This window comes from Pontibacter locisalis (assembly GCF_042684605.1).
In the GTDB taxonomy this organism is placed as follows: domain Bacteria; phylum Bacteroidota; class Bacteroidia; order Cytophagales; family Hymenobacteraceae; genus Pontibacter; species Pontibacter locisalis.
Map to the genome: position 1 here is coordinate 108,725 of NZ_JBHULU010000004.1, position 57,671 is coordinate 166,395.

Annotated in this window: 54 protein-coding genes (1 of these 54 cut by a window edge); 37 read left to right on the plus strand and 17 right to left on the minus strand. The window is 44.1% G+C overall.

The window, feature by feature from the left end:
- Nucleotides 1-92: 92 nt before the first annotated feature.
- Entirely contained in the window at nt 93-320 is a 228-nt protein-coding gene (locus ACFSRY_RS03595; RefSeq protein WP_377503396.1) for a hypothetical protein, read from the minus strand.
- 204 nt (nt 321-524) lie between these two features.
- Nucleotides 525-1,769, minus strand: coding sequence for a DEAD/DEAH box helicase (locus ACFSRY_RS03600; RefSeq protein ID WP_377503397.1), 1,245 nt, complete (start codon nt 1,767-1,769; stop codon nt 525-527).
- 492 nt (nt 1,770-2,261) lie between these two features.
- Between ACFSRY_RS03600 and ACFSRY_RS03605 the strand changes: the two genes are divergently transcribed.
- The 3 genes from ACFSRY_RS03605 to ACFSRY_RS03615 are packed head-to-tail and all read left to right on the plus strand — an operon-like array spanning nt 2,262 to nt 6,814.
- The gene (locus ACFSRY_RS03605) at nt 2,262-4,001 is read left to right on the plus strand and encodes a peptidase domain-containing ABC transporter (RefSeq protein ID WP_377503398.1); all 1,740 of its coding nucleotides are present in this window, start codon (nt 2,262-2,264) and stop codon (nt 3,999-4,001) included.
- Nucleotides 4,002-4,004: 3 nt separating this feature from the next.
- Nucleotides 4,005-5,372, plus strand: a complete 1,368-nt coding sequence (locus ACFSRY_RS03610) for an HlyD family secretion protein (protein WP_377503399.1) — start codon at nt 4,005-4,007, stop codon at nt 5,370-5,372.
- 8 nt (nt 5,373-5,380) lie between these two features.
- Nucleotides 5,381-6,814 (plus strand): TolC family protein, encoded by a 1,434-nt coding sequence (locus tag ACFSRY_RS03615; RefSeq protein ID WP_377503400.1) that lies wholly within the window; start codon nt 5,381-5,383, stop codon nt 6,812-6,814.
- Nucleotides 6,815-6,848: 34 nt separating this feature from the next.
- On the opposite strand, the gene ACFSRY_RS03620 is transcribed toward ACFSRY_RS03615, so the two are convergent.
- Entirely contained in the window at nt 6,849-7,670 is an 822-nt protein-coding gene (locus ACFSRY_RS03620) for a sulfite exporter TauE/SafE family protein (protein ID WP_377503401.1), read from the minus strand.
- A 216-nt stretch (nt 7,671-7,886) separates the two neighbouring features.
- Here ACFSRY_RS03620 and ACFSRY_RS03625 point away from each other — a divergent pair, with 216 nt between their 5' ends.
- The 3 genes from ACFSRY_RS03625 (at nt 7,887) to ACFSRY_RS03635 (ending at nt 11,737) form a co-directional block, all read left to right on the plus strand.
- Nucleotides 7,887-9,083: a lipase family protein gene (locus ACFSRY_RS03625; protein WP_377503402.1), complete on the plus strand. Its 1,197-nt coding sequence runs from the start codon at nt 7,887-7,889 to the stop codon at nt 9,081-9,083.
- A 188-nt stretch (nt 9,084-9,271) separates the two neighbouring features.
- Nucleotides 9,272-10,027, plus strand: coding sequence for a hypothetical protein (locus ACFSRY_RS03630; protein ID WP_377503403.1), 756 nt, complete (start codon nt 9,272-9,274; stop codon nt 10,025-10,027).
- A gap of 21 nt (nt 10,028-10,048) precedes the next feature.
- Nucleotides 10,049-11,737, plus strand: coding sequence for an IPT/TIG domain-containing protein (locus tag ACFSRY_RS03635; RefSeq protein WP_377503404.1), 1,689 nt, complete (start codon nt 10,049-10,051; stop codon nt 11,735-11,737).
- Between the two features lie 76 nt (nt 11,738-11,813).
- On the opposite strand, the gene ACFSRY_RS03640 is transcribed toward ACFSRY_RS03635, so the two are convergent.
- On the minus strand, nt 11,814-14,399 hold the full coding sequence (locus tag ACFSRY_RS03640; RefSeq protein WP_377503405.1) for a lamin tail domain-containing protein: 2,586 nt from the start codon (nt 14,397-14,399) through the stop codon (nt 11,814-11,816).
- Between the two features lie 214 nt (nt 14,400-14,613).
- Here ACFSRY_RS03640 and ACFSRY_RS03645 point away from each other — a divergent pair, with 214 nt between their 5' ends.
- The gene (locus ACFSRY_RS03645) at nt 14,614-15,603 is read left to right on the plus strand and encodes an aspartate-semialdehyde dehydrogenase (RefSeq protein ID WP_377503406.1); all 990 of its coding nucleotides are present in this window, start codon (nt 14,614-14,616) and stop codon (nt 15,601-15,603) included.
- A 129-nt stretch (nt 15,604-15,732) separates the two neighbouring features.
- Nucleotides 15,733-16,269, plus strand: a complete 537-nt coding sequence (locus ACFSRY_RS03650) for a GNAT family N-acetyltransferase (RefSeq protein WP_377503407.1) — start codon at nt 15,733-15,735, stop codon at nt 16,267-16,269.
- A gap of 29 nt (nt 16,270-16,298) precedes the next feature.
- On the opposite strand, the gene ACFSRY_RS03655 is transcribed toward ACFSRY_RS03650, so the two are convergent.
- The 3 genes from ACFSRY_RS03655 to ACFSRY_RS03665 form a co-directional block, all read right to left on the minus strand.
- Nucleotides 16,299-16,811: a hypothetical protein gene (locus ACFSRY_RS03655; RefSeq protein ID WP_377503408.1), complete on the minus strand. Its 513-nt coding sequence runs from the start codon at nt 16,809-16,811 to the stop codon at nt 16,299-16,301.
- Between the two features lie 39 nt (nt 16,812-16,850).
- Nucleotides 16,851-17,912, minus strand: a complete 1,062-nt coding sequence (locus ACFSRY_RS03660; RefSeq protein ID WP_377503409.1) for a lysylphosphatidylglycerol synthase transmembrane domain-containing protein — start codon at nt 17,910-17,912, stop codon at nt 16,851-16,853.
- A gap of 121 nt (nt 17,913-18,033) precedes the next feature.
- Nucleotides 18,034-18,804 (minus strand): segregation and condensation protein A, encoded by a 771-nt coding sequence (locus ACFSRY_RS03665; protein WP_377503410.1) that lies wholly within the window; start codon nt 18,802-18,804, stop codon nt 18,034-18,036.
- A 369-nt stretch (nt 18,805-19,173) separates the two neighbouring features.
- Between ACFSRY_RS03665 and dxs the strand changes: the two genes are divergently transcribed.
- The 3 genes from dxs to ACFSRY_RS03680 all read left to right on the plus strand — a co-directional run bounded on the left by dxs (nt 19,174) and on the right by ACFSRY_RS03680 (nt 23,334).
- Nucleotides 19,174-21,090 carry a 1-deoxy-D-xylulose-5-phosphate synthase gene (gene dxs, locus ACFSRY_RS03670; protein WP_377503411.1) on the plus strand — a complete coding sequence of 639 codons (1,917 nt, stop codon included), beginning with the start codon at nt 19,174-19,176 and terminating at the stop codon, nt 21,088-21,090.
- A 225-nt stretch (nt 21,091-21,315) separates the two neighbouring features.
- Nucleotides 21,316-22,083, plus strand: a complete 768-nt coding sequence (locus ACFSRY_RS03675) for an alpha/beta fold hydrolase (RefSeq protein WP_377503412.1) — start codon at nt 21,316-21,318, stop codon at nt 22,081-22,083.
- Between the two features lie 75 nt (nt 22,084-22,158).
- Entirely contained in the window at nt 22,159-23,334 is a 1,176-nt protein-coding gene (locus ACFSRY_RS03680) for an MFS transporter (RefSeq protein WP_377503413.1), read from the plus strand.
- 75 nt (nt 23,335-23,409) lie between these two features.
- Here the strand turns inward: ACFSRY_RS03680 and ACFSRY_RS03685 are convergent, their stop codons facing one another.
- Nucleotides 23,410-23,823: a lipocalin family protein gene (locus ACFSRY_RS03685; RefSeq protein WP_377503414.1), complete on the minus strand. Its 414-nt coding sequence runs from the start codon at nt 23,821-23,823 to the stop codon at nt 23,410-23,412.
- Nucleotides 23,824-24,021: 198 nt separating this feature from the next.
- On the opposite strand from ACFSRY_RS03685, the gene ACFSRY_RS03690 reads away from it, so the two are divergent.
- Nucleotides 24,022-24,396, plus strand: coding sequence for a LysM peptidoglycan-binding domain-containing protein (locus ACFSRY_RS03690; protein WP_377503415.1), 375 nt, complete (start codon nt 24,022-24,024; stop codon nt 24,394-24,396).
- A 65-nt stretch (nt 24,397-24,461) separates the two neighbouring features.
- Here ACFSRY_RS03690 and ACFSRY_RS03695 read toward each other — a convergent pair whose 3' ends face one another.
- Complete coding sequence (locus tag ACFSRY_RS03695; protein WP_377503416.1) at nt 24,462-25,118, minus strand: hypothetical protein; 657 nt, start codon at nt 25,116-25,118, stop codon at nt 24,462-24,464.
- 105 nt (nt 25,119-25,223) lie between these two features.
- The gene (locus tag ACFSRY_RS03700) at nt 25,224-25,643 is read right to left on the minus strand and encodes a nucleoside-diphosphate kinase (RefSeq protein ID WP_377503417.1); all 420 of its coding nucleotides are present in this window, start codon (nt 25,641-25,643) and stop codon (nt 25,224-25,226) included.
- A 223-nt stretch (nt 25,644-25,866) separates the two neighbouring features.
- Between ACFSRY_RS03700 and ACFSRY_RS03705 the strand changes: the two genes are divergently transcribed.
- The 3 genes from ACFSRY_RS03705 to ACFSRY_RS03715 are packed head-to-tail and all read left to right on the plus strand — an operon-like array spanning nt 25,867 to nt 28,431.
- Nucleotides 25,867-26,892, plus strand: coding sequence for a DHH family phosphoesterase (locus ACFSRY_RS03705; RefSeq protein WP_377503418.1), 1,026 nt, complete (start codon nt 25,867-25,869; stop codon nt 26,890-26,892).
- A gap of 44 nt (nt 26,893-26,936) precedes the next feature.
- A complete protein-coding gene (locus ACFSRY_RS03710; RefSeq protein WP_377503419.1) occupies nt 26,937-27,875 on the plus strand; it encodes an FKBP-type peptidyl-prolyl cis-trans isomerase in 939 nt (312 codons plus the stop codon).
- Nucleotides 27,876-27,888: 13 nt separating this feature from the next.
- Nucleotides 27,889-28,431, plus strand: coding sequence for an FKBP-type peptidyl-prolyl cis-trans isomerase (locus tag ACFSRY_RS03715; RefSeq protein WP_377503420.1), 543 nt, complete (start codon nt 27,889-27,891; stop codon nt 28,429-28,431).
- 68 nt (nt 28,432-28,499) lie between these two features.
- Here the strand turns inward: ACFSRY_RS03715 and recO are convergent, their stop codons facing one another.
- The 4 genes from recO to ACFSRY_RS03735 form a co-directional block, all read right to left on the minus strand.
- Nucleotides 28,500-29,210, minus strand: coding sequence for a DNA repair protein RecO (recO, locus tag ACFSRY_RS03720; RefSeq protein ID WP_377503421.1), 711 nt, complete (start codon nt 29,208-29,210; stop codon nt 28,500-28,502).
- Nucleotides 29,211-31,508, minus strand: a complete 2,298-nt coding sequence (gene porZ / locus ACFSRY_RS03725) for a type IX secretion system anionic LPS delivery protein PorZ (RefSeq protein ID WP_377503422.1) — start codon at nt 31,506-31,508, stop codon at nt 29,211-29,213.
- Nucleotides 31,509-31,576: 68 nt separating this feature from the next.
- Nucleotides 31,577-32,170, minus strand: coding sequence for a thymidine kinase (locus tag ACFSRY_RS03730; RefSeq protein WP_377503423.1), 594 nt, complete (start codon nt 32,168-32,170; stop codon nt 31,577-31,579).
- A 114-nt stretch (nt 32,171-32,284) separates the two neighbouring features.
- Nucleotides 32,285-32,608, minus strand: a complete 324-nt coding sequence (locus tag ACFSRY_RS03735) for a 2Fe-2S iron-sulfur cluster-binding protein (protein WP_377503424.1) — start codon at nt 32,606-32,608, stop codon at nt 32,285-32,287.
- A 34-nt stretch (nt 32,609-32,642) separates the two neighbouring features.
- Between ACFSRY_RS03735 and ACFSRY_RS03740 the strand changes: the two genes are divergently transcribed.
- The 5 genes from ACFSRY_RS03740 (at nt 32,643) to ACFSRY_RS03760 (ending at nt 36,554) form a co-directional block, all read left to right on the plus strand.
- Nucleotides 32,643-33,728: a hypothetical protein gene (locus ACFSRY_RS03740; RefSeq protein ID WP_377503425.1), complete on the plus strand. Its 1,086-nt coding sequence runs from the start codon at nt 32,643-32,645 to the stop codon at nt 33,726-33,728.
- Between the two features lie 297 nt (nt 33,729-34,025).
- Entirely contained in the window at nt 34,026-34,409 is a 384-nt protein-coding gene (locus ACFSRY_RS03745) for a hypothetical protein (RefSeq protein ID WP_377503426.1), read from the plus strand.
- A gap of 265 nt (nt 34,410-34,674) precedes the next feature.
- Complete coding sequence (locus ACFSRY_RS03750; RefSeq protein ID WP_377503427.1) at nt 34,675-35,163, plus strand: hypothetical protein; 489 nt, start codon at nt 34,675-34,677, stop codon at nt 35,161-35,163.
- A 134-nt stretch (nt 35,164-35,297) separates the two neighbouring features.
- A complete protein-coding gene (locus ACFSRY_RS03755; protein WP_377503428.1) occupies nt 35,298-36,290 on the plus strand; it encodes an AAA family ATPase in 993 nt (330 codons plus the stop codon).
- Nucleotides 36,291-36,404: 114 nt separating this feature from the next.
- On the plus strand, nt 36,405-36,554 hold the full coding sequence (locus ACFSRY_RS03760; protein ID WP_377503429.1) for a hypothetical protein: 150 nt from the start codon (nt 36,405-36,407) through the stop codon (nt 36,552-36,554).
- 150 nt (nt 36,555-36,704) lie between these two features.
- Here ACFSRY_RS03760 and ACFSRY_RS03765 read toward each other — a convergent pair whose 3' ends face one another.
- Together ACFSRY_RS03765 and ACFSRY_RS03770 are read right to left on the minus strand one after the other, a co-directional pair.
- Nucleotides 36,705-38,036 carry a T9SS C-terminal target domain-containing protein gene (locus ACFSRY_RS03765; protein ID WP_377503430.1) on the minus strand — a complete coding sequence of 444 codons (1,332 nt, stop codon included), beginning with the start codon at nt 38,034-38,036 and terminating at the stop codon, nt 36,705-36,707.
- A gap of 51 nt (nt 38,037-38,087) precedes the next feature.
- Nucleotides 38,088-40,883 carry a TonB-dependent receptor gene (locus ACFSRY_RS03770; RefSeq protein ID WP_377503431.1) on the minus strand — a complete coding sequence of 932 codons (2,796 nt, stop codon included), beginning with the start codon at nt 40,881-40,883 and terminating at the stop codon, nt 38,088-38,090.
- Between the two features lie 903 nt (nt 40,884-41,786).
- Here ACFSRY_RS03770 and ACFSRY_RS03775 point away from each other — a divergent pair.
- The 17 genes from ACFSRY_RS03775 to ACFSRY_RS03855 all read left to right on the plus strand — a co-directional run bounded on the left by ACFSRY_RS03775 (nt 41,787) and on the right by ACFSRY_RS03855 (nt 56,179).
- Complete coding sequence (locus ACFSRY_RS03775; RefSeq protein WP_377503432.1) at nt 41,787-42,971, plus strand: porin; 1,185 nt, start codon at nt 41,787-41,789, stop codon at nt 42,969-42,971.
- A gap of 205 nt (nt 42,972-43,176) precedes the next feature.
- Nucleotides 43,177-44,166, plus strand: coding sequence for a PstS family phosphate ABC transporter substrate-binding protein (locus tag ACFSRY_RS03780; RefSeq protein ID WP_377503433.1), 990 nt, complete (start codon nt 43,177-43,179; stop codon nt 44,164-44,166).
- Between the two features lie 70 nt (nt 44,167-44,236).
- On the plus strand, nt 44,237-45,112 hold the full coding sequence (pstC, locus tag ACFSRY_RS03785; RefSeq protein WP_377503434.1) for a phosphate ABC transporter permease subunit PstC: 876 nt from the start codon (nt 44,237-44,239) through the stop codon (nt 45,110-45,112).
- On the plus strand, nt 45,105-45,962 hold the full coding sequence (gene pstA, locus ACFSRY_RS03790; protein WP_377503435.1) for a phosphate ABC transporter permease PstA: 858 nt from the start codon (nt 45,105-45,107) through the stop codon (nt 45,960-45,962). Before pstC ends, pstA begins: the two co-directional genes overlap by 8 nt.
- A gap of 7 nt (nt 45,963-45,969) precedes the next feature.
- Entirely contained in the window at nt 45,970-46,731 is a 762-nt protein-coding gene (gene pstB, locus ACFSRY_RS03795; protein WP_377503436.1) for a phosphate ABC transporter ATP-binding protein PstB, read from the plus strand.
- A 61-nt stretch (nt 46,732-46,792) separates the two neighbouring features.
- Nucleotides 46,793-47,491 (plus strand): phosphate signaling complex protein PhoU, encoded by a 699-nt coding sequence (phoU, locus tag ACFSRY_RS03800; RefSeq protein ID WP_377503437.1) that lies wholly within the window; start codon nt 46,793-46,795, stop codon nt 47,489-47,491.
- Nucleotides 47,492-47,687: 196 nt separating this feature from the next.
- On the plus strand, nt 47,688-48,329 hold the full coding sequence (locus tag ACFSRY_RS03805; RefSeq protein ID WP_377503605.1) for a heme exporter protein CcmB: 642 nt from the start codon (nt 47,688-47,690) through the stop codon (nt 48,327-48,329).
- 195 nt (nt 48,330-48,524) lie between these two features.
- A complete protein-coding gene (ccsA, locus tag ACFSRY_RS03810) occupies nt 48,525-49,190 on the plus strand; it encodes a cytochrome c biogenesis protein CcsA (RefSeq protein ID WP_377503438.1) in 666 nt (221 codons plus the stop codon).
- Nucleotides 49,177-49,443: a CcmD family protein gene (locus ACFSRY_RS03815; protein ID WP_377503439.1), complete on the plus strand. Its 267-nt coding sequence runs from the start codon at nt 49,177-49,179 to the stop codon at nt 49,441-49,443. The genes ccsA (ACFSRY_RS03810) and ACFSRY_RS03815 overlap by 14 nt, the downstream gene beginning before the upstream one ends.
- A gap of 107 nt (nt 49,444-49,550) precedes the next feature.
- Nucleotides 49,551-49,976 (plus strand): cytochrome c maturation protein CcmE domain-containing protein, encoded by a 426-nt coding sequence (locus tag ACFSRY_RS03820; RefSeq protein ID WP_377503440.1) that lies wholly within the window; start codon nt 49,551-49,553, stop codon nt 49,974-49,976.
- A 93-nt stretch (nt 49,977-50,069) separates the two neighbouring features.
- Complete coding sequence (ccsA, locus tag ACFSRY_RS03825) at nt 50,070-52,667, plus strand: cytochrome c biogenesis protein CcsA (protein WP_377503441.1); 2,598 nt, start codon at nt 50,070-50,072, stop codon at nt 52,665-52,667.
- Between the two features lie 101 nt (nt 52,668-52,768).
- Nucleotides 52,769-53,563, plus strand: a complete 795-nt coding sequence (locus tag ACFSRY_RS03830) for a Rossmann-like and DUF2520 domain-containing protein (protein WP_377503442.1) — start codon at nt 52,769-52,771, stop codon at nt 53,561-53,563.
- Between the two features lie 120 nt (nt 53,564-53,683).
- The gene (locus ACFSRY_RS03835) at nt 53,684-54,013 is read left to right on the plus strand and encodes a 2Fe-2S iron-sulfur cluster-binding protein (RefSeq protein WP_377503443.1); all 330 of its coding nucleotides are present in this window, start codon (nt 53,684-53,686) and stop codon (nt 54,011-54,013) included.
- Between the two features lie 66 nt (nt 54,014-54,079).
- Entirely contained in the window at nt 54,080-54,322 is a 243-nt protein-coding gene (gene iscX / locus ACFSRY_RS03840; protein ID WP_377503444.1) for a Fe-S cluster assembly protein IscX, read from the plus strand.
- An 89-nt stretch (nt 54,323-54,411) separates the two neighbouring features.
- Nucleotides 54,412-54,909 (plus strand): KdsC family phosphatase, encoded by a 498-nt coding sequence (locus ACFSRY_RS03845; protein ID WP_377503445.1) that lies wholly within the window; start codon nt 54,412-54,414, stop codon nt 54,907-54,909.
- 117 nt (nt 54,910-55,026) lie between these two features.
- Nucleotides 55,027-55,224 carry a cold-shock protein gene (locus ACFSRY_RS03850; protein WP_377503446.1) on the plus strand — a complete coding sequence of 66 codons (198 nt, stop codon included), beginning with the start codon at nt 55,027-55,029 and terminating at the stop codon, nt 55,222-55,224.
- 109 nt (nt 55,225-55,333) lie between these two features.
- Entirely contained in the window at nt 55,334-56,179 is an 846-nt protein-coding gene (locus ACFSRY_RS03855) for a geranylgeranylglycerol-phosphate geranylgeranyltransferase (RefSeq protein ID WP_377503447.1), read from the plus strand.
- A gap of 65 nt (nt 56,180-56,244) precedes the next feature.
- Here ACFSRY_RS03855 and ACFSRY_RS03860 read toward each other — a convergent pair whose 3' ends face one another.
- On the minus strand, nt 56,245-57,671 hold the 3' portion of the coding sequence (locus ACFSRY_RS03860; RefSeq protein WP_377503448.1) for a T9SS type A sorting domain-containing protein. It continues 844 nt past the right edge of the window; the window shows 1,427 of its 2,271 coding nt (coding positions 845-2,271); the start codon falls outside the window, past its right edge; the stop codon is at nt 56,245-56,247.

Here is a 57,671-nt window from a genome sequence, read left to right on the forward strand (position 1 = left end):
TTCAGCAGAATACTGATATGTCTGATTTCATCGCTTATAAATCTTTGCCTCTTAGACTAAGGCTAAGGGTGATGATTTTGGGCTTGGTGCTTTTAAAATGAAGGTCTGTCGTTAATGTCGCAACTAGGGTATTCAAGGCCTCCCCTTTGTTCTTCCTCTTCCCTGTGGTGTTCCTTGTTTAATCTCTCCTGTCTGATCATCTTATCATGCGGATCTTCAGTAGGAACTCCAAAACTGCTGCCCCCATGCACTATATCCATATCTCCTGTAGTGTAGAAAATATCAGAAAGATGATCTCTTCCGCCTCTGTGCCTTTTCATAATGTCTCCTTTCTTGTTTGGGTGCTGGCATTAGTCCAACACAAGTTGATAAATTTATTGTACTATTATATACGAGGTGTGCGCAGAATATGTGGTGCAGAGAAGGATATAAATAATTCATTTACAAGCATATGCACTAAACAAAGAAAGACCTGCACAAATAAAATATTGCACAGGCCTTTCCTTTAAGTATAGCTTTTGATTTTATTTCTTTTTCTTCCCTTTCTTTTTTGAATGCTGTTGCTCTAACTCCTCTGCCTCTTTTATCAATGATTTCCAGTCATACTTAGCATCAGCGCTAAAGTCGATTGTGGCTTCATAGTCTTCTTTATCAACCTCCAACACTTTGATATCTTTGGTTAAGTAGGTTTGAATCTCGTTGAGTATAGGTTTCTCTTCAGGAGCACAAAAACTGACTGCGATTCCTTTATCTGTACCTCGGCCAGTACGGCCCACACGGTGCACGTAGTTCTCCGCCTGTTCAGGCAGATCATAATTTACAACATACTCTACCGCTGGTATATCAATTCCGCGAGCACTCACATCAGTTGCTATCAACAACTTCACCTCTCCTTTTTTGAATTTCCGCATTACATCCAGCCGGTCTTTTTGCTCTTTGCCACCATGAATGCTGATTGCCTTCACTCCCACACGCTCCATAGCCGCCACCACACGTTCTGCCCGTACTTTAGTGCGCACAAAAGCTAATATTTTCTTATCCGGGTTCTCCTTTACAATGCGCTCCAGGAAAAAACGCTTATCGTCCATATCCACATACATCACCGAGTGGTCCACATTTTTAGCCACCGGATCTTTGGGGGATATTTGAATTCGTACTGGTTTATTCACCAGTGAGTAAGCAAGCTCCTTTATTTTCTCGTTAATGGTAGCTGAGAAAAACAAAGTCTGGCGCTTACGGGGGAGTTTCGTGATCAACTGCCGGATATCATGAATAAAACCCAGGTCCAGCATGTGATCTGCCTCATCGAGAATTAGTACCTCTACACGGTGCAATTGAATATATCCCTGGCTTACAAGATCAAATAAACGCCCTGGAGTAGCTACAAGCACATCAATACCCGCTTCAAGCTTAGCAATCTGCGGGCCTTGCTCTACACCTCCGAACACACTAAAAGTTTTAACACGGGTACCACGCCCGATCTCTTCGAAGACTTCAGTAATTTGCAGTGCCAGTTCGCGTGTTGGCACCATCACCACACATTTAATACCATCGTCACGCTTTCGGTTTTTACCGTACTGCAACCTGTCTAACACAGGTATAGCAAAAGCAGCTGTTTTACCTGTGCCAGTCTGAGCAATAGCCAGCACATCCTCCCCTTTCATGATAGGCGGAATAGCTTTAAACTGTATGTCGGTTGGTTTCCTGAATCCTAACCTGCTTAAACTATTTTTTATCTCGTCGGAAATGCGGTAATCTTCAAACCTCATGGTACTGCTACTATAAATATTAATGTACTTTTATACCGTACGATAAAAGCAGACTACAAAGGTAGCTTATCTTTTTGTCATCTTAAGCCTAAGCCTTCAAACGGTAGCAACAGCTTTACATAGTGCTCCGAATTTTAGTCACCACTGTACACTAAACATAATTCAGCTTTCAGAGGCGCCAGGTTCTTTGATGTTATTCTTTCAGCATCTTTTTAAGGCCCATCTGTGCTAACAGAGAAATAAGAGTATAATTTTTAAACAAACTTCAAAAGCAATAGTTAAATGAACTTTAACGATAGTAATACTATTGTTCATAAAAGTTTAGATATCTTTGTGAAACAATTTGGCAGCACTAGTACTTAAAGAGCATAATTAATACAAACAGGTACAGAAGGAGCAAAAAATGAAGATGGACAAACACGATGGTGCAAAAACAGATGGCCACAAAAGTGTGTTTCGAGTAGTATATAAGGAAAATAAGACGAGAGTGAAATGGGCGATATAATCACAGACAAGAGGCTTACCCCAATGCAACGCTTCCTGAAGCTGCTTTCTGTTGAGCGTCGGGAGATACTGTACATGTATGTATATGCCATTGCCGCTGGACTTATAAGTCTTGCGCTTCCCCTGGGTATCCAGAGCATCATCGGCTTTGTTTCCAGTGGGCAGATAACAGTATCCGTGGTGGTACTGATAAGCTTGATTGTACTGGCCCTGCTTATTGTGGGCGGCCTGCAGGTGATGCAGTTGTGGCTGGTGGAGTTTATCCAGCAGCGTATTTTTGCGCGCACCGCCTCTGAGTTCGCATACAGGGTGCCGCGCTTCCAGCCAGAGGCACTGCTCAAGTACTACCCGCCCGAACTAATGAACCGTTTTTTTGATGTAGTAACGCTACAGAAGGGTGTTGCCAAAATATTAGTAGATTTTTCGACGGCAGTCATTCAGATTGTATTCGGCTTAATTCTGTTATCTTTTTATCACCCAACCTTTATCTTCTTTGGCATTTTCCTGGTGGTGGTGCTGGTATTTATTATTTGGGCAACAGGTCAAAGGGGTATTGAGACAAGTATAAAAGAATCAAAGTTCAAGTATAAACTAGTGGCCTGGCTGGAGGAGATGGCCCGCTCCCTGAGCACTTTCAAGCTTGTAGGAAGCACTAACCTGCCAATGGAGCGCACCAATACTTATGTAAAAAAATACCTGGAGGTCCGCAGGCAACACTTTAAGGTTCTCATGACGCAGTACTACAGCTTTGTGGGCTTTAAAACATTTATCACAGGCGGGTTACTGGTTTTAGGTTGTATTCTGGTGGTGCAGCAGGAGATTAACATTGGTCAGTTTGTGGCTTCAGAAATTATAATAATCCTGATCATGACAGCTGTAGAAAAGATTATGATAAAGCTTGACACAGTATATGATGTCATGACGAGCCTTGATAAGATAGGCCAGGTAACGGATCTCCCATTAGAAGAAGTAAGAGGAATTAAACTCGAGGACCTGCCTATGGATGGAGGTTTGAGCATACAGGCAAAAAACCTCCACTATAAGTTCCTTGATACAAAAAAGACCGCTCTCCAAGATGTCAACTTCACTGTACAACCATCAGAGCGAATCTGTCTGGCTGGCTTCAACAGCTCCGGCAAGAGTACGCTTATAAATATAATGCTAGGGCTTCTGCCCTCTTACGAAGGCAGTCTGACCTACAATGGGATTTCTTTGCACGATCTGCACAAGGGTAACCTACGCAGCCTTATTGGCGACAACATTTCTAAGGAACAGGTATTCGATGGCTCATTAATAGAGAACATTACACTTGGCCGCGATCTACCAATGAAAGATGTGCTCTGGGCAATAGAAGTCACCGGTCTTTCACAATTTGTGAATACCATGCCCGATGGGTTACATGCCTACCTTACTGGTGGCAGCATGCGTTTGCCGGGTAGTGTGGCCCGCAAAATTGTTTTAGCACGCAGCCTTGTACAGCGCCCTAAACTCCTGATCATAGATAATTACTGGGCTGGCATGGCAAAAAAGGATAAAATAGAATTCCTGCGCCTGCTTACGAACCCGCAGTTCGACTGGACCATGCTTATCGTATCTAACGACAAAGAAGTAATGGAGCTTTGCGACCGTACCTTAGTTCTTCAGGACGGCAAACAGCTGGCCTTCGGCAACTATGAGCAGATAAAGAGGCTTGATATTTTACAGGAATTAACTGATGTAATTACCTAAGCTATGGCTACCGAGCTAAAAGAATTTGACAATAAAAATAAGCCACAACTGGAGGTTATGTCGGAGGTGCAGACACCGGGACTTGGCCGCCACCTTACCTACTGGATTGCAGGTATATTCCTGATTATGTTTCTCTCGCTGTTCCTCCCCTGGACACAGAACATTCGCTCCGAGGGGGTACTTACAGCGCTCACTCCCCAGGACAGGCCACAGACAATAGAGGCAACCATTGCCGGACGTATTGAAGAATGGCATGTAATGGAAGGAGCTTATGTAAAGAAGGGCGACACCATAGCTAGCATCACTGAGATCAAGGAGAAATACATGGATCCTAATCTGTTGGCACGCTTAGGAGAGCAGGTGGATGCAAAGCAAGGAGCAGTAGAGGCCACAGAAGCCAAAGCACTGGCTATGCAGGAGCAGATCAGAGCGTTGCGTGAGGGCCTGGGATATAGCTTGCAGAAAGCCCGCAACAAAGTAGAGCAGACGCGCCTGAAACTGCAGAGCGACAGCATGGATATAGTAGCCCAACGCACTGACCTGGCTATTGCCGAATCTCAGTTTGAACGACAGGAGAACTTATATGAGCAGGGCCTGAAATCACTGACGGAACTGGAGCAGCGCCGCATGAAGCTACAGGAGGCACAGGCAAAGCTTCTCTCCCTCATCAACAAGTATGATGCTACAAAGGCCGAACTTCAGAACACCCGTACCGAATTAAACTCGCTACAGGCAGAGTATGCTGATAAGATTGCAAAGGCAGAAGCAGAATTAAGCTCTACCCGTTCCTATATCTATGGAACACAGGCAGATGTGGCAAAGCTACAGAGTGAGTACAGCAGCACAGAAGTTAGAAGCCAATATTACCAGATACTCGCCCCCCAGGACGGTTATGTGGTGAAAACACTGAAAGCCGGTATAGGCGAAACAATAAAAGAAGGAGAGGCATTGGCTACTATCATGCCTGAAGACCCACGGTTAGCCGCCGAACTTTACATTGATGCACTTGACCTGCCGCTTATCGAACGTGGGGATGAAGTACGCCTGCAATTTGAGGGTTGGCCTACACTGGTATTCTCAGGCTGGCCTGGTGTCAGTTTTGGTACGTTTGGAGGTGTGGTAGCTGTAATAGACAATACGGCTACCAATGGCAAATACCGTATGCTGGTGGTACAGGACCCTGACAAGGAGGAGTGGCCGGATGCATTACGTGTTGGCTCCGGTGTATACGGTTGGGCCATGTTAAACACAGTACCTATCTGGTATGAACTGTGGCGCCAGCTAAACAATTTCCCACCTGATTACTCAGACGGGAAGTACACATCAACAGAAGAAACAAAGAAAACAGAGACTCCTGCTTACGAGGAGTAACTTAGAGAATGAACTTTCTAATCAAGATAAGATCACTTAAGGTACTATTAGCTCTGCTCATTTTCGGCTGGGCTGGTGCTAAAGCGCAGGATACCACCCAGGTACTTACGCTACAGGAGTACCAGCAGCTAATCCTTGCAAATCATCCTGTCGCTTCGCAGGCAGCGCTCCTGACGGAGCAGGCAAGGCAGGAACTAAGGATGGCACGAGGACTTTTAGACCCGGTTATTGCGAGTAAATTTTCACGCAAAGAGTACGGGGGAAAAGATTACTATAGTTTGTGGAACAGCACGCTGCGTGTGCCCCTTTGGTTCGGACCTGAGCTGAGAGCTGGTTTTGAAAAGAACACCGGCCAGTTCCTTAACCCCGAAAACTCCACACCCGCTGAAGGATTAAGCTATGCTGGCATCTCTGTTCCGTTAGCACAGGGGCTTTTGATAGATGAGCGCCGGGCAACCATTCTACAAGCTAAGTTGATGCAGGGGATAGCCGAGGCGGAACGAGTAAAACTAATTAACAAGCTACTGCTGCAGGCTACAAAGGATTACTGGGAATGGTTATTACAGTACCGTACAGTACAGCTTTACCAGGAAGCACTGGAGTTAACAGATTTCAGGTTAAGGGCGGTGCGAGCGCGGGTTACGGAGGGAGACCTGGCTGCCATTGATACTGTGGAAGCATTGATGGCCCTGCAAGAAAGGAACGTATTATTGCAGCAGGCGCAGCTAGAGCTACAAAACGCACGCCTTCAAGTGGCACTCCACCTCTGGGCAGAGAACCAGGTACCTTTAGAACTGCAAACAGGAACAGTTCCGGTACTATTGGGTGCTGAAGTGAATGCTGTGACGCAGGAGGAGCTACAGGCTTTATTAACAGCCGCAAGAATTAACCACCCGGAGCTGGAAAAACTGATACTAAAAGGAGAACAACTGGAGGTGGAGCGCCGGTTTGCAGCAAATAAACTGCTGCCAAAGCTTAATGCTGAGTATAACGTGCTGCAGCGCGATTTCTACCTGCAGCCAGACGTGGTGGAGCAAGATCACCTGCAGGGAAACTATAAAATGGGGCTTAGTCTCAATTTCCCATTGTTTCTCAGAGAGGCTCGTGGCAAATTACAGCTAACAAAAGCAAAGCAAAGTATCAACAGCTTAGAACTCATACAGCAAACCCGTGAGGTTGCCAACACTGTGCAGGCTGTTTACAATGAACTACAGGCTTTACAGGAGCAGATACAATTACAAGAGCAGATGGTGGCCAATGCCCTTGCCCTGCGAAATGGCGAACAGATACGCTTTGAAAGCGGGGAAAGCTCTCTGTTCCTGATTAACTCCCGCGAAGTAAAGTTCCTGGAGGCCCAGGTAAAGCTTTATGCACTACGGACCAAATATGCCAAAGCTAAAACTACCCTCTACTGGGCTGCTGGAGAGATTCCTGTGGAATAGTAAGTGAGCTATCTTCTGGTCAACTACTTTGTACCTATCCCTTCCTGCCAAACCACTGCTGTACGGTAGTGGCTAATTGGTTGAAGTCGTTGCCACCGGTCCCGTAGGTGTCGTAAGCGAATTTGATGATGATTCCTGAAACCACCACAAGGAACAGTACCCGCACAAAGCCAACACCACGCTTAAGAGCAGTACGTGTTCCTAACTGTGACCCGATAACACTGCATACAGCCATCGGAATAGCCACTTCGTAAATAACATAACCCTTAAAGGCAAAGTAAAGGAGTGCAGAAAAATTGGTAGCTACGTTTACTACTTTAGAAGCTGCAGAAGCTGCCAAAAAGTTAAACCCGAAGATGCCAATAAAGATAAAGATGAGGAAGCTGCCTGTGCCAGGACCAAAGAAGCCATCATAAAAACCAATGGAAGCTCCAATTAAAAGTCCATAAAGTTTCTCTTTAGTCTCCGTTAGCTTCGGTGCGTGCAGTGCTCCAAAGTCTTTCCTGATAAAAGTATAGACAGCCACCAGAACAAGAAGCACAAGGATGAGCGGCTTCAACAAATTAGTATCCAGATGACTCAGCGCCCTGGCTCCCAGAAAGGAACAGGCAAAAGCTGCCAGTGCCGCGGGTAGTATAGCCAGGTAATTGATCTTAACCGTGCGCACATACCGTACCATGGCAGCCGTGGTACCGGCTATACCTGCAAATTTACCTGTCCCAAAAAGAGCCGGCAAGGGAGCCCCAGGTAAAAACACAAGTAAGGCCGGAAGCTGGATCAATCCTCCTCCTCCTACCACTGAATCAATAAACCCAGCCAGAAAAGCGAAAAAACACAGGTAAGCAATTGTCTCCATCAACGCACATTATAATAAATACACCCGCAAAAGAAGCTAACCATCAGCCAGATAGCCTTATCTTTCACCCTGCCAAAAAAGCTGCGCAAGTTAAGTTATTGCACCGTCACCTGGTGTAGCCAGCATGAAAAATTTATTCATCCTGCACCACTCACTTCAATGGCACTCTTCCTGGTTTTAAGCTGTTCCTGTTTTGCAATCTTTCTAATAAAACCCGTGATTAGGTTAGTACTTATCTATACACTGCTTTTTAGTACCCTTGTAAGCAGTACCGGATGCGATAAAGAAGCTTTAGCTGCACCGGAGACAATAGCAGAAAAAGAATATTACGTATCGTCGGAACTGATTGCTTCTGTTCCGAAAAGCATGCTGCAGTCCCTTGCAAAAACAGAAGGGTTCGGGGCTTATGTTAATGAAGTAAAATATGGTGTTTCGGTATATAAACTCCAGTACTTTACCACCTATCAGAATAAAGAAATAAAGGCCTCTGGCCTGGTTGTGGTACCCCAGAACATGACGACGCCGGCACCTGTTGTCAGTGCCCAGCACGGCACTATCTTTTCACAGCGTGATGCTCCAAGTAACTTTACCAGTCTCACCGGGTTTGAACTGTTTGCAGCCAATGGATACATCATGCTTATGCCTGATTATATTGGTTTTGGAGCATCAAAAGATATCTTTCACCCTTACTATGACCAGAAACACTCTGCCCTGGCAGTTGTGGATATGATCAAAGCGGCGCGTAAGTTTTATAAGGAGAAAAATGTGCTGGCAAACGATCAGCTCTTTCTGGTAGGCTATTCAGAGGGAGGTTATGTTACGCTGGCAGCTCAAAAAGAAATAGAGACGAATCCGCTTCACGGGTTAAAGGTGACAGCATCAGCCGCAGGCGCTGGTGGCTATGACTTAACAGCCATGCTAGCTGGTATAACATCAGGAGCAACATATACTTATCCGGCCTACCTGGCTTACGTGCTGCAGGCATACAACTATACCAATAGCTGGCACAGGCCTCTTTTAGAGTATTTTCAGGAGCCATATGCTTCCAGAATGCCTCAACTTTTTGATGGGAACCACAGCGGCAGCGCTATAAACAGGCAGCTTACCACAGATCCGGAAGAACTGTTTGCTCCTGCTTTTTTTGCAGCTTTGAAAGAGGCGAATGAGGAACTGACTTTAAAGCAGGCGTTACAGGCGAACAGCTTTCAAGATTGGGTACCGAAAAGCCCTACACGCCTCTACCATGGTACGTCAGATAATATTGTGCCTTACAGCAATTCAAAGATTACCTACGACCGCTTTATTTCTCAAGGAGCAAAGTATACGGAACTGATCCCAATAAAAGGCGGCACCCACAGCAATTCTTTTGTACCTATGCTACAATCCTTAGTGCCCTGGATGAAAGCTTTTTAGAAGCTTACCTAAGCGCGCTATCAAATTATTCTAGCCACTGAGCAGCTGCTCAGTGGCTAGAATAATTTGCAGGGGTATTTCATTAATATTTACTTACCGGTGCAAATTTTTAAGAGCTAATTTATAATATATACCATATGTTATTTGATATATATCTATATTCGCGGCTCCAAAATTAAAACCTTTTTATGAAAACATTTCTACTTGCAGTAGCGGCCTGTACCTTGGCTGCCTTCACTTCCTATGGACAAACAGTTTCTGCTGACTCCGCTGCCACACCGGAATTTAAGCCCCAGGCAAGACAATTTGCCACAGAGCTGAACGTAAACCCTTTTAACGGCACCATAAGCCTGAACAACTCTATAAATCAACTGAAGTTCAGGTACTTCACAACTCATAATTTTGCTGTACGCCTGGGCTTTAACGGCAGCAGAATAAGCGCTTCCTCTGAAAACTCAAATCCTTACGGCACAAACTCCTATCGTTTTAGCGAAGAGCGTAGCAGTACTACAATTGGCGTAAACCTTGGTATGGAAAAGCATTTTGCTGGCACTAAAAGATTATCTCCTTATGTGGGAGCAGACATTATAGTAGAAAACAAGTCCGCTTCTCATGATATCACTTCAGGACAGACGGAGACTAATGTTACTGGCGCATGGCGTATCACCAGCTACTCGTCAGGTTATCCGCCACAAACTATAATGAACTTTACTGAACGAGGTTACACCCGTTATGGACTTAATCTGGTATCGGGCTTCGACTTCTATATGGCAAAGAGCTTCTTCTTTGGTTATGAGGTGAATTTTGGCTTCAGTCAAACCAACTTCCATGATATTGAAGTGAAGCAGTCTGATATGAATTACAATAACCCGGACACAAAAAACACTTCGTTCTCATTCGGCCCTAACCTGGCGAATGGTTTCAGAATTGGCTATGTATTCTAAAGCAGGAGTAGAGTCATTCTTATGAAATCTTATATTATAAAGTCTCCACTCCTTCTTTTTATGTTTTCTCTCTTCCTGCTTCAGAGCTGTAAAGAGGAGGAGGACCTACATCCGGAAGTGCAGACCTTGGAGATTACTGCCGTTTCACCATCCAGCGCTACGCTAAAGGGAAATGTGGTTACAAAAGGTAAGTTCACCGTTTTAGACTATGGTTTTGTGTATGGGTACTCTCCGGATTTAAATGAGACCAGGGGCTCCAGAGTGTCTCTAGGAAAAGATCCACAAGCAGGAACGTACACGAAAGAGGTAACCGGGCTCAGTACACCTGGGAACTATTACTATGACCGCACCCTTTACGCCAGGGCTTTCCTTACAAACGAAAAGGGTACTGTATTTGGGCAGGTAGCATCTGTTACGCTTCCCTCTCCTAGAGTGCAAAGCATCATCCCTAGCAGCGGAAAAGCAGGTGACAGAATAACTATCAACGGAGACTTTTACACCAGCAATATAAGTGAAGTAGAGGTTATCTTCGGTAGCGTGTCTGCCAAAGTAGTGGAGGTGACTCCTTCTAAAGTTGTAGCGGAAGTGCCAATTGGGATTACATATAGTTACTACAACTATAACCAAACACCAGTAGCATTGAAAATGGCTAACCAAAGCTTTAATGTTACTTCGTCTTTTAAAGTTCTTGCCACTGTCAAAGACTTTGCCCCAAAGTCCGGGTATACCGGTACAACGCTAACTATATCTGGAGACAATCTTCCGACATCCTCTTATTACTACGGAGGGTTAAGAGTATACCTGGATCAACAGGAGGTTTCCATTACCAGCTACAGCAGCTCTGGCGTTCAGGTTGTTGTACCACATACTATTAGTTCGGCAAAGTTTACAGTTTCTGTTCTGGCTGATGGTGTTAAAACTACTTTACCAGGAGAGTTTACAGTAACTCCGCATACTGTATCATCTATTTCACCAAACTCCGGCTTACCCGGAAGTTCATTCTCTGTTTTTGGATCTAATTTCCCTGGCAGTTCCTACTACTATAACAGCAACGTGACTGTTAAGCTGGGAGATGTTCCGGCCAGTACATCTTTTGTTTCGTCGGGCCAGGTGAACGTAACTGTTCCTTATAACTTACCTGTAGGAAATTATACAGTTAAGGTAACGGCTGGCCCACACACGATAGATGCGCCACAACAGTACCAGGTTATTGCTCCCTCCATCACAGGCTTTTCACCAACTTCCGGAGGCATTGGAAGAGAAGTAACAATCAATGGTGTTTTTCTGCCTGGCCAATACTACACTGTTTATTTTGGCACTGTTTCGACGAGCTCATACTACTCCTCCTCTAATTCTATTCGGGTAAATGTACCTGCAGGAATAGATGCTGGTGCAGTAAAAATTGCTGTGCTACATGGCAACGAAAAACTAGTGGCAGAAGATAATTTTACGGTGCTGGCCCCATCCATTGCCTCCTTCTCACCCGCTTCTGGTGTGGCTGGATCAGTGGTAACTATAACAGGGTCTGGTTTTACTCCGAACCATTACACAACTGTTAAGTTTGGAACTGTGGCAACCACTGTATTGGGTGTAACCGAGAACACGATACGCGCAGTGGTACCTTCTGGAGTTACCGGGTCCATGAAAATAAGCGTTATCCATAACGGACAAACCCTTATCAGCACTGAAAACTTCACTGTTACCAACTAAACAGACAGAGATTATACAATAGGGGCCAGCATTTATGCTGGCCCCTATTTTTTTACTGTACTTCCAGAAAAAAAACCTACAGCCGCCCGCCCAGTACTACTTTTTCCTTATGCACACTTTTCTCGCCGTTAAGCCCAAACAACTCTATGTAAAACAGGTAGTATCCTATGTTTGCCTTAGTACCATCATCCCGTATCCCATTCCACTGAAAAAAGCCATTAGCTGCTAATAACTCATTCCGTACCAGCTTTCTGATTTCGCGCCCCTGTGCGTCAAAAATAGTAATGTTAGCCACCAAGCCAGTTTTATCAGTATGATAGTTGACGGTGGCAAAGTCCTCAACACCATCTCCATCCGGAGAAAAAACAAGTGGCTCTACCTTAAAAACCCGCTGTGCTGTTACTCCCTCCTGCAACTGTGAGTTTTTGTATCCTGGTGTGGCAAAAACAGTTGTAGCCGCAGAGTGAAAGTTACTGGCTACACTAGCTCCAGCAAGTCTAATCCGTTCCAGCGAAACACCATTTAAGTCATCTATTAAATCAAAATGCATGCGTTCGCTGTAGCTGAACCTGTCTGCTATTCTACTATCTTGCTGAAGCACTACAACAGTTCCGGCATCGTCTGGATAACTTGGCAGGCTGCTCATTTTCAGAAATGCCGCCGGAGGTGCTGCCGGATAGTTCATTTTGATATTCTCAGGATTAGCTGTGAGCACAACATATTGCCCCGGAGCCAGCACAAAATTTTCAGTGGTGATTGTTTTCTTGTTGCTTATTGTATCTCCACTCGTGTTTGCCAATTTCCAGTTTTGCAGATTGATGTACTTCGGACTGCGGTTTACCAGTTCCACAAAGTCTGATCCACCAGTACGTGGGTTAAATAGAATTTCGTTGATCACAACATCACCAGGCTCGGGGGCGGAGGGTAACGCAAAAGTATAGGTAACCGGCAGAGAACCTGAATTACCGGCACAATCTCTTACATTAGTGGTAGTTAGGGTATACAGCAGGCTCTCCTGTAGCGGACTAGCTAAAGTAAGTGTGGCTTCTGTAAATAGAGGCCCCTGCACTCGTACACCAGCTACTGCCAGACTTGGGTTAAGCCTATAATTTAAAGTCTGGGCTGCCTGCGCACTGTCTAATCGCTCGTCAAAACGCAGCAATAGCTTGTCAGGCGCAATGGCTGTTACATCTACAAGGGAAGGAGGTGTATTGTCAGGGTTAGAGGCCGAAACAGAGTTAGCTTGCGCAGGTGTACCTCCGCGGGGATTTACTGAAGCTGCCCAGTTTCCAATGCCGCCACACGGGTTGTTTACATCTATCATCTCCAGACTCCAGCCACCGTCCTTTTTGCTTGTGCTCTTGTACCATGTATCGGAATAGTTTATAGCATAGATCAGGCGCCCATTAGGCTGGCGTAACTGCAGCAGTTCACCGCCGTTATTCAGGCTCGGGAAGTTACTGATGCCAATCACTTTACCGAACCGGCTAAAACTCTGCACTTGACTATTGGGCACCACTACAGCATATTCTCCTGGCAACAACTGCACATTAGGCAAAGTGGTAGTAGCGGTGGCATCCGAATAACGGATCCCCTGCAGTGTGAGCACCTTGTCTGAAGTGGCATTGAATAACTCAAGGTACTCCTGTGCAGGCAGGCCTACCTCAGGAGTTTCGTCGGCCATGATCTCAGTAATAAGCAGCTCATTATAACCTGGCATAACTGCAGGAGGCACAAAGTTGAAGCTGCGATTTATCGGGTTACTTAGTTTGTTCCCATACAGATCTTGCAGGCTTGCTATAGTTAAGGCATTCTCTCCCACATTAAATGGCTGTCCGAATACCAGCCGTACCGTTCTCTCTCCAATCAACTCTGCCAGTATGGGCTTTCTGGAACCGTTCAAAGTATAATTCCTAAAGCTCTGTGCCTGTTCTGGCGTAAGCGGTTCATTGAAACGAAGCGTGAGTTCCTGCTGATTCAGTGTTTGCAGCTCCTCCAGTACCGGAGGCTGTGCATCTGTAATGCTAAAATCATCAAAGTAAAAGTTTCGGCTATTAGCAGATGTGTAGCGCAATAGCACCCCAAAATAATCAGAACGTTTATGAACAGCATCTACAGTAGTACCCTGACTTACATAATTTAGTCCGGCACCGCTTACATCTATACTTAGCTCCCATTCGTAGTCAACGCTCCTGGTAACACGCACACGCACTATGTTATTACTGGTGGCAACCGTTTTATCCTGCCCATTAATGATCATGACCGCTGTTTTACCAGCGTCTTTTCGGTAAAGACTAACTTCATCGGCAGTGTTCCCGATGCGGACAAAGTAGCCATTCACATCGTTCGCCTCCAGGTCCTCTTTATCTGCTATCAGATAGATATCGGCATAGTTTGTGGAGGAGGTTGCAAGCTTAAGGTTTGCCCAGAATTCCCAGGTAGTACCTGAAACAGCTTGTGAGGGCGTAACCAAGTGGAGCATAGTACCTGTAACAGCGGGTCCATTGCTTTGCAGCTGGTTTTGAGAGTTGATGATAAAGCTGCTTATGTCACCTGTCCAGGCGGGGCTTTTGGTAAAATCTCCGTCAGAAAAGCTATCCTGCAGTTGGGCTTGCACGAAGTATGGAAGTAGCAGTAAGATAGCTAGTAAAGTTTGCTTCATAGGCTGAATTGTGGATAAAACTTACTTAATTTGCAGCCGCGAGAGGGTAGGCTTAATCCGCTTTAAAGAAATTTAGAACTTTTACGGGAGCCGGGCTCGTTTGGGTATGAGAAGTTACAAGTGGAAGCTTTGAAATTAATGCCCTGGGAGGGCAATTTATCTGTTTCCTTCGCATAGATACTTAATACATTTAGTACATTAAATATATTCCTTAATGAAAGTAGCAGTAGTAGGCGCCACAGGATTGGTTGGCGGCGAAATTTTGAAAGTACTGGCGGAGCGTGACTTCCCGGTAACGGAGTTGTTGTTAGTTGCTTCTGAGAGATCTGTTGGTAAACAGATGGAATTTAAGGGAAAACAGATCAAAGTTATCGGGATGCAGGACGCGATTGCGGCTGCCCCGCAAATTGCCATTTTCTCTGCCGGCGGCAGCACTTCTACGGAGTGGGCTCCCAAGTTTGCTGAAGCAGGCATCGTTGTAGTAGATAACTCCTCTGCCTGGCGCATGGACCCTACTAAGAAACTGGTGGTTCCGGAGATAAACGCAAAAGAGTTGACAAAAGAAGATAAGATTATAGCAAACCCTAACTGCTCTACTATTCAAATGGTGGTGGCTTTGAATAAGCTACACGAAGAACTGAAGGCAAAGCGTATTGTGGTTAGCACTTACCAATCGGTAACAGGCACAGGCGTGAAGGCTGTAGACCAGCTGATGAACGAGCGTGCAGGTAAAGAGGGCGCGAAAGCTTATCCTTACACGATCGACCTGAATGTATTGCCGCATATCGATGTATTCCAGGACAACGGCTATACAAAAGAGGAGATGAAGATGATCCTGGAGACAAAGAAGATCATGAGCGACGATTCTATCCGCGTAACAGCGACGGCAGTGCGCATACCGGTAATGGGTGGCCACTCGGAATCTGTTAACGTGGAGTTTGAGAAGGACTTTACACTAGACGAAGTATACCACATATTGCGCGAAACAGAAGGTGTAAAGGTTGTGGATGACGTTAAGAACCTGCAGTACCCAATGCCTAAAGATGCCCACGGAAAAGATGAAGTATTGGTAGGCCGTGTACGCTTAGACGAAACCCAGCCGCGCACCCTGAACATGTGGATCGTAGCGGATAACCTACGTAAAGGAGCCGCTACCAATGCTGTGCAGATTGCGGAGTATTTAGTAAAGCATGAACTGGTGTAGGTTTAACTTTACAAGTAACTTGACAAGTATAATCATAAGATAAATGGGGACTCATAGTCCCCATTTATCTTATGAAGGAAGCCTGATAATTGCCTAAATTATATCGTTAGCTTAGATAAAATAACAACTATGTCTACCCAATCTATCTACACCGACAGGCTTATACTTGTACCTTTCATCTTGGAGGTTACTAACACCCTTTTAGCGGGCGATACGAGTATACTTCTAAAGCTCGGCCTGCAGCTTACCCCTTTCTGGCCCGATCAGGAAGCAATTGATACATTTCCGAAAATCATCAAAAACCTGGAGTTGGTACAGGAGCCTACTGGCTTTGAGTCGTACATGGTGGTGCACAGAGAGAGCATGACGGTAATTGGCGATGCCGGTTTTAAAGGCCTGCCCAATGCTGATGGCGAAGTGGATATCGGGTATGCTATTATAGCCCAAGCACAAAACAGAGGCTATGGTTTGGAAGCTGCCAAAGGCCTTACAAACTGGGCATTTCAGCAGCCAGGTGTAAAAGCGATTACAGCAAGATGTTTATTAGAGAATGCACCATCTGCAAGAGTACTCATAAAATTAGGAATGCAGCAGGTTACCACTACGGAAGAGTTTATTCGCTGGAAAATGTTTAACCCAAATTTACAGCCAAGTATAAGTAACTAAATAGAAAAAGCCGGCTAAACCGGCTTTTTCTATTTAGTTATTTCAGTTCCTTCCGGACATTTCCGCTCCATCAAATCCCGGATATTCTCTACACACTCTACAGGAATAAAAGTATAGACCTGTTCTTCTCCATTACAGTACTTGAACGAGGCAAATTCTGTACGACTTTTCGGGTAAACCCATTTATCTCCCTCACAGCCATACACGAAGAGCGGAAACTCGCTATAGATATAATCTATATAAGATACTACCTGCCCGTCGTTCACGAATAACAATCTATGCTGTCCTAAAGCTACAGGCTCTCCTTCCCATTTAAATCCGATGGCATCGCTGATAGACTTTTTATCATCGTTTGGCTGAAAATAATACATGGTGTCCCACTCAAAATCTGTTAGATCAGTCATTTGAATAGTTTTGTATCCCTTTGTTCCTGCCGCACCATCTGTTACAGCCTCCTCTAACTTCTCTTTCAGGCTATCATTACTATCAGAGCAACCAGCAAAGAGAAACAGAGCCAGAAGAGTCAATATATATACTTTCATCTTATTCAGAGCTTATCTTTTTGTACAACCGAGCAACAGCTAAACCCCTACCTCGCTTTCTTTTGGATGACGACCAAAAACTTTAGCAATCCAGCGTGGCAGGAAAACAGACCCCAGGATCAGGTAAGGATAATAGGTAATCAAACGGTAAAGCACCACCACAATGCTACTAAACCTACCCAGGAATAACCCGAAGAAACTTGGGAAAGCCATTTCTACAATACCAGCACCGCCAGGTGTAATGGCAATTAGCATTACGATCCAGAATATGAGATTCCGCGATATAATCAGGGCATGCTCACTTAGTGTTACATCCGTGAAGGCGGCAATCAAACAATTGAGCAGGAAATAGCGCGCACTCCATACAAAAATGGTAGAGATAATGGCCCGGGCCCAATAGTTAAAGTCTTTTCCTTTTAGCTGCTCCGATGCCCACATAATTTCATTACCATGCTGAAAGGCATTTACACGCCATTTGCGCAGGAAGCCAATGGAAGTAGCACGCAACAACAGCCACTTAAAAGCTCTTGGCCTGACAAACAGAGCATAGATCATTATGAAGGTATAAACCGCGATCAGGGCATAGCTGATGTAAAAGGCAGATTTAAGCTTGGCGACATCAGAAGGTTCCAGGTTAAAAGTAGGGAACACATCTCCCTGCGTAAGCAGCAATGCAATGGGAGCCGCAACAATAAAGAACATATTATCAAGTACTGCGGTCAGCATAACATAAGCCAGTGACTTGCCCAGTGGAATTCCCTCTTTGTTGAGGATTATTGTGGCAATAGTAGTACCCCCCACTACAGAAGGTGTGATAGCAGAAGCAAACTCCCACAGCATAATCACATCCAGGCTGTTGCGCCATGTAAGAAATTTATCTGTAAGGGAACGGATACGATACATGTAACCGGCATCACGAACAACCAGCACAGCTAACGCTGCTAATAGCCACCACATGTTAGCCTCTGCTATACCTTTAAGCTCGCTTACCTTATCATCCTTAATAAAAAGCCATACCGTAGCAGCCAACCCCAGAATAACTGGAATCAATATTTTGATGGGGCTAAAGCTTTTTAATATCGTTCTTTTATTCTTATCCATGTAAGGTGCTCATGGTTGCCGGCATAAATTCTACTCTCAGGGTTTATAGCAGGCTTGCAAAGCTAAACAACTATTCAGCAATACAGTAAATATAAATTAACTTATCTGAAACAAGACGAAGTTACTCTACCAGGAGTTGTGTCACTTGAGCAGCCTGCCCCTCTGCCTCGGTAATGATAAAGTCGTTGAATCCATCTCCTACTTCTATTCCTATCAGGTTTAGCTGTAACATGTCCAGAATAGCCAGGAAGTTGAAGATCATACCAATTTTGTCCGGAAACTCTGCAATGATCTGTGAGAAAGCAATCTGGCTGCGCTGTTTCACCATGCTCATGATCACATCCCGCTGTTCTTCGATGGTATATGGATATTGGATTACCGTGTGCTTTGGCCTATTCTGCTCCTCCTCAAACCGATGCATCACCTTTTCAAACACGCGCATGATCTTATACAGGCTTAGGTCCTGCAGCTCGTATTCGAAATGATTCGCATTGGCGATTTGCTGCAACTCCTCATGAATATTACCCCTGTTCTCCTGCGCCAGGCGCAGGTCTTCCATCTCGGAAAGCACAGGTGTGGCACTTTTATACTTCTTGTATTCCAACAGGTGCTGCACAAGTTCCTGGCGGGGGTCTATCTCATTACCTTCTTCGTCCTTCTCTGTGCGGGGCAGCAGCATCTTAGCCTTGATGCGCATAAGCGTTGCAGCTGTAAGAATAAAATCACTGGCGATTTCAATGTTCAGCTGCTCCATCTGCCGAATATAGCCAATGAACTCATTCGTGATCTGGAAGATAGGAATATCATGAATATCCAGCTCATCACGCTCAATAAAGAAAAGCAAAAGGTCAAACGGACCTTCAAACAACGGTAATCTGATTTCGAAACTCACCTTAGCTGCATTTTATAGCGCATACTGCCGCGCCAATGACAAAAATAAACATTTCCAGCGGATTAAAGACATACCGCTTTTGGAAGAACCCGAACCAGGGAGGGCATAGTTCATAACAAGTTTCGAACAATAGATGTATAAGCTAAAATGTTGCGCTGCTGGTCTGCCACCCTTACAGCTTTCCCAGCAAAGCGGGAGTTTTTTAAAAATGTATCCCACTGACTCACAAACCTTTTATAGCTACAGAAACTTTATTTGGGTGCGTGTGTTCTTTATTTTATTAACTTTACGATTTGGCTAAAAGGGTACACTTTGTGCTTAATAAACTTTAGCTAAATTTATTTGTTAGAGGTCTATAAAGACAATTCTATGATCATTAAACCCGGAGAGCTTCTTGCTTCCATCAACACACCTGCCGACCTGCGCAAGCTTAAGCCGGAACAGTTGGTGCAGGTAAGTCAGGAACTAAGGCAGTACATCATTGATGTCGTTTCGATTCATGGCGGGCACTTTGGCGCCAGCCTTGGCGTTGTGGAGCTTACAACGGCACTGCACTATGTTTTTAACACCCCGTACGATCAACTGGTTTGGGATGTGGGGCATCAGGCTTATGGTCATAAAATATTGACCGGCCGAAGAGATATTTTCCATACGAACAGAAAGTATGGCGGCATCTCCGGCTTTCCTAAAAGGAAAGAAAGTGAATACGACACGTTTGGTGTAGGACACTCGAGCACTTCTATCTCTGCAGCACTTGGTATGGCTGTGGCCTCTAAATATAAAGGTGAGGAAGACCGGCAGCACATTGCTGTTATCGGAGATGGTGCCATGACAGGCGGTATGGCTTTTGAGGCACTTAACCATGCGGGTGTAGCTAACGCAAACCTGCTGGTAGTTCTTAACGATAACTGTATGAGCATCGATCCGAACGTAGGTGCTCTAAAAGAATATTTAACTGACATCACTACCTCACGCACTTATAATAAGGTGCGCGACGAAATATGGAATGTATTAGGAAAGATCAGCAAGTTCGGCCCGAATGCACAGCACATAGCATCTAAGGTAGAGAGTGGTATAAAAGCCACTTTACTTAAGCAGAGCAACCTGTTTGAAGGTCTTAAATTCCGCTACTTTGGTCCAATAGATGGCCATGACGTAAATCATCTGGCATCAGTAATGGAAGACCTCAAGCATATTCCGGGTCCCAAGATCCTGCATTGCCTTACTACCAAAGGAAAGGGCTATGCTTTAGCTGAAAAAGACCAGACGAAATGGCACGCACCGGGTCTTTTTGATAAGATTACAGGAGAAATTTATAAAACACATCACGAAAAGCCACAGCCTCCTAAGTACCAGGATGTGTTTGGCCATACGATAGTAGAACTGGCGGAGCAAAACCCTAAGATTATGGGTGTAACCCCAGCTATGCCATCCGGATGCTCTCTCAACATTATGATGAAGGCAATGCCGGATCGCGCGTTTGATGTGGGTATTGCAGAGCAACATGCGGTTACCTTCTCAGCTGGTCTGGCTACTCAAGGCTTAGTACCTTTCTGTAATATTTACAGTACATTTATGCAGCGTGGCTATGATCAGGTGCTGCACGACGTATGCTTACAGAACCTGAATGTAGTTTTCTGCCTCGACAGAGCTGGCTTTGCCGGTGCAGACGGGCCAACACACCATGGTGCTTACGATATTGCTTACATGCGCTGCATCCCGAACATGGTGGTAGCAGCTCCCATGAACGAACAGGAGCTTCGCAATATGATGTTCACCGCCTCGCAGGAGGACATGGGGCCATTTACTATCCGTTATCCGCGTGGTGAAGGTGTTATGCCAAACTGGCGCACTCCGCTGGAACTACAGCAGGTGGGTAAAGGGCGTACCATACAAGAGGGTGAAGAAATAGCTATACTAACTTTTGGCCATATTGGTAACTATGCCGTTGATGTATGCAATAAGCTTGCTTACGATGGCATTACGCCAGGCCACTACGATATGCGATATACGAAGCCGCTTGACGAAGAACTACTGCACCATATCTTTACCAGGTATGATAAAGTCATCACAGTAGAGGATGGTTGCCTGCAAGGTGGTTTCGGCAGTGCTATACTGGAATTTATGGTAGATAATGGCTATACATCGCAGGTAAAACGTTTAGGTATTCCTGACAAGATTTTTGAACACGGGTCTCAGCTGGAACTGCACCGCGAAGCAGGTTTTGCACCAGAGGATATTGAGCGTACAGTACGTGAGATGATAGGAGTTCCGGTAAAGGTATAGATTATTGACAAAGAATTTTGATTGTATAAGAGCCCTCACAGCCTAAAAAATTGTGAGGGCTTTTTGTTTCTCAGAATCAGGATTTACAAGATTTCGAAGAGTAATCAGCGTTGTCTGCAATAGCGGCTCCGGTCATCCAATCACTGCAAAGCTTTTGTGACCATCTTCGTAAATCACTCTTAAGTTTTATATTTTTGAGGATCATCCTGTTCATCTGAAAATCCTATGACTAAAGCACCTACTCCTTCTCACAGCGCACTTGTTTTTCTGCATGGCTTCTGCGAAAGCACCCGTGTATGGAATGATTTTACTCAACCACTGCAGCAAAACTTCAGAGTCATTGCATTAGACCTTCCGGGCTTTGGAAATAACACACAAAATATCCGGGACTATAGCATGGAAAGCATGGCAGAAGACGTGAAGCAGCAACTTGATGAGCTTGAAGTAAGAAAGTGTATCCTGATCGGGCATTCCATGGGTGGTTATGTAAGCATGGCTTTTGCTGAAAAATATGGGAACATGTTGAATGGCCTTTGTCTTTTCCACTCCTCGGCTCTCCCCGACACGGAAGAGAAAAAGGAGAACCGCAACAAAACAATTGAGTTTGTAGAAAAGCATGGTGTAGATAAGTTTATAGAGTCTTTTGTTGAGCCGCTGTTTTATAGCGGCAATCGAAATAAACTTCGTGACCAAATCAAGATGATGGTGGAGATTGGCAAAAGCACCCCGAAAGAAAGCATAACCAAAGGTCTCGTTGCCATGCGCGACAGGCCAGACAGAACAGATATCCTAAAGAAAGTTAGATTTCCGGTCCTGTTTATTTTTGGAAAAGAAGACGGCGCCGTGCCACTAGATAAAGCTTTGGAGCAATGCCACCTGCCCCACAATAGCATGGTTAATTTCCTGGCCAATACCGGCCATATGGGCATGTTTGAACGCACCTATGAAACCCGCAAAACTATCGAGAAGTTCGCAGAGACTATTTACGGCTGATCTATTAGCTTTGGCCTTACTTACTAAGGCCAAAGCTAACAGAAATACGAGCCAAAAAGCTACTATATTAGCCTCATGAGCGACAGCACCGCATCACCCCCTGGGCGCATACTCCCAACTATTGTGTTTTCTCAGTTTGCCGGCACCTCGCTGTGGTTTGCTGGCAACGCTGTTTTACCTGAACTTCAGCAGGTACTACAGCTACAGGAAACGGGGCTCAGTTTGATGACATCTGCCGTACAGTTCGGGTTTATAATTGGCACCCTCTGCTTCGCTTTTCTATCATTAGCAGATAGAGTATCTCCCCGGTTGCTCTTCCTGATTTGTGCATTATCAGGTGCCTTGGCCAATGCCTTGGTTTTAACAGTTGCAACTAGTGTTACAGGCGTATTGTTACTCCGTGCTATAACTGGCTTCTTGCTGGCTGGCATTTACCCGGTGGGTATGAAGATAGCGGCCAGCTGGTACAGTGGCAAGCTTGGCAAAGCGATAGGCTACCTGGTAGGAGCACTGGTATTAGGAACCGCTTTCCCTCACCTGCTCCGTGGCATTGGTGCAACGCTTCCCTGGCAGACGATGCTTCTCACCGTAAGTGCATTGGCTGCCGTAGGTGGCGTACTTATGTACCTGCTCGTTCCCGAAGGGCCTTTTTTAAGCAAAGGAGCAAAATTTGATATCAGCAATATGTTTCGTGTTTTCAAGGTTCCTGATTTCAGAGCGGCGGCATTGGGTTATTTTGGCCATATGTGGGAGTTGTACACTTTGTGGGCCTTCACCCCTTTTATACTTACTTATGTTTTAAAAGACACACCTGCTAACTTAATCTCAATCTACAGCTTTATGGTTATAGCAGCTGGTGCTGTAGGGTGCATAGGCGGCGGATACCTGTCACAATACTGGGGAAGCGGACGGGTGGCGTTCATTCAGCTCCTCTTCTCCGGGCTCTGTTGCTTTCTGTCAGTAATGGTATTCAATGAACCTCAGCTTTTGCTACCATTCCTGATTTTCTGGGGTGTTGTAGTAGCCGGCGACTCTCCCCAGTTTTCTACGCTATCGGCCAAAACAGCTCCTCCGCATCTGGTAGGCACTGCCCTTACAGTAGTTACTTCTATCGGTTTTACAATAACAATAGTAAGTATTCAGGTAACAAGCTTTTTACTTCAGATACTACCACCACAGCATACATTTTTATGGCTGGCTGCAGGTCCGGTGTTTGGCTTGCTGGCACTCCGCAGACTAGTGGTAAAGTAAAACGGCAGCCTGCTTTTACACAAACTGCCGTTTAAATCGAAACCTGTTTTACTATACTTCTTATAGAGAATTGGGTTACTCCTTTACCTCTAATTTCATCAAAGATCCATCCTCTGCTTTCAATTCCATTTTACTATCTGTCAGTTTTACTACTTCAAAGTTCTCCGTCATTTCCTCATCCTCAAACTGGAGAGTCAAACGTTTGCCACTCTGATCAAAAGACCATGTTCCTGTTTGTAACATACCACCACTGCCCATTGCAAAACGGCCATCCGCATAAAACTGTATTGATTCCTGCTCCTCTAACTCCGACAGTTCCTGCTCATCCCCAGCGACATCCAGTTCCTCATTGATCATCCAGGTTTTACTATTAGGCCCAGACATCATGTTTTCGGTACCTACCTCTTCATTCCCTCCACAGCTTATTACAGTTATAGCAAAGATTACTGTTAACAGCACTTGGTATAGATTTCTTTTATTTCTATTCATGGTTTTCATAGTATGATTGTGTACTCACACGGCATTTACTTTTTCTAAAGCAACACCAATGCACTAAGTACGGCTTTGCATTCTTTCCTGTTGCCGGCAAGCTTCACAACAAAGTGCCCGCAGTGGCGTATCTTTTACTATACAGAGCTATAGCAGTTGTGTAGCTTAAAACGAAAACAGACTTAATACTTATTTAATATGGGACTATTTGATTTTTTTAAGAAAGGAAAAGACGAACCTGCAAAAGCATCGAGTAATGTACAGCCTAAGAAGAAAGTAGAAACTCCTGAGGGAACTCAGCCTATCAGCAAAGGAACGGATATGACTTCGCGTGCACCCGGACATCCGGAGCAGGGCTTTTACAGTAAAAGCGACATGAACAAAGTAACCGATGCCGGTCCAAACCAGGACGTGTATACGGTACAATCTGGAGACTCACTCTCGAAGATTGCCAAAAAACACTACGGCAACGCTAATGCCTGGACTCGCATTTACGACGCTAACAAAGACAAGATCGGCGATAACCCAGACCTGATTCGTCCGGGACAACGCTTTGTGATACCAAGAGACTAAAAGTTATTTGTATAGAAGTAGAAATGGCCGGCCAAATAGAGCCGGCCATTTCTACTTCTATACCTCTACCAGGCATAATTTATACCCGCCGATAAATTAACATCATATTCTTTGTAGGATGTTTCGGCAGTACGACTATTTAACGGCAACTGCACCTGACCTACTAGTGTAAACTTATCGTTGAGTCTATACTGTGTTTCTATTGGTAAGTGCAGCGTTGTTTTTCTACGATATGGGTTATCATCCTTAAACTCCCACTCCTCAGAGTAATTCGGATTAGCGGGATGATAAGTTAATAGAGCCTTCATTTTATATTGAGACAGAAACTCATATTTAGCTCCTGCCCCTAAACCCGCACTCCATTTATCTGATAAGCTGTACAAGTATAAAGCCTGAAGTACCACTGCCAGATTCTGATCTGTAATCGTGGCTTTAGTTATCGGATTTCGGTTTTCATCAATCATAACTGTTTCTCCGGCTCTTTGCCGTTCTGCAACCTGTAAAACCGAGATCTGAAGGTTACTTTTAGCATCAACAGGAAAATTCACCCATGCTCCAAGTGCAGCTTGCAGACCTAACCCATAATGGCTGCTTTCTTCAAAGTTATCATCGTTTGTAAACGTGGCAAAGGCACCAAACCTGCCTGTAAAACCCCATTTCACCTCTTGTGCTTCAGCAGTAGACCCAATTAATAACGCAATTACAAGGAATAGCTTTTTCATTAATGTTTATATTAGAATACAATTATATTAAAAGCCTTGTAAAATAAAAGCCTGCCACGCTTGTTGCGTAGCAGGCTTAAGAATCAATAAGTATACTTCTACTGCTTAGAAACGCTCGTCAGCAGAGAAAAAGAAATCACCTTCGATTTTCGCATTCTCATCTGAGTCAGAACCGTGTACAGCGTTTGCTTCGATAGACTTAGCGTATTTCTTACGGATAGTACCTTCTGCAGCATCAGCCGGGTTTGTAGCACCGATCAGCTTACGGAAATCTTCAACCGCGTTATCTTTTTCTAAAATCATTGCCACGATTGGGCCAGAAGACATGTATTTTACAAGGTCGCTGTAGAACGGACGCTCTTTGTGTACTTCGTAAAACTTACCAGCGCGCTCCTCAGACAATCTTGTCTTTTTCATTGCTACGATACGGAAGCCGCCTTCCTCGATCATTTTAGTAATACCACCGATATGGTTTTCAGCAACCGCGTCTGGCTTAATCATTGTGAATGTGATGTTTCCGGCCATGTCTCTTTTAATAGTTTAAATTTATAAATCTCGATTTTGGTTTGCAAAAGTATAGCATTTCAGTCAATATTAGCACACTTTTCAGTTATACTTTAATTAACTCTTTCTCCTGCCGCAGAGTTATATAAAAGGCTGCTTCAACGCTATTTAATTGCTTTAGAAGTAATTTATTCAGAAATTTACGTCTTATATCCCTATTAATCAGAGGATTTAAATCTATAGTATGCACAATATCAACGCTCTGCAAGAGCTTTTGAAAGAGCCTAAAGAGGTGATGATCACAACGCACCATAAACCAGACGCCGATGCGTTAGGCTCTTCTCTTGGTTTGGCAGGATACCTTAAGAAAAAAGGACACCGTGTAACGGTTATCACGCCCTCAGACTATCCTTCTTTTCTGAACTGGATGGAAGGCAACGACGATGTAATCGTTTACTCCGAAAAAAATGATGCCCTGGTGCAGCGCATTATAGGTGAATCGCAGGTTATCTTTTGCCTTGACTTTAACAACCTGTCGCGCATCAACGAGATGGGAGAGTATATCCGAAGTGCCGCAGGGACAAAGATTCTGGTAGATCACCACCTGCAGCCTGATGATTTTGCTGACCTCGATTATGCTAATACACAGGCTGCTGCCACTGCCGAAATTGTTTATGACCTGATTAAGGCAATGGGCGACGGCGATCTGATTGATACGGGTATTGGCGAATGCCTTTATGCGGGCATAATGACTGACACTGGGTCGTTCCGGCACCCCAGCACTTCTAAAAATGTGCATCTTATTATTGCCGACCTGCTGCAAATCGGGGTAAGAACCTCAAATGTTCACCGCCTTATTTATGACAGCTCTTCGGAACTACGCCTGCGTTTCCTGGGTTATGCCCTGAAGGAGAAACTGGTGGTTCTACCAGAATATAAAACAGCTTATTTCGCTATCACAGCGGATGAATTAAAAGCGTACGATTCTAAAACCGGCGACACAGAAGGTCTCGTAAATTATGCCCTTTCTATAGAAGGCATTGTATTTGCAGCCCTTATTATTGATCGCACGCAGGCAGTTAAAATGTCCTTCCGCTCAGTGGGTGATTTTTCAGCTAATGAATTTGCCCGTGAGAACTTTAACGGTGGAGGCCATAAAAATGCGGCAGGTGGAATGTCTATGGATTCTTTAGAAGCGACTGTAGCTAAATTCGAAAGCCTTTTGCCTCTTTATAAAGACAAGCTGAAACATGCTACTGACACAGAATAAAAACATATCTCAAACAATAATCAATGCTATCTAAAACTAAATTTTTGCTGCCGGTACTAGCTGGCGCATTGCTTTTGCAGTCTTGCAATGACAAAGACGAATTTTATACTACGGCTGATGGCCTAACCTATAAAATCTACGAGAAAGACGAAAGTGGTGAGTACGAGAACAAAGGTAAAGTATCGCCTGATGACACGACTGGTGCCAAAATTGGGCAGGTGGTAACCATGCAAATGTCTTATAAGAACGCGGAAGACTCTTTACTTTTCGATTCTCGTGAGCAGAACCAGCCAATCATGATTCCGGTAATGGAGCCAACCTTCAAAGGCAGCCTGGAAAATGCGCTGATGATGATGTCTCCGGGTGACAGTGGTGTGTTTAAAGTAAATGCCGATTCATTGTTTGCAAAAACCTTTGGCCAGCCGCTTCCTCCATTCATCAAGCCCGGCTCGCAGTTAACTTTCTTTATTAAAGCTGAAAAGATTCAGTCTAAGGAAGCTGCCATTGCTGATCAGCAGAAAATGTTTGAGCAGCAAATGAAAGAGGCTCAGGCGCGTGCCGAAAAGCAGATCAAGATTGATGATGATAAGATTCAGCAATATATAAAAGCAGAAGGCTTATCAAACATGCAGAAGACAGAGTCTGGCGTATATTATACAGTTAAAGAGCCAGGTAAGGGGCCACAGGCTAATGCTGGTGACCAGGTTTCTGTACACTATAAGCTATCATTCCTGGACGGTAAGCAGGTAGAATCATCTTACGACAACCCAATGTCTGGTGGCCAGCCGTTTACTTTTACACTTGGCCAGGGCCAGGTAATAAAGGGATGGGATGAGGCTATCCAAAAGCTGAAAGAAGGCAGCAAAGCAACTCTGTTGGTACCGTCTCCATTAGCTTATGGTGAGCAGGATCGTGGTCCGGATATGCCAGCTAACTCAATTCTTCGGTTTGATGTAGAACTTGTAAAAGTTAACAAACAATAATACTAAACTCTTTATGAAAATGCTTAATAGCCTTATTCCGTGGTCAACTAAGAGCAGTAATTTGCTTAAGGTGCTTCTCTTTGTTATAGTGGCTGTTTCGTTTTCAGCCTGCGGCGACGATTCAGACAACAATTTTTTCTTTGATGCTGAGGCGCAGAAGCAGATAGATGAGAAGGTAATTCGCCAGTATTTCCGGAATAATAACGTAGATACCACGGCAGTAGAAAGGACCAGTTCCGGGCTTTATTACTTAGAGATTGCTCCTGGCACAGGAGCTGCCATAGAAACTGGTGACTTAGTAGAAGTAATGTACATTGGAAAATTAACCAATGGTTTTAAGTTTGACTCTTCTTATGACAGAGGCAACGCTTTTACCTTTACAGTTGGAGCCCAGCAGGTAATTAAAGGTTGGGACGAAGGTTTACCTCTAATGAAAGTTGGTGAAGAGGCTCGTTTATTTATTCCCTCTCACCTGGGTTATGGCTACAGAGGCAGTGGCAGTATTCCGCCTAACTCGGTGCTTATCTTCGATATTAAGGTAAATCGAAAAAAATAGGCTTTACAGCCGGTTAATTAAAAAGGGCGCTGGAGATTTTCCAGCGCCCTTTTTAATTAACCGGCTCTTTAAGAGAGTACCTCTGAAAGAATTGCTAATGATTTGATCTCCCCCAACTTATCCACATGCAATTGATAGTAGCGGATGATGATTGAAAGCAGCTCTTTGCGAACCTTTCCATTAGGAACAATAGCCTTACCCGGCTCACGCAGCAGTTCATCAAACAGCGCCTCATGCACTTGTAACACTAAGACGGATGGCGCAGAAGTAGCACTTTGCGCATTACTGGAGAAAGCTACCTGCTCTACAATCTCGGCACCAGAGCTGGGACCAAACCCAAGGTGATGACTCAACTGCAGGAGGAATATTAGATGAAAGTTCTCAAAGCCCTGCTCCAGCTCATCAAAAAACTTGATACCATTGTACAAAAACTGAAACAGCGGCTGATTCTCCTCCTCTTCCTTTATTGTACATGACACTATTTCTGAGAGAAACAGCACAATGCTACTTTTCCGGATATCAAAAGGAATACTATGGAATGGATAAGCGCTCTTGTACTCTGAGATACGGGTAAGGCCTCCTTTTTGCGAAGTATAGACAACCATATCGAGTAGCGTAAAAGGCTGAAAAAGGGCTATTCGGGAGCCACTGCCTTTCTTCCGAACACCATTCACAATATATGACTGAACCCCAAGTTGCTCTGTATACACCCTGGCAATGATGGATGACTCACGGTACTTGATGTGGTTAAGTACTATCCCTCTCGTTTTGACTAACATTTAATCCAATACGGCAATTTTGCTGACACAGGTTTGCTGCCCGTCGTCGCTGGAGCTCATTACCAGATACACCCCTGCCTTTACTCTTTTTCCATTGTAGTCGCGGACATCCCACGCTACCGTACCACCCGTTGCTTTCGTTTTGTATACTAAGGAGCCTGCCACGTCCGTTATTCGTATGTCTGCATTGTTTGGCAAGCCTGACACTCCTACAAGCCCAGTATAGGATGCTCTTACAGGATTAGGATATACCATGGCACATTCTGGTTCTCCTTCTGTAACTGTGGCTTCTCCTCTATAAGAAGCTACTCCTGCATCTGTCGCTATAAAAACCTCCCCAGACTTATGTTCTACTGCCACAGATAAAATCTTATCTGATGGCAGAGGGCTGTTTGCTTTTGTAAAATGCTTGATCAATTTATCCCCATCCGGGTTGAAAAGCCATAAACCATTATCAGTTCCCATCCATTTACGATTGGCACCATCCACAGCTATAGTGCGCACTACCTGCCCATCGAGTAGAGGCCTACGATCTATTATAGGGATACGGGCATCGTACCTTGGTTCAGAAAATACTATTCCCGTATTATAGTACACTCCCACTCCCCCTGCCGTACCTACCCATATGTCTCCATTTACATCTTTTGTCAACGCGTATATATCAGCGTTCGGCAGTCCTCCTGCTCCCTCACCGATTGAGAGCTGGCGCAAGGCATTTTTAGTCTCATCAAACACTATTAAACCGCCCGTTTTGTTATTGCGTCGGGCAATGGAAAGCCACTTCTGCCCGTAATCATCAATAACAATCTGATCCAGGTTACTACCGTCTGCAGCACCCGGTAAAACGTAAGATTTCCAGTTCCCATCTGGTTGCAGCTTATGAAGGCCAGGAGAATTTGTAAACTGGTTACGGTTTACCACCCACACATTACCATCGGCATCAACTGCTAAATCAGTAACCCTCACATACTCTGTTTTATCTGAAAAAGACAAAGTACTTAAAAGGGGGCTATTCAGGCCATTATATAATTTCCCCTTTTCAGGCCCCTCCCATTCAATAAGTCCGTTACCATAGCTGGCCAGGTACAGTTTCTCAGTAACAGGATTATAAACGGCATCTATGATGTCATAACCTTTTACAAAAGAGGGTCCAGGATATATATACCTGTTAAAGCTTTGCCATTCTCCTTCTGAAAAAACGTAGAATCCATTCCAGGTGCCGTTTTGCAAATAAACTTCGCTAAAGCCACCACTCAAGACATACACGTTCCCACCATGGGTATATACCCTGAAGCTGTTTCCCGAGAAAGGGCCGTTAGGAGCAAAGGCAGCAGCATCTGTACCTGTTAAATTCATAAGAACCAAACCCTTATTTCCATCGGCAATCCACACCTTGCCTTCTTCACTGCTTACTGCCGCTTGTTTTGGTGCGGTTAAGAGAGGATCGTTTAATTGCTGAATTTGGCCATTTTTATTAAGCAAGAACACTTTGCTGTTTGCTACTACAGTTAAGTAGTGGAAAGAGGCGTTAGCTGAAGTCACATCAACATTGGCTGCCCACGGTTCCACTCCCCAGCGCGTACCGTTCAGCACAAAAAGTCCATAGCCTGTGCTGGCGTAAAGTTTATCATTGAAAGCAGTAATACCTGAAACAGCTCCTGCAGCTGGAAGATCTCCGCTGACACTCCCCCAGTTCTGGAAATCCTGCAGATTAACACCTTGCCGCTTAGCTCCTAGAACACCAAGGTTGGTAGCAAGGTAAATACTATCACGAAGCACAGCAGACGCACGGACATTTACTAGCTCTCCGGTAGGCCCAAGGTTACTGTAGGTATCCCTGATTTCCAGTTTGACCAAGTCGAGCACCACTACACCAAATGTGGTGGAAATATAAGCTTGCTTGTTATGGATATTAATATGATTGATTCGTTTTTCCCCAGGAACAGCTTTCCGGAAAATATCATTGATGTTTATAATCTTGCCATTCCGGATTAAATCGAGGTTTGTATTGGCATAGGCTACTACCAATGTCTTTGTATCAGTATCATAAGCGACGGTACTGATCTGCTGCTCCCGTAGCCCATCTACTTTAGAGACTGTTTCCGTGGTGTTAAACTCTTTGTCGTAATAAAAGAGGCCTCTCTCTGTTGCGACATAAACTTTATCTCCTGCATCTGCCACAGCCTTTCCCTGGTGGTAAGGCACATGCACCCGCCAGGCCCCCAGAGCAATGTTGTTTTGCCCATAGCCAAAGTAGCCGGAAAGTAAAAGGCACAGCACAAGCGTGAACCTCAGCATAAGCCGGCACGTGAGAGCTAGTGTAGTGGCTTTTAATTCCATTTTGAAAGACTACTTCTACTGAATACTTACTTTTTAGATTTCAGTCCCTCTACAAAGCAATGGCGACAGCGAGCTTCGTAAGAATCTGTTTCACCGAGTAATACCTGCTGTTCCGAAGCTGCATTTCGGTAAGAGTAATTGGCAATGTCGCCACACTGCACACAAACAGCATGCACTTTAGTGACATACTCTGCCACCGACATCAATGCCGGCATAGGCCCAAAAGGCTTTCCCAGGTAGTCCATATCAAGACCAGCTGCAATAACCCGAACGCCACTGTTCGCTAATTTTACACAAACTTCAGCAAGCCCATCATCAAAGAACTGGGCTTCGTCTATCCCCACAACATCGCAACTGCCACCCAGCAACAACATATCCTGTGCAAAATCTATAGGGGTAGAACGTATGGAGTTCGCATTATGAGATACAACGTCCTCCTCATGGTAACGCTTATCCATGGCAGGTTTAAATATCTCTACCTTTTGTTTAGCTATGCGAGCTCTGTTCAGCCTCCTGATCAATTCTTCTGTTTTGCCTGAGAACATAGATCCGCAGATCACTTCAATCCAACCCTTCCTGTTAGCGTGGTTCTTATTACCAACGCGCGGTTCAATAAACATTGTCTAAAAATGTGGTATATAATTGCGTAACTGTAGCTAATAGTAGTCTATAATCCCGGTGGCAAAGGCAGACTAGCCTCTGGTCATATTTACCTCTTCGTAATCCCTTTTCCTCTAGCTACTGTAGGTCAGGTGTGGCAACTTAGTTTGATCAGGCACTTTTCCTGTAGCATCACCGGCTGCTAATGTACACTGGCACGTTAATCGTTCGTTATCCTTTAGGCGGCTGTTGTTTCTATAGCGAACTTCGCTTTCTGTAAGCGGACCAAGATGCTCCATTCCCTGCAATACGATTATCCGGCAGGAAGTGCAGCGGCCTTTGCCACCGCAGGCATGCATCCAGTCTATATGCTGGCTCTGCAGGGCCTTTAGCAACGTCTGCCCTTCACCAACTTTTACTTCGAGGTTGGCCAGGTTTTGAACAGTCAACTTCGGCATTATTTTATAACTTTACAGAAGAAAGAGACTCCCTATGGAAGACAAATATAATCAATTACACCTGGATCGTTATAGCAAGCAGTTGTCAAATCTGCTTTGCGACAAACATTTTGCAAGCCATGATACCATTAATGGCCCACAACTCATTAGTTTTACGCCTATAAAGCAGGTAAACTTATTTATCATAAAAGAGCTGTTACTAAAGTGGCACCATGAAATGGCTAACCTGCGTAGCCCTTACTTTGATTATGAGCATGAGGAAGTAAAGGAGGCACTGCTTAACTTTATGAACGTCCTGTCGAGGAAGATTCTAATGAAACGGAACGCCTTTGAGCCACTTTTACAGAAGGCTATTTATGACACCTTTCTAATAGTTCTAGCTCCTGTTGATACCTTTGAGGAAAAGTTTTTACGTATTCAGGAAGAAATAACACTGCCCAAGCTACAAGAGAACTTAAAGTACATTGATATTGACAAGCAGCTTTTTACCGGCTTTATAGACACGCTCTCCCCGAACAGCCGCGACAGGGAATATATCCTTAGCCGCTTTAAGTTATATACAAACGCTAACCAAGGCTCCCGCACACCCCTAAGTAGCATTGTAAACCAGTTTAACCCACTTTTACCTGTTACTGAAGGTGAAATTGAGGGGTTAGCACAAAGCCCTGCGGCAAGACCTGCGCCCGTGGCTCCGGTTCAGGAAAAAGAAATTGTTGCTCCTATACACAATGCTCAACGTGAAGTTCCTGCTTCAAAGCCTGTCTACCGGAGAGATGAGGATTCAGAGGAGGAAGAGGAGCTTACCTCTAATGCACGCCCAACACTTAATGATAACTTCCGCAAATCGGCAACAGCCTCTCTCGCCGATTCGCATAGTAACCGTAAGATTGACTCATTAAAAAACTCCATCTCTATTAATCAGCGCTTCAGCTTTATTAATGAACTATTCGAGGGCGACAACATGACCTACTACAATGTGATTAAGACCTTGGATGAGTATAATGATGCCTTTGCTGCAAAGCAATTTGTGACAAGTAACCTGGCCCAGAAATATAATTGGAATCATAAACAGGACCATGTAAACAAGCTGCTTCGCCTCATTGACAGAAAGTTCTCCTGAAAAAACTTAAGCGGTAGTAAAAAGAATCCTCGTTTGTAACCAGACGAGGATTCTTTTTACATGCTCATATTCAAATACTCGCTCTGCATCCTATTTACCTATTCTCAAAAATTAAACCAGGCGGCCATTACCTTTATTGCAAAAAAGAAAGCGAAGTGGTAAATATGCGGTTGTTTAGCAATAAAGCCCCTTTAAATCCTGCCGCACCTGATTGAACTTTCGGAGGAAAAACAAAATAGGCCGACACAAACAAAGACTTAACGCGTACTATCAAAAATAAAGAACTTATTATTAGCCATGAGAGACGACTTTGACTACGATGACGACTTCGCCCAAAGCTTTGATGATGAAGAGGATGATGATGACTTCGGAATGACGTTCGAAGAAGATGTTTACCTTATGATCAGGGAAAAGCTGCGTGACACAATTCAGGAGTTTAAAACGAAGTACCCGGAACTTAAAAAGCTGGAGAATGCGGTTAGCTCTTTTAAAGTGAACGCTAAGAATACTGATGATTCCAAGTTCTATCCTCTTGCCGCTAAATTACTAAGTGAGCACATTAAACCTCTGACAGCAGAGTCTGAAGAGATACAGGAAATTTACGATAATATGCAGGCCGACATCGCCCGTTTTAAAAATCAGCGTGCACACGGTCATGAAGGTGATTTCTACCTGAGTTAGTTATCCCACCTAATAAATAACAAAAGCCCATTCTTTTATAAAGAGGATGGGCTTTGTTATTTAAATATTTGATTTTGTTAATTTTATAATAAAAAACTATTCTATGAGCTAATATAAAGGGAATAGCAATGATGTCAGAACACAAATAAATTTAGTGAACCTACAATTTTATAAATTTTAAAATAATATATTTGTTTTTGCATATGCATGCAACCCTTTTTGGTTTTTATGAATCTACCACATAGAAATCTAAAACAACAAGATCGTGATACTGACATTACTTCGCTACCCAAAACTAAACAAGCTTAACACTCCGTATAAAATGGCTGTTTCTAGCCTTTTGAATGGAGAGCAGTATCTTATTCAAACAGTTGATAAGAAGTTAGCTCTAACCACACATCGCCTTATTGTGAGGAAGAGCTCCTGGACTACTTTAGGCAGTCAGTCTATCATGCTGGAGGACATTGTAGGCTGGGAAGTAAAGAAGACCAGTAAAAGCCTGTACTTTGGACTAAGTCTGGCTATGGCGTTCATGGTCTATTTCAACGATTCCTTTGCTCTCCTCAGTGGCTTCTTCCTGATGCTCTACATTATGACACGCCAACGCCGCGTGCACGTCAGATCAACAGACACGCAGGTAATTCTACCCCTTGAAGTAGAGGAGAAACGCATTTCCAATTTAATTGATATGGTTCGGCAGGCTCAGCAAAACCGCAAAGTGAAACTTGATTTTGATTCTGCCCTTGCTAATTAATGAGTAATTGCTTTTAATTTTTGAAGCACCTATAAAAAGGTGCTTTTTTGTTGCCCTTCTCTCCTTTCACAATATCTTAACGCCCTAAACGTAATAATTACTATATTTAAGGGTTTTACAGAACCTGAAGCAGCATGCCAGCAGAAGATTTGATATACGCAGACAAAGTGAAGGCGCACCAAGAAAAGATAAAGCAGGTATTTAGTGAGGTAAGCAAGGTTGTGGTAGGGCAAACCTACATGGTTAACCGCTTGCTTATCGGCCTTTTTACCGGAGGTCACATCCTGCTGGAAGGTGTGCCTGGATTGGCTAAAACATTGACCATTAACTCGCTCTCGAAGGCACTACGCCTTGATTTTCAGCGAATCCAGTTTACCCCTGACTTACTCCCATCGGACCTGATCGGAACGATGATTTATAACCAGAACTCCTCTGTATTTGAGGTAAAGAAGGGGCCAATCTTCGCCAACCTTATACTTGCCGATGAGGTTAACCGTTCTCCGGCCAAGGTTCAGTCAGCCCTTCTGGAAGCAATGCAGGAAAAGCAGGTAACCATCGGCGACACAACCTATCAGCTGGACCTCCCTTTTCTGGTGCTGGCAACACAGAACCCGGTGGAGCACGAGGGGACTTATCCGTTGCCAGAAGCACAGGTAGACCGCTTTATGATGAAGGTATACATCGATTACCCGAAAAAAGCAGACGAACTGGAAATTATGCGCCGCATGGCAAACATGTCTTTCAATGACTCTGTTGCCAAAGTACTTTCGAAAGAAGATATTTTTAGCATCCGCAACGACATTAATCAGGTTCAGATATCGGAAACACTGGAGAAGTATATTATTGAACTTGTATTTGCCACACGCCGCCCCGCAGAGTATGACCTGAACGAATTTGCGCCATACATTCAGTTTGGGGTGTCGCCGCGGGCCAGTATTGCACTGAACCGCGCAGCAAAGGCTGTGGCTTATTTTGATGAACGTGATTATGTACTGCCTGAAGATATAAAGGAGGTAGCGCATGATGTTATGAACCACCGTATCATACTTAACTATGAAGCCGAAGCAGACGGCATCACAACTAAAGATTTCATAGAAGCTATACTTCGGAAGGTACCTATCAGCTAGGCAAGCTCTCCTCAGGAACGTCTTTTAAGATACTCTCGTAACAATGAACCTCCCGTTAAGCAGCCAGATGCACTACTTAACGGGAGGTTTAGCATTTAATTTACTTGTAAAATAATGTTCAGAGGACTTTTAAAACTATACTTCCTGAGGAAACTTTTTGGCGGCCGCAAAGTTGCCGGCAAGGGCGGCTGTGGCATGGGCGCAGGATGCCTGGTGCTCCTGATTATTGTTGTAGTAGTGGCACTACTATTTGGCTTCATATAGTATTCTTTCTTTTTTTAAGCTATACCTACAGCATAAAAAAAGAAACCCGCCTGAAGCGGGTTTCGCGCAGTGAGGGAGACTAATCCGCACTGCAACTGACTGACACGATGTTTCTCACCCATACATGTGCAATCAGTAATAATTAAAGTCTTAGTAATCTGTGTTCTGAGGGTCGAAATTAGCCCAGCCTGCAGTCCAATCAGTTGCACCAAAGGCTCCTATATACTGAACCTGCTCAAATCCATTCAGGTTAGTAAAAGATGCACCTGACAATAACACAGAACCAGAACCTGGCAGAAGCGTTGGAGCACCATTTTGTTTGTATGAGTTCTCAACTTTCACGTCCGTGTTAGCTGTCTTCAGTGCATTATTGTTTGAATCAAACCAGTTCTGGATATTGAATGTACTTCCAGTAGCAACTTTTAGAGGTGTAGCAGAAGCTACAATAAAGTTGTTCTTAAAATTAAGCTCATTGTTTGTAGCACCTCCTTCTACAGCAGATCCGTCAAGATAAATACCTGTAGGCCAGCCAGCGATTACAGAGTTGTAAACAGAAATTCTCGTGTTTTTCTTAAAGTGGATACCGCTGCCAAAGTTTGCATTAGCATTTGTGCTTGACGTAGCTAGTGGACCAAACAAGCTTATGTTTGAGAATTTAGCTCTTGTGTTGGGAGTAGCTGAGTCGCCAGCCTTGTTATTATCAGACTCAAAACCATTAGACTTAGAAACGTCTGCCACACTCGGGTCACTGATACCTAATGCATACTGAATTGTTCCAGAGTAGCCATTGTCAGTGTCAAACATATCATCTACTGTTTTGTAGGCAATCAGGTGCTTCGCGTTTACAGTACCACCAAACCACTCAAAAGAGTCGTCGCCGCTGTAAGATACCTGAACAAAGTCAATCTCAGTGCCGCTACCTACACCACCAAAAGTGATACCGTTAATCTCATTGTCTGGCTGGAAAGCAATACCTGCAAACTCAACGCGTACATACTTCAGCACACCAGAGTTATCGGCAGCCTGATCTCCGCCATATAGCCTGTCAACCCCACCTTCTATAGCAGCATTGCTGCCAAGGTTTACAGGAGCTTTACCTAGTATGATCAGTCCACCCCAGTCACCTGCAGCGCGTGAGCCTTTTGCCTGGTTAGAAGTAAACACGATTGGCTTTTCAGCAGTACCACGGGCAACGATCTGTGCACCACGCTCAATAATCAATGATCCTTTAGAGGTTTTATCGCCTTTGATTATTGTACCTGGCTCTATTGTTAATTTAGCTGGAGCTTGTACATATACAAAGCCTTTAAGCAGGTATTTTTTATCAGCTTTAAGCGTCATGTCAGAAGTGATAGCACCGCTTAACTCAACAACCTCAGTTGACTGGTCAATTGGAGCTGGTGAAGTACCGTTGTCGTCGTCGCATGATACGTTGGCAACACCTAGTAATGCTAGCAATAATAATGTGCTTAGTTTTTTCATTGTTGTAAGAAGTTTGAGTTGAAAGGTTATAAGTTTTCGTTCTATTCTCGATTAAAATTTATAGTTCACCCCGATAGTTGTATAACTACCGCGTCTGAAGTTGATGAAGTCTTCGTCTGTGCCGTTTATCTTGGCATCGCGGTTTGAATCCTGAACCAGCCTTACCTTCTGGTTAAGAATGTCTTGGATACCGGCTTTTAACTCGAAGTGCTGGCCTAAGCTTTTGGTTACTGAAAGGTCAAGCACATTGCGCGGCATTTCATAAACTGTCGGTGCCTGATCATCCCCTACCGTGAAAATGCGCTTGCCTATAACATTGTAAAGCAGGTTTACTTGCAGGTTTCGTGCATCATCCTGGTAGTATAAGCCAGTGTTCACAATAAAAGGGGACTGCCCGTACATGGCCCTGTTTCTTTCCTGGCCTTCAGACTGTTCACCCAGATCTACCTTGCTTTCGATCAGAGAGGCATTCAGCACCAGGCTCAGGTTTTGAATAAAGCTGCTGTTAGATAGGTTCAGGAACGACTTCCTGATCTCTGTTTCAATACCATAACTCTGCGCATTGTCTGCGTTTCCTGGTCTGTAGATCGGATTGCCTGAAGTTGGCAAACTGTAGATCTCAATCGGGTTCTTAAAGTACTTGTAGAATACACCCACAGAAAGTATCTCGGTAGGGTTCGGGTAAAACTCGTACCGCAAATCCGCATTGTGAATAGTAGCAGTAGTCAGGTCCTTGTTACCCTGTATTTCGGCGTTCAGCTGAAAATCATAGTAGGCGAAAGGAGCCAGCTCTCTAAACTCAGGACGGTTTACGCTCAGGCTATAGCCACCTCTTAGTAAAGAGCGCTCATCAAAGTTATAAGTAGCATTCAGGGACGGCAGGAAGCTTGTGATTGGATTGTTTACTTCCAGTTTAGCACCGCCATATTGCGAGGAGGTAAGTTGCTGCTTGTTATACTCTACACGCAAACCACCTGACAGATTAAGCTTTTCATTAACCGGCAGGTTACCTCCTACATAGCCTGCTATCAATAAGCCAGAAGCATCATACTTATCGGTCGGGTTAGTACCTTCTCTTAATCTAAAGCCAGACTGGTTAATGTTTTCCGGGCGGAAAAGCTCTCCCAGTGGCAACGTCAGCAGTCCTTCATTGAACTGCGATGGATCAGCCGCTGTGTAGGACATCCAACGGGCATCGAAAGATCTGTCTTTGTTTTCAGCATAGAAGCCTGCTCTTACTTTTGGCTTAGCTTCAGAAAGCGTGTCTTTGCCTGCAAAGCTGTGCTCTACCTGTCCACTTGCCATAAAGGTATTCTCATGCATTTTAGAGTAGAAGCGGCCTGCATCAAATGTGTTGGCGGCATAAGGAATCACCCAGCGGAAAGGCTCATTGCTACCGATGTTACGCTGTGACCTGATACGCTTGAAGTTTGGCTCGTTACGGTTGGTATAGTTGTAACCAGCTGTCCAGGTATAAGTGGTGCGTTCATTATCTGCATCATGTGTACCTTGCAACTGACCAGAGTAAATAGTTCTGCTCTCATAGCGCTGCGCTATGTTACGCACATCCACATCCTTCCCCTGCAGTTCCTGGCCTTCTCGCTCAATAACCTGAGACTGACCTAGCTGATTGAATAAGTTTCTGAACTCGATCTTATTATTGTTGTTGAGGCGGAAAGCCCAGTTACTTATTAAACCAACCCGAGTATTCTGGCTTGCTTCTGAATCAAAGTACTTATACTCCAGTGGACTTTTTTGCTGCTCCTCGTCGAAGGCTGTGTAGCGGTATCTTTCTGCTTCTATAAACTGATTGGTATTGCTGTAGGAAAGTGCTGTTAGGTTACTTGCTTCTGTATCACCAATAAAGAAACGGCGCGTCAAGCCGAAAGAGAGGCGAAGGTCCGGCAAAGCGTTTTTGCTGTTGATTGACCAGTCGCTGTCAAGTTGCTTGGCTGCAGTGACCAAACTCTCGCCACTTATGTTATCAAGGTGCGATGGAAAGGAGCTTGGCAAAGACCTCGATCCATTGTCAAAGCCTAAAAAGTCTGTGCTGCTTCCTTGCTGTGTACTGATCGCATTAAATGTTGTTCCGGCACGATAACCACCTGAAACACCAAAGCTTGTTGTGTTTTCACTGGCAAAGTTTTTAGTATACACTTTTATCACACCGCCACCAAACTCGCCTGGCAACTCCGGAGAACCGGATTTGAACACCATGATTCTGTCCAGTACACTTGTAGGAAGAATATCAAAAGAGAAGGCACGAGAATCTGGTTCTGTACTTGGCGTAAGGGCATCATTCAGCATCACAGTGTTGTATCGCTCGCTCAGGCCCCGGATCATGATGTAACGGTCATTCATAACAGTAACACCCGGTATTCTACGAACAACTGCAGCTGCATCTCTATCTAAAGACTTAGCTATTTGTTCTCCTGCCACACCGCTCACTACTACTTCACTTTGGCGCATGGTTTCCAGCACAGCCATTTCTGTGTTGGTTTGGCGTGTTCCTACAATCTCTACTGCCTGAATCTGTGTGGCATTTTCTTCGAGTTGTACATTAAGTGTAGTCGGCTGGCCAGGCTTTACTGCTATACCTGCACTCTCGAATGGCTTATAAGAAAGAAAGGTAACTGATACATTATAAGCACCCGGCTCAAGGGGCAATGTATAGTTACCTTCATAATCTGTGGTAGTTCCTTTGGAGGTGCCTTTGATAAAAACTACGGCTCCAATTATGTCTTCGCCCGTTGTCTTATCGGTTACCTTTCCTTTTAATGTCCCCTGCTGGGCATAACCATATACTGTTGTAGTAATAATGGTGAGAAGTGTGAGTAAGAGTTTCATCCGATCTACTGTTTTTAGTCTCGCTGCAAAAGTAGATCAGCAGGATTACCTCACAATTACATAGAATTTACCCTTTTGTTAAGAATTGAAGGCTATTTTAAACATAGCGTTACCTTAAGATTAAGCTATTGTTAACAGGCCTTTGAATCTAATCTCCTATCTGGATCTTATATCTTGATTTACTTTTTATTAGTTAACCCTTACATGTGGTAGTTGATCTTTCACCCTGCAAACACAGGCAACAATAAGTTAACTTTGCCTTAACAAACCAATAACAATAGCGGGTGTTCTTAACACAATGAATTCAGAGGTCTGGCTAACTCCATTTTTATCAAGTGTGATTTTGTGTTTCGACTTGACCGCCCAACACTCCTTCGAAGACTAAACTGTGGAAATCGCTCCCCCGCTAAACAGACAGTATAGAAATAGATTTATGCTTTTAGCACAGTAAAAAAATTTAGCAGTAACAGTGGACTCCGCCCCTATAGCTTTCCTAATGTTATGAAACTGTTTAGTTTTTTGTTTATCACGCTCTCCTCAACAAGGTAATATTATGCCATTGTTACGACTTTACTGCCATTTGCCATTACCTTAAGCAGAGCCTGCCTCTATTGCTATAAAAAACTGTTAATAATATGCTTTTAAGACCTGCCTGAGCATAAAATCCCCTCCTCTGGTTTTTTAACAATTTGATAACACACACCATTCGTCACCTTCTCCCCAAAATCAGGAACTTTGCACCGCGAAATGGAACTATTTAGGATGGCCTGACTAACTATCCTAAAGCAAGAGTTCTTTTTTGGCTGCATTTTAAGCCTCCATAGAAGGTGCGGCAAAAACTGTAACCTTTATTGAAACAGTCACGACTTAAGGATTTATTCTCACTAAAAACTAATAAGAATCGTGAATCTAAATTTAAAAGGAGCTTTAGTAGCTTTTTTCTCACTATTCATCATTGGTGCCTCTCAGGCCCAAAGCATCAACAAATCAAAGTTTGGCAAAGGACTACAGTTTATTGCTGCGGACTCTTCTTTCAGCCTGAAGTTCAGCACCCGTTTCCAAATGCTCTACCAGGGCGCCATCAACAATTCTGCTGAGCAATTAGAGGACCGCTTCCTGATACGCAGGGCACGTCTTAAATTCGAAGGCTTTGCTTATACCCCAAAACTGGAATACAAAATAGAGCTTGGCTTAAGCAACAGTGATATTGGCAATGATGACCCTGCTCGATTCAACAACGCAGACAACATCATACTGGACGCTGTGGCTATGTGGAATTTTGCTCCTGGTTGGGAGCTGTGGGTAGGTCAGACAAAACTACCGGGAAACCGCGAGCGTATCATCTCTTCTCAAAAAATGCAGTTTGTAGACAGAAGCCTATTGAATTCCCGCTTTAACATAGACCGCGATGCAGGTATACAACTACACCACGTACATAACTTTGGCACAACAGTAGTGCGCGAATCTGGCTCCATCTCTATGGGCGAAGGCCGTGATATTACCGTGAACAACGCCGGAGGATATGATTATACTGCTAAGGTGGAAGTAATGCCTTTTGGAGAGTTTGAAGGAGAAGGTGCTTATGTAGGCAGCGATATTTACCGTGAAGAAACGCCAAAACTTGCTGTTGCAGCAGCCTATAATTTTAATGATAATGCCTCCAGAGAAGGCGGACAGCTCGGTGACTTTTTAGTTGATCAGCGCGACCTGAGTACCTTGTTTGTGGATTATATGTTTAAGTACAGAGGCTTTTCTTCCATGGGCGAGTATGCGAACAAAAAAGCGCCAGACGGCCCAGTAGTTTTAAGAACTGATGAAGGTCTGGTTGATGAGACGTTCGTAACCGGTAACGCCTTCAATATTCAGGCTGGTTACCTTTTCCCAACCAACTGGGAAATTGCAGGCCGTTACACAACTTTCAATCCTGAAAAAGTAACGAATATACGCTCCCAGGAGCAGTACACGCTAGGAGTTTCAAAGTACATCGTAGGACACAGCTTAAAAGTACAAGGCGATGTAACACTTCAGGACCAACCTAACAGGGAGAACACTTACCTGTTCAGGTTACAAATGGAAGTGGCTCTTTAAATCCAAAGCTTAACAATAAGTTAACATTACAAAATTCTTATTCTGATTGGTTCTGCCTCTCTTTGCAATCCAATTTGGGCAAGCAGAATGCAGCAAGAGCAACAAATATAACTAGTTGATAAGCATTGTAGTATATCAGCAAAAGAATTAAAGAGAAGAAATAAAGATTTTAAAATCAACCTATAACCAAATCCAACTCTGGCTTATGTTAAAATTTAAGCTTTCAAGTGTAAAATTAAACGCAGCAGTACTTCTGGGCGCAACACTCATGTTCAGTGCCTGTGGCGGTAATAATGAGGGAGGAGCCAACGGAGAAGTGGCTGGCAACATTCAGATTGATGGTTCGTCAACAGTCTACCCTATTACAGAGGCTGTAGCGGAAGAGTATCGTGCCGAAGCCCCAGATGTTCGGGTAACAGTGGGTGTATCCGGTACAGGTGGTGGTTTTAAGAAATTCACTCGTGGAGAAATTGACATCGTAGATGCTTCCCGTCCTATAAAGCCATCAGAGGATAGCGTGGCGCAGGCAAGTGGCATTTCTTTTGTGGAGCTTCCGGTAGCTTACGATGGTCTTACAGTAGTAGTACATCCGGAGAATGATTGGATAGAAGATATTACTATTGAGGAGTTGAGAAAAATTTGGGAGCCATCTGCACAGGGAAACATCAAGAGATGGAATCAAATTCGTCCGGAGTGGCCAGACCAGGAGATTCACTTGTATGGCCCTGGTGTAGAGTCTGGTACATATGATTACTTTACAGAAGCCGTGGTAGGTGAAAGCGGCGCTAGCCGTGGTGACTATACCGCCTCAGAAGATGACAATGTTTTAGTACAGGGCGTTTCTACAGATCCTTATGCACTTGGTTTCTTCGGCTATGCTTACTACGAAGAAAATAAGGACAAGCTGAAAGTAGTGCCTGTTGATGACCTGAATGATGCAAATGGTAAAGGTGCCATCACCCCTACACTGGAGACTGTAAAAGACGGTTCTTATGCACCTCTTTCGCGCCCGTTGTTCATCTATGTTAACTCCAAAGCTGCCGCAAACCCTGCAACAGTTGATTTTGTAAACTTTTACCTTGACAATGCTGGTGAATTAAGCCAGGAAGTTGGTTATATTCCACTTCCTGCTGAGCTGTACAAAGAGCAGAAGGAGAAGTTTAAGCAGTTTGCGGAGAGCGCGAATAAAAAATAAAAGATTTAATTTAGTGCCGCTAAGTTTGTTATGCATAGCTTACTTAGCGGCTCTTTAACTATATAGCACCTTGAGAGTATCAGAAAAAATTATCGAGGGCTTATTGTGGTTATCAGCTGTAATCACAATATTCATCACCATTAGCATTATCTGGGTTTTACTCTCAGAATCAATCAGTTTCTTTCAGGTTGTGTCGTTATCCGAATTCTTAACAGAAAAAGAATGGACTCCCCTGTTTGCTGACAAGAAATTTGGTATAATGCCGCTGGTGGCAGGCACCCTGCTTACTACAGCCGTTGCCATTGCCGTAGCACTTCCTATTGGCTTAACCATTGCGGTATACCTTAATGAGTATGCGCATGACCGCATGAGGCTGTTCGTGAAGCCACTGTTGGAAATTCTGGCAACAATACCGACGGTAGTGTATGGCTTCTTCGCCTTAACGGTAGTTACCCCCTTTTTGCAAACAATTATACCATCACTAGCCGGTTTTAACGCTCTTTCAGCAGGTATCGTGATGGGCATTATGATCATTCCAATGATTTCTTCCTTAAGTGAAGATGCTATCAGCTCTGTTCCACGCTCTCTGCGTGAAGCGGCCTATGGCATGGGCTCTACGCGATTGCAAACCTCCTTTGGTGTGATGGTACCGGCAGCGTCATCTGGAATTGTAGTTTCGGTTATACTTGCCATCTCCAGGGCAGTGGGTGAAACAATGATCGTGGCGATTGCCGCAGGTCAGCAGCCTCGCCTGACACTTAATCCATTGGTACCAATTGAGACTATCACAACTTATATTGTGCAGGTAAGCTTAGGTGACGTACCACGGGGCTCACTGGAGTATAAAACCATCTTTGCTGCAGGTATAACACTTTTCGTGTTCACATTCGCGCTGAATAACCTCAGCTTCTGGATCAAAAAGAAATACCAGGAAAAGTATGACTAACTCTGACATCAACAGGCTTAAAGACAAAGCCTTTCATATTTTTGGCATCTTTTGCACCTTCATAGGGCTGGTAGTGCTGGCAATCTTCCTTTCTGATATTGTTATCGAAGGTATTGGCCGCATAAACTGGGACTTTTTAACAAGTTTGCCATCCCGAAGAGCCAGCCGTGCTGGTATTCTTACTGCATGGGTTGGTACGCTCTGGATTCTTGTCCTTACTACAATCATCGCCTTCCCTTTAGGGGTGTCGGCAGGGATTTACCTGGAAGAGTATGCAAGGAAAAGCAGGATAAACAACTTCCTGGAGATCAATATTGCTAACCTTGCCGGTGTACCATCCATTATTTACGGTTTGCTGGGTCTGGAAATATTTGTGCGTCAGATGCGCCTGGGGGGAAGCTTACTCGCAGGTGCCCTTACGCTATCGCTGCTCGTACTTCCTATTATCATCGTAACCACACGCGAAGCCATCAAAGCAGTGCCCCGCAGCATCCGTGATGGCTCCTATGCTTTAGGAGCTTCTAAATGGCAGACAATATGGAACCAGGTGCTTCCGGCCTCTTTTGGAGGTATACTGACTGGTATCATTCTGGCCCTTTCCAGAGCGGTAGGTGAGGCTGCACCACTGATTGTTATTGGTGCCCTGGCTTACGTTCCTTTTACGCCATCTTCGCCATTTGATGAATTTACAGTATTGCCAATCCAGATATTTAACTGGACATCCAGACCGCAGGAAGCATTTCTAACCAATGCAGCAGCGGCCATTATTATACTATTGATCATTACTTTTATGCTGAACGGAATAGCCGTTTACTTGCGTAACAGGCAGCAGAAAAAAATTAAGTGGTAAATACACCATGAGCAAAAGAACTAAGTTAGAGGCGATAGACCTCGATGCATACTACGGCGATTTCCACGCTTTAAAAGGAATCAACATAGCCATGGAAGAGAAGGCTGTAACAGCTTTCATCGGACCATCTGGTTGCGGTAAGTCTACTTTCCTCCGCACCTTCAACCGTATGAACGATTATATCGAAGGCTTTAAGGTAGAGGGGCAGATTCTTATTGACAGCAAGAATATCTATCAGAAAGATGTACGGGTTGATGAGCTTCGCAAAGAGGTGGGCATGGTTTTTCAGAAGCCTAACCCATTTCCAAAGAGTATCTTTGAAAACGTGGTGTATGGCTTAAAAATACAGGGGGTCAAGAAAAAGTCCGTACTGGAAGAAGCCGCAGAGACATCTTTAAAACGTGCAGCTCTTTGGGAGGAAGTAAAAGACAAGCTGCACAAATCAGCTCTGGCCCTATCCGGTGGTCAGCAGCAGCGTCTTTGCATAGCTCGTGCTCTTGCTATTTCACCCTCCATCCTTTTAATGGATGAGCCGGCATCTGCTCTGGATCCAATCTCTACTGCAAAAGTGGAAGAACTGATTTATGAACTTAAGAATGACTACACCATTGTAATAGTAACGCACAACATGCAGCAGGCAGGCCGCGTTAGCGACTATACAGCCTTCTTCTACATGGGTGAATTAGTAGAGTTCAACAAGACCAAAACCATGTTTACAAGCCCTAAAGATGAGCGTACGCAGAATTACATTACAGGTCGTTTCGGTTGATATTACTTATATCAACTAAAATATTATACTTGTAGATTCTCATCCAAAACACTAAAACATCATGCCGCATATAGACATAGAATTAGAGCGCCTAAGAGTCAAACTTCTTGAGATGTGGGACTTGGTAGAATACCAGTTGCAAAGTGGAAAGGAAGCCATGCTTACTGCAGACCAGGAGTTGGCTAAACTTATCATTAAGCGCGACAGAAAAGTGAACCAGTTTGATGTAAAGATAGACCGTATGTGCGAGAACTTCTTTGCATTATTTACCCCTGTAGCCGTTGACCTGCGCATGGTGTTGGCTGTGCTTAAGATAAATGCAAACCTGGAGCGTATCGGCGATACAGCAGAAGGAATAGCACGTTTTGCTCAGAAACTGGAAGAACCTATTGAGCCTGAGTTGCTGGAAATGACCCAGGTCCTGCCAATGTATGATGAGGCCCTGTCTATGTTTAATGATTGCCGCCTTGCCTTTAAAAACGGTGATCCTAAGCTTGCAAAGGCGCTTATCAAACGCGACAAAATCCTTAATAAGATTTACCGGAAATCAGATACAGTTGTCACAAAGTACATGGAGAAGCACCCGGACAGAATATCTGAAGCGCTGGCTTTACTTTCTATTATCAAAAAGCTGGAGCGTGTCGGGGATCAGGTAACAAACATTGCTGAGGAAGTAATATTCTATCGTGAGGCAAAGGTTATCAAGCACAAGGGAGATAAAAAGAAAAAGAAAAACGGAGACAAGAATAATGAAGATTAGTCTCTTATTTTTCTGACAGTTACAAAAGCAAAATAATAAGGGCATGAACCGTTAGGATTCATGCCCTTATTATTTTGCCCACATAGATTCCTTCTTTACGAACCAATCCCCAATAATACTACCTTTCCAACCTTTTGTGTCGTACCTTTGCGGGAAATTAATACACGCATTGCTTTTCAAGGAAATCTTATACCTGATTCAGAAGGACTTAGTCCTGGAGTGGCGCCAGAAGTATGCCTTTAACGGGATGCTGCTGTACGTAAGCAGTACCGTTTTCGTGTGCTACCTCAGCTTTGGCTTGCGCTCTAATGTGCTAACGGTGCCTGTGTGGAATGCTGTGCTTTGGATTATTCTGTTGTTCACATCAGTAAATGCCATTGCAAAAAGCTTCATGCAGGAGAACAGGGGACGGCTGCTGTACTTTTATTCTATTGTGAGTCCGCAGGGAGTGATTCTTGCCAAGATCATTTACAATGCCCTTTTGATGCTGATCCTGGCTGTAATCTGCTTTGTGTTTTATGGTTTTGTGCTTGGAAACCCTGTGCAGGATGTGCCGATGTTTCTGCTAACCATACTTTTGGGTGCTATTGGGTTCTCTACATCTCTGACCATGATTTCGGGGATCGCATCGAAGGCAGCAAACAGCAGCACCCTTATGGCAGTGTTAAGCTTCCCGGTTATTGTGCCCATGCTCCTGATGCTCATCAAGATGTCTAAAAATGCTCTTGATGGCCTGGACCGCAGCACCAGCCTCGACGAACTGCTTACTTTGCTTGCCATAAACATGATCGTAGTCACTGTTTCTTATATTTTGTTCCCGTACCTTTGGCGTTCGTAACGTCACGTTTGCTGAAATTTCAGCAACTACGTTAGAAAATTCGCCAGGTTGTCTTGGAATCAGCGGGCAACAGAACGAATTAGTAAAAAAAGATGTCTTTTTGATGACAAGAGCAATACAAGATTGTTCTGAAAGCAGAGAGTTAAAATAAAATTTAAAGGCCGGAAGCCTTAGAAGTAGTCATAGTATTTTAAAATGAAGAAAAACTGGTGGAAAATACTGGCTGTGTTGCTGTTGGTTTTTACAGTAGTAGCAGGTATGCTGACAGAGGTCCCACGGTTGGCTATTCTTAATGAAACCATCCGCAACCTGTACTTTCACGTGCCAATGTGGTTCGGCATGATCCTCATCCTGCTGGTATCAGTTGTCTATTCCATTAAATACCTGCGCAAACCTACCATCAAGAATGATGTAATAGCCTATGAAGCTGCCAAAGTAGGCATCTTGTTTGGTGTGCTGGGCATTATAACCGGTATGGAGTGGGCCAGGTTTACGTGGGGTGAGTACTGGAGCAATGATCCAAAGCAGAATGCCTCAGCGATCGGTCTGCTGATCTATTTCGCGTACCTGGTATTACGTAGCTCTTTTAATGAGCAGCAACAGCGTGCCCGTATCAGCGCAGTTTACAATATCTTCGCTTTTGCAGCCCTTATACCTTTGTTATTCATACTTCCCCGGCTCACCGATTCGCTTCACCCTGGCAACGGCGGAAACCCGGGCTTTAACTCCTATGATCTGGACAACCGGCTTCGCCTGGTGTTCTATCCTGCCGTACTTGGATGGACGCTTCTAGGGCTCTGGATCGTGAACGTAAAATCAAGGTTAGAATTAATCAGACAACGCTTATATGAAACTGTATAGAATACTGGCAGTGTGGTGCTTTATGCTTTTTGCTACGGCAGGCGTACAGCAGGCACAGGCACAAGCTACTGAAACAGAGAGTTCTGTAACAGTAGTAGCAGAGCCAGAGGTAGAAATGGCAGATACGCTACGCCAGGATGGGAAAATTTATGTGGTGGTGGTAGTGCTGCTTACTGTTCTCGTGGGTATGATCGTGTATCTTATTAGCCTGGATAGAAAGGTAAGCCGACTTGAAAAACAAGTGCGCGAGTAGTTTAAATTATCTGTAATGCAGGTATAAAATAAGCCTTCCGCGATGGATTTAAATTCTACAAAAACGTGTTAGGCAGAAAGAAAAAAGGAATTGTTATTTAAAGATAGATGAAGAAGTCACATATCATCGGAATCTTAGTAATCGCAGCCGCTATTATGATCATTATGACATCAGTGGGCGATGCCAGTACCTATGTTTCATTTGGTGAAGCCATAGAACGCGCCGAAGATGGCGACATGACTAAAGTGCATGTGGTAGGGCGGCTGAAAAAGGACGCACAAGGGCATATCATAGGTATGAACTACGATCCTGTAGTAGACCCTAATTACTTTACATTTATGTTAGTTGACACAAACCGTGTGGAGCAGCAGGTAGTTTATTATAACCCCAAGCCGCAGGACTTTGAGCGATCGGAACAGGTGGTAATAACAGGCAATATGCAAAATAAGGTTTTTGTGGCTGATAAAATACTTCTCAAGTGCCCTTCAAAGTATGTAGAGAAGGAAGTACAGCAAAACACAGCAGGCTTATAAAATAGTTAAGAGTTGAGGGTGAAGCGTTCAAATAATGACACTCCTACTTATTCAACTTCTGGCTCATAACTTATAACTTTTTAATTTTCAGAAATGATTAATACGCTGATTGGGGATATTGGCCATGCCAGTGTGATTGTAGCCTTTGTTGCGGCAATTGTATCCTCTTATGCATATTTCATGGCATCCAGAGCCAAAGTTCAGGCTTCCGGGAATAACAGCTGGCGCAGTTTAGCGCGAGGTTCATTTTATGTACACGCTGCTGCCGTTGTGATGATAATATTTGCGCTGTTCAACATTATTTACGAACACCGCTACGAATACTATTACGCCTGGAGCCATTCTTCCAACCATCTTCCGGTATACTATATGATTTCATGCTTCTGGGAAGGACAGGAAGGATCTTTCCTTCTCTGGATCTTCTGGCATGTGTTGTTAGGTATAGTCCTGATCAATGGTAGTAAGAAGAACAAAGAATGGGAAGCTCCTGTGATGGGAATATTTTCTTTCGTGCAGCTCTTCCTCACTTCCATGATTTTGGGAGTGGTAATAGGTGATTTTAAGATTGGCTCGTCTCCTTTTATCCTGATGCGCGATTTCATGACGGATGCTCCGGTATTTGCCATGGATCCAAACTTTGTGCCGCAGGATGGCACAGGGCTTAACCCGCTGCTTCAGAACTACTGGATGGTCATACACCCTCCTACCCTGTTTTTAGGCTTCGCCGCTACCCTCGTGCCATTTGCTTTTGCAATGGCCGGACTATGGAAAGGGGAGTTCACGAAATGGGTAAAGCCAGCTTTGCCCTGGGCCTTGTTTGCAGGCGTAGTGTTAGGTATAGGTACCATGATGGGCGCTTACTGGGCATACGAAACCCTTAACTTTGGTGGTTACTGGAACTGGGACCCTGTTGAGAATGCCGTTTACATACCATGGTTGGTTTTAGTTGGCGCTATCCATACCATGGTTGCTTACCGCCGTGGTAAATCAGGATTAAAGGCATCTTTTATTTTAGTAATAGCCTCCTTCATTCTTATTCTTTATGCTACTTTTCTAACCCGAAGTGGCATACTAGGCAATGCTTCCGTTCACTCATTTACAGACTTGGGCCTTTCAGGTCAGCTGTTTGCTTACTTAGCGGCTTTTGCTGTTCTGGCTGTTGCATTGCTTATTTATAACTGGAAAAAAATACCTACTACCGACAAAGAGCTCACTACTTATAGCGGAGAGTTCTGGGTATTTATCGGAGCAGCAGTGCTTTGCCTTGCAGGTTTCCAGGTATTGGTTACTACATCCATCCCTGTGTATAACTCTTTCCTTGGCTTTATAGGAATTGAATCTAATGCAGCTTTACCAGCAGACCAGATCGCACACTATACCAAGTTTCAGTTATGGGCTGGTGTAGCAGTAGCTTTACTTTCAGGTATTGGGCAACTGCTGTGGTGGAGAAAAGGCGAAAAAGGCAGCTTTGTGGATGCAATCATGCTCCCGGGTATGCTCACTTTACTCTTTGCCAGCCTTATAATTGTGTTGTCTAAGCTTGGGTTGTTTAATGAAACGATAAACAACCCTGTTTACATCACATTACTCATAGCCTCTTTGTTTGCTGTTTTTGCAAACTTTAGCATTATCCTGAACCTGCTGCATAGAAAGGTAGCGCTTTCAGGAGGTGCTGTAGCCCACATAGGTATAGCCTTGATGTTGATTGGTATACTTTTCTCTTCCGGCTATTCAAATATTATTTCTGAAAATACATCAGGAATGGTCTACTCACGCGAGTTCCCTGATGAAGTAAACCGGGATAACGTGTTGTTATGGCGTAATACGCCTGTGGACATGGATAAATATACTGTTAGCTATCATGGCCAGTTCCAGGAGGTAATAGGTGTGCCAGGGTATGTTAACCGTGAACTGTTGTTCCCAACAGCAGATGAGTACAAGGCAATTGCCAGAGGTCAGATAAAGGAAGGCGACAAAGTTTACTTTGAAACAGGGGATACGCTTGATCTGCTGTCGCCGGAGAACGTGTATTATCAGGTAAAATACAAAGAGCGTGAAGGCGACAAAACTTTTACACTGTATCCTCGTGCACAGGTAAACCCGAATATGGGACTGCTTGCTTCTCCAGACATCCAGCATTTTGTAGATAAAGATCTTTATACCCACGTATCTTCAGTACCGGATCCTAACGAAGAGAAGGACTGGGGAGAACTGAAGGAATACGTAGTAACTGCAGGTGACACTATTATCTTAAATGATTACGTAGCCATCTTTAATGGAATTGAACGTATCGAAAATGTACCTGGCGTAGCGTTGAAAGAGGGAGATGTAGCTGTACAGGCAGACATGAAGATATTGGGCGAGAACAAAACGTATCATGCTCACCCAGTACTGATGATCAAAGACCAGATGATGGGGCGTTTACCAGAAGAAGTAGCTGACTTAGGTCTGCGCCTCACATTCCTGAACATAGATACTGAGAATAATAAATTTACAATTGGCGTAAATGCTACGCAGAAGGACTATATTATCCTGAAAGCGATGGAGAAGCCATTTGTAAATATTCTATGGATCGGCACAATTGTAATGTCAATAGGCTTTGTTATGGCTATAGTTCGCCGCAACCAGGATGGCAGCAAAAAGCCGGTAAGTGATAAATCAAAGAAAAGCAGAAAAGCACAGGCTGCTTAAGCATACCTGCCTATATAAAACAAAAGCCTTTGCGATGATCGTAAAGGCTTTTGTTTTATATAGGCATACCTCCTAACTTGGCTAACACAGTAGAATAGCCCATGAAAACGGTAAAAAGTAAAAGTATAGTCTTAGTTGGCGCGGGGAATGTAGCCTGGCACCTGGCCCAAGCCTTTACAGCTGCAGGGCACCAGGTGGTTAAAGTTTACAGCCGTTCCGGTACAAGCGGAGAAGAGTTAACAAATTTACTCCCTTTTGCCAGTCCCACTACTTCGCTGGACTTCCGGAATACGGCTGCAGACATTGTTCTTGTTGCCATACCGGATTCCGCGCTTATAACAGTACTGGAGCAGCTAAAAGTAACTCCTGAGACTATTGTTGCGCACACATCTGGCTCTCAACCCCTGACTGTACTTAGTGAAATTAAGGGAGCCCGGGTTGGTGTTTTTTACCCACTCCAAACTTTTTCCAAAGCAAAACCCGTTGAAATTTTACATGTACCTATTCTGATAGAAGCAGACTCAAAAGAAGTACAACTGGAGTTGGAGGAGCTAGCTTTAAGTATCAGTAGCCAGGTGCAGCAAATAGACTCTGAGGCTCGCAAGCAGCTACATTTAGCGGCCGTTTTTGCCTGCAACTTTACAAACCACCTGCTAGGCATTAGCCAGCAAATACTGCAGGAGAGCGGTTTACCCAAAGAGCTGCTTCACCCACTGATAAAGGAGACGATTGCCAAGGCCATGCATCAAGATCCTTACAGCGTACAGACCGGGCCAGCTATACGTCGCGATGATAACGTTCTTCAGGCACACGTACAGATGCTGCAGCAACATCCCACTTTTCAGGCGCTGTACCAGGCGCTGACCAATAGTATACAGGAATCTGACCAAAAGTAGCAGGTGTTTCACCAGCACAACCATTTACAACCATACCTGTTAAAGTACAGAACCGATGCAAGGCCTAAACTTTGATTCGGCTCGAAGGCTTCGTAAATTGCAGCCAAAATAGAAAAAGAGATGAAAGTTGTAAATATAACATTTAAGTTTGCTGATGGCTCTCCAGATGAGGTTCACCCTGCCGTAGAAGGGGAATCTGTGTTGGATGTAGCACTCAACAACGACATTAAGCTACAGCACAACTGTGGAGGTGTGTGCGGTTGCAGCACATGCCATGTATATGTAGAGGCAGGAATGGACGATCTGCCGGAAATATCTGATAAAGAGGAAGACTATATAGATCGCGCCGTAGACCCTCGTATTAACTCAAGGTTAGGTTGCCAGTGTGTGGTGCAGGGCAATGAAGACATTGTAGTTACCATACCCGAACAGGATTTCCTGGGTCATTAATACCATTTATATCAACCATACAACGCCCACCAAAAATGGCAGGTGTTTCATGATAACTGAAAAAAGATGAATAAGAATTACGAACCGCCGATCCACTGGAATGATTACGAAGACATTGCCATGGCTTTGTATGAAAAGTTCGGCGACGATTTCACAGAGTCAAAAATTTACCGCATCCGCTTTACAGAATTGCTGGAGTGGGTACTTTCTATTCCTAATTTTGAAGGCACGAGAGAGCAGGCCAATGAGGGGCATCTGGAGCAGATTCAGGCAGCCTGGGTGTACGAGTGGCGTGATAACCAGGATTAGTTTGATTCCTGTCATTAGTTAAATATCATATAAAATATATATTTTTAAAGGTTCTTTCTTGTAAAGAACCTTTTTTATTTTCATGTACTATGGCAATTACACAAACAGACCTTACCCGTATCAACACTTTTATTTTTGATGTTGATGGTGTTTTAACTGATGGATTCCTGTATAGCTTCGCTGATGGGGAGCAGGTAAGAGCATTTAATATAAAAGATGGTTTTGCCATCAAGCATGCTATTCGCCAGGGCTATACGGTTGCCATCATATCCGGCAAAAATGAACCGGGTGTACGAAAGCGACTTGAACAGCTGGATATAGAGCACATCTTTCTCGGCATAGATGAGAAAACCGATGTTTATGAGGACTTCCTGTACATGCAAGGTATTCACCCTGCTACTGTAGCCTATATGGGTGACGACATGCCAGACTATGAAGTGATGCAACGCTGTGGCTTTCGTGCCTGCCCCGCCGACGCTGCTGACGACATAAAAGAGATAGCCACCTTTATTTCAACAAAGGACGGAGGTAGAGGAGCTGTTAGAGAGCTGATAGAGAAGATCATGAAAGCCCAAGACACTTGGTAACTTGTGTTATACTTTTTTTACAATTGAATATCAGATTTATTTTAATACACTATTGTATATATTAGAATAAATTTTTAGTTTACGAAGGAATTAATTACCAATAACTTTTTTATTTTTATGAAGACAGGAAAAGTAAAGTTCTTTTTGGAATCTAAAGGTTTCGGTTTCATTACTGAAGACGAAACAAACGAAGATTTCTTTGTACATGTTACCGGCTTAAACGGTGTACAGATTCAGCAGCATGACCGTGTTGAGTTCGACACTCAGGAAGGTAAAAAAGGAATCAACGCTGTAAACGTGAAGAGAGTATCTTAAATATACTTTGCCGTTGCAGAAAAAGCCCTTGCTCCCCGCATGGGCTTTTTTTATTTCTTGTCTTTTGATGTCGGGAGCGTAACTTTACAACGCCTAAAGCATATCCTTAGTGAAAGCATTACTACACCTTGTACGTTTCCCTAATCTTGTTCTAATTGTGCTTAGCCAGGCACTTGTGCAGGCCTGCTTATTAACAGATGGCATCGAGTGGTCTTACATAATGGAACAGGACTTTGCACTGCTTACTTTTGCCACCGTTTGTATAGCTGCAGCTGGGTACATCATCAATGATTATTACGATGTGAAGATTGATGCCATTAACAGGCCTGATCGCATTCTTGTAGGTAGGGCGATCAGACGCCGCCGGGCAATGTTTGCGCACATTATTCTATCACTCATAGGTATTGCAATCGGTTTTTGGCTATCGGTGCCTGTTGGCCTTATAAATGTGGGAGCAGTGCTTCTGCTTTGGGGCTACTCTGCCAGACTTAAGAAAATGCTTTTGATAGGTAATGTAGTAGTTGCCTTACTCTCTGCCTCCATGCTCTTAGTAGTAGCTGTACAGGCAGACAAGCTGAATAAGATAACACTTAGCTACGCCTTGTTCGCATTGCTCATTTCACTTATCCGCGAGATCATAAAGGATATGGAGGACGTGAAAGGAGATGCCTCTTTTGATTGCCGTACCCTGCCTATTGTCGCCGGTCTTCGGAACACTAAACTGGTGTTATACCCTATAATAGGTATTTTTCAGGCCTTCCTTATTGTTGTAATACTACATCCCAGAACTGCGATTATCTTTGATGCCTACATGCTGCTTTTGGTGATGCTACCAAGTGTGTGGCTGGTGATAAAGCTAATGCGTGCTGACCGAAAAAGAGATTTTACTTTTCTTAGCAACCTCAACAAATTTATTATGCTCACCGGCATACTTTCAATGCTGCTGGTTCGCTAGGAGGTATATCTAAAAAAAAGCCTGACGATAATTCGCCAGGCTTTTCCTTTAGAGCTTGTTTGTCGTTACTGAACGATCACTCTTTGGGTGTTTACATTGCTGCCATCCTGGATCTTAACAACATAAGTTCCTTTTGCAACATTGCTCAGATCAATTTCAACTATACCGTTTACATTATTTTTTGCTGCAACTGAACGTCCCATCATGTCTAAAACCTGAATAGTAGCGCTTCTGGCATCAACAAGATCTACTCTCACTGTGCCTGTTGTTAAAGTTGGATATACGGCAAAGCCACCTTCTTCAAATCCTTTCTTTATGTTAGTTGTTGTTTTTGCCTCAACGCTAACGTTAGTAGTTGCAAGAACCTCACCTGGCGCTGCAGCATCTATCAATTGCACGGTATAATTATAGGAGCCTGCTGCATTAAACTGGGCAGTGAAGTTATAAGCTTGGTTTGCAAGTGCTACAGGGCCCGCTGCAGGCATATAATAAGCAATTCCATCAGCACCAAAAACAAGTCTTACCGACTCAGCAGCGTCTGTGTTTTCAAGGATAATATTATTTGCCTGAGTAGCATCGTTCAGGATAAATTTGAAACGCACTAACTTGTCCGATAGGTCACCTTTTGTGGTAGACAGGGTAAACATTGTTTCCTGGCCTGCCAGGATGTTGTCAGCATTAGCAAAGCTACTGGCAACCGTTGCATTCTGGAAAGCATCTACCACTACACTTTCAGTAGAGGTAGCCACTACCTGGCCTCCATCTACAGCAACTAGCTGTACTATATAGTTGTAGGTTCCCGGCTCTGCAAAGGTCACTTTAAAGTTTGTAGTAGCGTTGGCTATTGCCACTCCTTCCTCTGGACCAAAGAACGTTACCCCCTCGCTATTAATGGGCAATGTCATAAAAGAGCCATTAGGTAACTGGACTTGCAGGGTTACGTCCTCAGCCTGGGTAGCATCTGTTAAAATAAGCTTGCCGCGAACCATAGTGCCCTCAGTTACATCGTTACGAACTGTTGTAACAGTGAACATTTCCGGAATGGTCGCTGTCACATCTTCTTTGTTATTAAGCGTGGACACGATGGTAGCGTCTCTAAATGCAGCCACAGATACACTTTCAGTTTTAGTGGCAACAACTTCGTTACCCTCCACTTTAACTAATTCTAAAGTGTAGTTGTAAATATCAGGTGCATCAAATGTAATTCTGAAGTCTAGGTTTCTGAAGCTGCTAAGTGCCATACCCTCCATTGTGCCGATCATAACAGTACCGTCTGTACCTAAACTTACTTCCTGATAAGTACCATCAGCACCCTTCATCTCTAAAGTAATTTCACTTGCCTGCGAAGGATTGGTTAGTGTCATACGACCGAAGACAAGCGTTTCAGGAGCAAGCGTGGCAGAAGCTGCAGAAACGGTAAATTCTGCCGGTATTGTTGCTTTTAAGTTTTCCTTGTTGCCAAGCGTCGAACCTATAGCAGTCTCTGACACTG

Excerpts from the sequence above, each read along its gene's own strand:
- ACFSRY_RS03595 (WP_377503396.1), bottom strand. The coding sequence starts at position 320 with ATGAAAAGGCACAGAGGCGGAAGAGATCATCTTTCTGATATTTTCTAC.
- ACFSRY_RS03600 (WP_377503397.1), bottom strand. The coding sequence starts at position 1,769 with ATGAGGTTTGAAGATTACCGCATTTCCGACGAGATAAAAAATAGTTTA.
- ACFSRY_RS03605 (WP_377503398.1), top strand. The coding sequence starts at position 2,262 with ATGGGCGATATAATCACAGACAAGAGGCTTACCCCAATGCAACGCTTC.
- ACFSRY_RS03610 (WP_377503399.1), top strand. The coding sequence starts at position 4,005 with ATGGCTACCGAGCTAAAAGAATTTGACAATAAAAATAAGCCACAACTG.
- ACFSRY_RS03615 (WP_377503400.1), top strand. The coding sequence starts at position 5,381 with ATGAACTTTCTAATCAAGATAAGATCACTTAAGGTACTATTAGCTCTG.
- ACFSRY_RS03620 (WP_377503401.1), bottom strand. The coding sequence starts at position 7,670 with ATGGAGACAATTGCTTACCTGTGTTTTTTCGCTTTTCTGGCTGGGTTT.
- ACFSRY_RS03630 (WP_377503403.1), top strand. The coding sequence starts at position 9,272 with ATGAAAACATTTCTACTTGCAGTAGCGGCCTGTACCTTGGCTGCCTTC.
- ACFSRY_RS03635 (WP_377503404.1), top strand. The coding sequence starts at position 10,049 with ATGAAATCTTATATTATAAAGTCTCCACTCCTTCTTTTTATGTTTTCT.
- ACFSRY_RS03640 (WP_377503405.1), bottom strand. The coding sequence starts at position 14,399 with ATGAAGCAAACTTTACTAGCTATCTTACTGCTACTTCCATACTTCGTG.
- ACFSRY_RS03645 (WP_377503406.1), top strand. The coding sequence starts at position 14,614 with ATGAAAGTAGCAGTAGTAGGCGCCACAGGATTGGTTGGCGGCGAAATT.
- ACFSRY_RS03650 (WP_377503407.1), top strand. The coding sequence starts at position 15,733 with ATGTCTACCCAATCTATCTACACCGACAGGCTTATACTTGTACCTTTC.
- ACFSRY_RS03655 (WP_377503408.1), bottom strand. The coding sequence starts at position 16,811 with ATGAAAGTATATATATTGACTCTTCTGGCTCTGTTTCTCTTTGCTGGT.
- ACFSRY_RS03660 (WP_377503409.1), bottom strand. The coding sequence starts at position 17,912 with ATGGATAAGAATAAAAGAACGATATTAAAAAGCTTTAGCCCCATCAAA.
- dxs (WP_377503411.1), top strand. The coding sequence starts at position 19,174 with ATGATCATTAAACCCGGAGAGCTTCTTGCTTCCATCAACACACCTGCC.
- ACFSRY_RS03675 (WP_377503412.1), top strand. The coding sequence starts at position 21,316 with ATGACTAAAGCACCTACTCCTTCTCACAGCGCACTTGTTTTTCTGCAT.
- ACFSRY_RS03680 (WP_377503413.1), top strand. The coding sequence starts at position 22,159 with ATGAGCGACAGCACCGCATCACCCCCTGGGCGCATACTCCCAACTATT.
- ACFSRY_RS03685 (WP_377503414.1), bottom strand. The coding sequence starts at position 23,823 with ATGAATAGAAATAAAAGAAATCTATACCAAGTGCTGTTAACAGTAATC.
- ACFSRY_RS03690 (WP_377503415.1), top strand. The coding sequence starts at position 24,022 with ATGGGACTATTTGATTTTTTTAAGAAAGGAAAAGACGAACCTGCAAAA.
- ACFSRY_RS03695 (WP_377503416.1), bottom strand. The coding sequence starts at position 25,118 with ATGAAAAAGCTATTCCTTGTAATTGCGTTATTAATTGGGTCTACTGCT.
- ACFSRY_RS03700 (WP_377503417.1), bottom strand. The coding sequence starts at position 25,643 with ATGGCCGGAAACATCACATTCACAATGATTAAGCCAGACGCGGTTGCT.
- ACFSRY_RS03705 (WP_377503418.1), top strand. The coding sequence starts at position 25,867 with ATGCACAATATCAACGCTCTGCAAGAGCTTTTGAAAGAGCCTAAAGAG.
- ACFSRY_RS03715 (WP_377503420.1), top strand. The coding sequence starts at position 27,889 with ATGAAAATGCTTAATAGCCTTATTCCGTGGTCAACTAAGAGCAGTAAT.
- recO (WP_377503421.1), bottom strand. The coding sequence starts at position 29,210 with ATGTTAGTCAAAACGAGAGGGATAGTACTTAACCACATCAAGTACCGT.
- porZ (WP_377503422.1), bottom strand. The coding sequence starts at position 31,508 with ATGCTGAGGTTCACGCTTGTGCTGTGCCTTTTACTTTCCGGCTACTTT.
- ACFSRY_RS03730 (WP_377503423.1), bottom strand. The coding sequence starts at position 32,170 with ATGTTTATTGAACCGCGCGTTGGTAATAAGAACCACGCTAACAGGAAG.
- ACFSRY_RS03735 (WP_377503424.1), bottom strand. The coding sequence starts at position 32,608 with ATGCCGAAGTTGACTGTTCAAAACCTGGCCAACCTCGAAGTAAAAGTT.
- ACFSRY_RS03740 (WP_377503425.1), top strand. The coding sequence starts at position 32,643 with ATGGAAGACAAATATAATCAATTACACCTGGATCGTTATAGCAAGCAG.
- ACFSRY_RS03745 (WP_377503426.1), top strand. The coding sequence starts at position 34,026 with ATGAGAGACGACTTTGACTACGATGACGACTTCGCCCAAAGCTTTGAT.
- ACFSRY_RS03755 (WP_377503428.1), top strand. The coding sequence starts at position 35,298 with ATGCCAGCAGAAGATTTGATATACGCAGACAAAGTGAAGGCGCACCAA.
- ACFSRY_RS03760 (WP_377503429.1), top strand. The coding sequence starts at position 36,405 with ATGTTCAGAGGACTTTTAAAACTATACTTCCTGAGGAAACTTTTTGGC.
- ACFSRY_RS03765 (WP_377503430.1), bottom strand. The coding sequence starts at position 38,036 with ATGAAAAAACTAAGCACATTATTATTGCTAGCATTACTAGGTGTTGCC.
- ACFSRY_RS03770 (WP_377503431.1), bottom strand. The coding sequence starts at position 40,883 with ATGAAACTCTTACTCACACTTCTCACCATTATTACTACAACAGTATAT.
- ACFSRY_RS03780 (WP_377503433.1), top strand. The coding sequence starts at position 43,177 with ATGTTAAAATTTAAGCTTTCAAGTGTAAAATTAAACGCAGCAGTACTT.
- pstA (WP_377503435.1), top strand. The coding sequence starts at position 45,105 with ATGACTAACTCTGACATCAACAGGCTTAAAGACAAAGCCTTTCATATT.
- pstB (WP_377503436.1), top strand. The coding sequence starts at position 45,970 with ATGAGCAAAAGAACTAAGTTAGAGGCGATAGACCTCGATGCATACTAC.
- phoU (WP_377503437.1), top strand. The coding sequence starts at position 46,793 with ATGCCGCATATAGACATAGAATTAGAGCGCCTAAGAGTCAAACTTCTT.
- ccsA (WP_377503438.1), top strand. The coding sequence starts at position 48,525 with ATGAAGAAAAACTGGTGGAAAATACTGGCTGTGTTGCTGTTGGTTTTT.
- ACFSRY_RS03815 (WP_377503439.1), top strand. The coding sequence starts at position 49,177 with ATGAAACTGTATAGAATACTGGCAGTGTGGTGCTTTATGCTTTTTGCT.
- ACFSRY_RS03820 (WP_377503440.1), top strand. The coding sequence starts at position 49,551 with ATGAAGAAGTCACATATCATCGGAATCTTAGTAATCGCAGCCGCTATT.
- ccsA (WP_377503441.1), top strand. The coding sequence starts at position 50,070 with ATGATTAATACGCTGATTGGGGATATTGGCCATGCCAGTGTGATTGTA.
- ACFSRY_RS03830 (WP_377503442.1), top strand. The coding sequence starts at position 52,769 with ATGAAAACGGTAAAAAGTAAAAGTATAGTCTTAGTTGGCGCGGGGAAT.
- ACFSRY_RS03835 (WP_377503443.1), top strand. The coding sequence starts at position 53,684 with ATGAAAGTTGTAAATATAACATTTAAGTTTGCTGATGGCTCTCCAGAT.
- iscX (WP_377503444.1), top strand. The coding sequence starts at position 54,080 with ATGAATAAGAATTACGAACCGCCGATCCACTGGAATGATTACGAAGAC.
- ACFSRY_RS03845 (WP_377503445.1), top strand. The coding sequence starts at position 54,412 with ATGGCAATTACACAAACAGACCTTACCCGTATCAACACTTTTATTTTT.
- ACFSRY_RS03850 (WP_377503446.1), top strand. The coding sequence starts at position 55,027 with ATGAAGACAGGAAAAGTAAAGTTCTTTTTGGAATCTAAAGGTTTCGGT.